General features: G+C 71.7%; 38 protein-coding genes and 1 pseudogene (2 of these 39 only partly in view). 22 read left to right on the forward strand and 17 right to left on the reverse strand.

What is annotated here, in order from left to right; all coding sequences use genetic code 11:
• Nucleotides 1–1409, forward strand: the 3' portion of a protein-coding gene (locus ACQPZA_RS29275) for an aldehyde ferredoxin oxidoreductase family protein (protein ID WP_433275363.1). 394 nt of this gene lie to the left of the window's left edge; only the last 1409 of its 1803 coding nucleotides appear in the window; its start codon lies beyond the left edge, outside the window; its stop codon occupies nucleotides 1407–1409.
• A gap of 33 nt (nucleotides 1410–1442) precedes the next feature.
• Here ACQPZA_RS29275 and ACQPZA_RS29280 read toward each other — a convergent pair whose 3' ends face one another.
• On the reverse strand, nucleotides 1443–2948 hold the full coding sequence (locus tag ACQPZA_RS29280) for an Nramp family divalent metal transporter (protein WP_433275364.1): 1506 nt from the start codon (nucleotides 2946–2948) through the stop codon (nucleotides 1443–1445).
• 280 nt (nucleotides 2949–3228) lie between these two features.
• Between ACQPZA_RS29280 and ACQPZA_RS29285 the strand changes: the two genes are divergently transcribed.
• Nucleotides 3229–5091 (forward strand): ABC transporter ATP-binding protein, encoded by a 1863-nt coding sequence (locus ACQPZA_RS29285; RefSeq protein ID WP_433283045.1) that lies wholly within the window; start codon nucleotides 3229–3231, stop codon nucleotides 5089–5091.
• 304 nt (nucleotides 5092–5395) lie between these two features.
• Nucleotides 5396–7063 (forward strand): hypothetical protein, encoded by a 1668-nt coding sequence (locus ACQPZA_RS29290; protein ID WP_433275365.1) that lies wholly within the window; start codon nucleotides 5396–5398, stop codon nucleotides 7061–7063.
• A 30-nt stretch (nucleotides 7064–7093) separates the two neighbouring features.
• On the opposite strand, the gene ACQPZA_RS29295 is transcribed toward ACQPZA_RS29290, so the two are convergent.
• Complete coding sequence (locus tag ACQPZA_RS29295; RefSeq protein ID WP_433275366.1) at nucleotides 7094–7660, reverse strand: ArsR/SmtB family transcription factor; 567 nt, start codon at nucleotides 7658–7660, stop codon at nucleotides 7094–7096.
• Nucleotides 7661–7735: 75 nt separating this feature from the next.
• Here ACQPZA_RS29295 and ACQPZA_RS29300 point away from each other — a divergent pair, with 75 nt between their 5' ends.
• The 6 genes from ACQPZA_RS29300 (at nucleotide 7736) to ACQPZA_RS29325 (ending at nucleotide 17557) form a co-directional block, all read left to right on the forward strand.
• Nucleotides 7736–9160 (forward strand): alpha/beta hydrolase family protein, encoded by a 1425-nt coding sequence (locus tag ACQPZA_RS29300; protein WP_433275367.1) that lies wholly within the window; start codon nucleotides 7736–7738, stop codon nucleotides 9158–9160.
• A 141-nt stretch (nucleotides 9161–9301) separates the two neighbouring features.
• Nucleotides 9302–12283, forward strand: a complete 2982-nt coding sequence (fdhF, locus tag ACQPZA_RS29305) for a formate dehydrogenase subunit alpha (protein ID WP_433275368.1) — start codon at nucleotides 9302–9304, stop codon at nucleotides 12281–12283.
• Nucleotides 12280–14037, forward strand: a complete 1758-nt coding sequence (locus ACQPZA_RS29310) for an NAD(P)H-dependent oxidoreductase subunit E (protein WP_169395172.1) — start codon at nucleotides 12280–12282, stop codon at nucleotides 14035–14037. Before fdhF ends, ACQPZA_RS29310 begins: the two co-directional genes overlap by 4 nt.
• Entirely contained in the window at nucleotides 14034–15269 is a 1236-nt protein-coding gene (locus tag ACQPZA_RS29315) for a molybdopterin-binding protein (RefSeq protein WP_433275369.1), read from the forward strand. The genes ACQPZA_RS29310 and ACQPZA_RS29315 overlap by 4 nt, the downstream gene beginning before the upstream one ends.
• 378 nt (nucleotides 15270–15647) lie before the next feature.
• Nucleotides 15648–16439 (forward strand): acetoacetate decarboxylase family protein, encoded by a 792-nt coding sequence (locus ACQPZA_RS29320; RefSeq protein WP_433275370.1) that lies wholly within the window; start codon nucleotides 15648–15650, stop codon nucleotides 16437–16439.
• Entirely contained in the window at nucleotides 16436–17557 is a 1122-nt protein-coding gene (locus ACQPZA_RS29325) for an AI-2E family transporter (RefSeq protein WP_433275371.1), read from the forward strand. The genes ACQPZA_RS29320 and ACQPZA_RS29325 overlap by 4 nt, the downstream gene beginning before the upstream one ends.
• Before the next feature lie 16 nt (nucleotides 17558–17573).
• Here the strand turns inward: ACQPZA_RS29325 and ACQPZA_RS29330 are convergent, their stop codons facing one another.
• Genes ACQPZA_RS29330 through ACQPZA_RS29340 form a run of 3 tightly spaced genes read right to left on the reverse strand, consistent with a single transcriptional unit; the run spans nucleotide 17574 to nucleotide 20874 of the window.
• Complete coding sequence (locus tag ACQPZA_RS29330) at nucleotides 17574–18230, reverse strand: VC0807 family protein (RefSeq protein ID WP_433275372.1); 657 nt, start codon at nucleotides 18228–18230, stop codon at nucleotides 17574–17576.
• 23 nt (nucleotides 18231–18253) lie between these two features.
• Nucleotides 18254–19504: a cytochrome d ubiquinol oxidase subunit II gene (locus ACQPZA_RS29335; RefSeq protein ID WP_433275373.1), complete on the reverse strand. Its 1251-nt coding sequence runs from the start codon at nucleotides 19502–19504 to the stop codon at nucleotides 18254–18256.
• Complete coding sequence (locus ACQPZA_RS29340) at nucleotides 19501–20874, reverse strand: cytochrome ubiquinol oxidase subunit I (RefSeq protein ID WP_433275374.1); 1374 nt, start codon at nucleotides 20872–20874, stop codon at nucleotides 19501–19503. The genes ACQPZA_RS29335 and ACQPZA_RS29340 overlap by 4 nt, the downstream gene beginning before the upstream one ends.
• A gap of 197 nt (nucleotides 20875–21071) precedes the next feature.
• Here ACQPZA_RS29340 and ACQPZA_RS29345 point away from each other — a divergent pair, with 197 nt between their 5' ends.
• From ACQPZA_RS29345 to ACQPZA_RS29380, 8 genes are all read left to right on the forward strand, one after another.
• On the forward strand, nucleotides 21072–21512 hold the full coding sequence (locus ACQPZA_RS29345) for a DUF5709 domain-containing protein (RefSeq protein ID WP_433275375.1): 441 nt from the start codon (nucleotides 21072–21074) through the stop codon (nucleotides 21510–21512).
• A 10-nt stretch (nucleotides 21513–21522) separates the two neighbouring features.
• Complete coding sequence (locus ACQPZA_RS29350; protein WP_433275376.1) at nucleotides 21523–21918, forward strand: DUF302 domain-containing protein; 396 nt, start codon at nucleotides 21523–21525, stop codon at nucleotides 21916–21918.
• Between the two features lie 68 nt (nucleotides 21919–21986).
• Nucleotides 21987–23897, forward strand: coding sequence for a molybdopterin biosynthesis protein (locus tag ACQPZA_RS29355; protein WP_433275377.1), 1911 nt, complete (start codon nucleotides 21987–21989; stop codon nucleotides 23895–23897).
• Between the two features lie 78 nt (nucleotides 23898–23975).
• Nucleotides 23976–25925: a potassium transporter Kup gene (locus ACQPZA_RS29360; RefSeq protein WP_433275378.1), complete on the forward strand. Its 1950-nt coding sequence runs from the start codon at nucleotides 23976–23978 to the stop codon at nucleotides 25923–25925.
• Nucleotides 25926–26152: 227 nt separating this feature from the next.
• On the forward strand, nucleotides 26153–27361 hold the full coding sequence (locus tag ACQPZA_RS29365) for a Cmx/CmrA family chloramphenicol efflux MFS transporter (protein WP_433275379.1): 1209 nt from the start codon (nucleotides 26153–26155) through the stop codon (nucleotides 27359–27361).
• An 83-nt stretch (nucleotides 27362–27444) separates the two neighbouring features.
• Nucleotides 27445–28194 (forward strand): 2-phosphosulfolactate phosphatase, encoded by a 750-nt coding sequence (locus ACQPZA_RS29370; protein ID WP_433275380.1) that lies wholly within the window; start codon nucleotides 27445–27447, stop codon nucleotides 28192–28194.
• A 12-nt stretch (nucleotides 28195–28206) separates the two neighbouring features.
• On the forward strand, nucleotides 28207–28848 hold the full coding sequence (locus ACQPZA_RS29375; RefSeq protein WP_211173969.1) for a TenA family protein: 642 nt from the start codon (nucleotides 28207–28209) through the stop codon (nucleotides 28846–28848).
• A gap of 136 nt (nucleotides 28849–28984) precedes the next feature.
• Complete coding sequence (locus tag ACQPZA_RS29380; protein ID WP_433275381.1) at nucleotides 28985–31561, forward strand: glutamate--cysteine ligase; 2577 nt, start codon at nucleotides 28985–28987, stop codon at nucleotides 31559–31561.
• Nucleotides 31562–31577: 16 nt separating this feature from the next.
• On the opposite strand, the gene ACQPZA_RS29385 is transcribed toward ACQPZA_RS29380, so the two are convergent.
• Nucleotides 31578–32369, reverse strand: a complete 792-nt coding sequence (locus tag ACQPZA_RS29385; protein ID WP_433275382.1) for an LLM class flavin-dependent oxidoreductase — start codon at nucleotides 32367–32369, stop codon at nucleotides 31578–31580.
• 145 nt (nucleotides 32370–32514) lie between these two features.
• Between ACQPZA_RS29385 and ACQPZA_RS29390 the strand changes: the two genes are divergently transcribed.
• Nucleotides 32515–34296, forward strand: coding sequence for an N-acetylglutaminylglutamine amidotransferase (locus ACQPZA_RS29390; protein ID WP_169400507.1), 1782 nt, complete (start codon nucleotides 32515–32517; stop codon nucleotides 34294–34296).
• A gap of 3 nt (nucleotides 34297–34299) precedes the next feature.
• Entirely contained in the window at nucleotides 34300–36189 is a 1890-nt protein-coding gene (locus tag ACQPZA_RS29395; RefSeq protein WP_433275383.1) for a S9 family peptidase, read from the forward strand.
• Between the two features lie 22 nt (nucleotides 36190–36211).
• On the opposite strand, the gene ACQPZA_RS29400 is transcribed toward ACQPZA_RS29395, so the two are convergent.
• Nucleotides 36212–37795 carry a protein kinase domain-containing protein gene (locus ACQPZA_RS29400; protein ID WP_433275384.1) on the reverse strand — a complete coding sequence of 528 codons (1584 nt, stop codon included), beginning with the start codon at nucleotides 37793–37795 and terminating at the stop codon, nucleotides 36212–36214.
• An 86-nt stretch (nucleotides 37796–37881) separates the two neighbouring features.
• A pseudogene (locus tag ACQPZA_RS29405) lies at nucleotides 37882–38145 on the reverse strand (transglycosylase family protein); the annotation flags it as partial.
• A 725-nt stretch (nucleotides 38146–38870) separates the two neighbouring features.
• On the opposite strand from ACQPZA_RS29405, the gene ACQPZA_RS29410 reads away from it, so the two are divergent.
• Nucleotides 38871–39305, forward strand: coding sequence for a CBS domain-containing protein (locus ACQPZA_RS29410; protein WP_433275385.1), 435 nt, complete (start codon nucleotides 38871–38873; stop codon nucleotides 39303–39305).
• Nucleotides 39306–39393: 88 nt separating this feature from the next.
• Here ACQPZA_RS29410 and ACQPZA_RS29415 read toward each other — a convergent pair whose 3' ends face one another.
• Nucleotides 39394–40020: a mycothiol-dependent nitroreductase Rv2466c family protein gene (locus ACQPZA_RS29415; RefSeq protein WP_433275386.1), complete on the reverse strand. Its 627-nt coding sequence runs from the start codon at nucleotides 40018–40020 to the stop codon at nucleotides 39394–39396.
• A 157-nt stretch (nucleotides 40021–40177) separates the two neighbouring features.
• Between ACQPZA_RS29415 and pepN the strand changes: the two genes are divergently transcribed.
• On the forward strand, nucleotides 40178–42766 hold the full coding sequence (gene pepN, locus ACQPZA_RS29420; RefSeq protein ID WP_169399423.1) for an aminopeptidase N: 2589 nt from the start codon (nucleotides 40178–40180) through the stop codon (nucleotides 42764–42766).
• Nucleotides 42767–42857: 91 nt separating this feature from the next.
• Here pepN and ACQPZA_RS29425 read toward each other — a convergent pair whose 3' ends face one another.
• From ACQPZA_RS29425 to sbnA (ACQPZA_RS29435), 3 genes are all read right to left on the reverse strand, one after another.
• Complete coding sequence (locus ACQPZA_RS29425) at nucleotides 42858–44021, reverse strand: heparan-alpha-glucosaminide N-acetyltransferase domain-containing protein (protein ID WP_433275387.1); 1164 nt, start codon at nucleotides 44019–44021, stop codon at nucleotides 42858–42860.
• Between the two features lie 424 nt (nucleotides 44022–44445).
• Nucleotides 44446–47325, reverse strand: a complete 2880-nt coding sequence (locus tag ACQPZA_RS29430) for a Pls/PosA family non-ribosomal peptide synthetase (RefSeq protein ID WP_433275388.1) — start codon at nucleotides 47323–47325, stop codon at nucleotides 44446–44448.
• Between the two features lie 308 nt (nucleotides 47326–47633).
• Nucleotides 47634–48617: a 2,3-diaminopropionate biosynthesis protein SbnA gene (gene sbnA / locus ACQPZA_RS29435; protein WP_169399420.1), complete on the reverse strand. Its 984-nt coding sequence runs from the start codon at nucleotides 48615–48617 to the stop codon at nucleotides 47634–47636.
• A gap of 533 nt (nucleotides 48618–49150) precedes the next feature.
• On the opposite strand from sbnA (ACQPZA_RS29435), the gene ACQPZA_RS29440 reads away from it, so the two are divergent.
• On the forward strand, nucleotides 49151–49921 hold the full coding sequence (locus tag ACQPZA_RS29440) for a hypothetical protein (RefSeq protein ID WP_433275389.1): 771 nt from the start codon (nucleotides 49151–49153) through the stop codon (nucleotides 49919–49921).
• Here ACQPZA_RS29440 and sbnA (ACQPZA_RS29445) read toward each other — a convergent pair.
• The 5 genes in view from sbnA (ACQPZA_RS29445) to ACQPZA_RS29465 are tightly spaced (at most 48 nt apart) and all read right to left on the reverse strand, a layout consistent with a single transcriptional unit that may run on beyond the window.
• Entirely contained in the window at nucleotides 49837–50850 is a 1014-nt protein-coding gene (gene sbnA, locus ACQPZA_RS29445) for a 2,3-diaminopropionate biosynthesis protein SbnA (RefSeq protein WP_433275390.1), read from the reverse strand. The two genes, ACQPZA_RS29440 and sbnA (ACQPZA_RS29445), sit on opposite strands and share 85 nt — an antisense overlap.
• Nucleotides 50851–50886: 36 nt before the next feature.
• Nucleotides 50887–51915, reverse strand: a complete 1029-nt coding sequence (sbnB, locus tag ACQPZA_RS29450; RefSeq protein WP_433275391.1) for a 2,3-diaminopropionate biosynthesis protein SbnB — start codon at nucleotides 51913–51915, stop codon at nucleotides 50887–50889.
• Nucleotides 51912–52919 carry a TauD/TfdA family dioxygenase gene (locus ACQPZA_RS29455; protein WP_433275392.1) on the reverse strand — a complete coding sequence of 336 codons (1008 nt, stop codon included), beginning with the start codon at nucleotides 52917–52919 and terminating at the stop codon, nucleotides 51912–51914. Before ACQPZA_RS29455 ends, sbnB begins: the two co-directional genes overlap by 4 nt.
• Before the next feature lie 20 nt (nucleotides 52920–52939).
• Nucleotides 52940–56185, reverse strand: coding sequence for a non-ribosomal peptide synthetase (locus ACQPZA_RS29460; protein WP_433275393.1), 3246 nt, complete (start codon nucleotides 56183–56185; stop codon nucleotides 52940–52942).
• Nucleotides 56186–56233: 48 nt separating this feature from the next.
• Nucleotides 56234–57671, reverse strand: partial view of a Pls/PosA family non-ribosomal peptide synthetase gene (locus ACQPZA_RS29465; protein WP_433275394.1) — the 3' portion only. Its footprint extends 1145 nt past the window's final position; only the last 1438 of its 2583 coding nucleotides appear in the window; its start codon lies off the right edge, out of view; the stop codon is at nucleotides 56234–56236.

The following is a 57671-nucleotide window of genomic DNA, read 5'->3' on the forward strand; positions in this document are numbered from 1 at the left end:
GCGCTCGTCTCGAGGCGGCGCCCGAGCTCGCCGGGATGCCGGCGGCGGAGGCCGAGTCGGCGGTGCGCGAGCGGTTCGGCCGCGGGTGGCGCACGGCAGCGATCGGATCCGCCGGGGAGCGCGGCGTCCGGTACGCCACGATCAGCCACGACGGGCGGCACGCCGGGCGCGGCGGCCTCGGTGCCGTGCTGGGCGCGAAGAACATCAAGGCTGTGCTGGTCAAGGCCGGTACGCGGGTGGACGTCGCCGATCCCGCTGCGGTGCTCGCCGCGGCCAAGAGCCTGCGCGAGCGCAGCTTCGGCCCGGCCACCGCCAAGTACCGCGAGCTGGGCACGCTGGCCAACCTGCTGGCGTTCAACGCCGTGTCCACGCTCCCGACCCGCAACTTCACCGCCGCCACCTTCGCCGAGGCGCCCCGCCTGGCCGCCGAGGAGCTGCACGAGATGCGCGGGGTGGCCCGCAACAGCTGCGCGTCGTGCTCCATCGGCTGCGAGCACATCTACTCCCGCAAGGGCGGTGGCAGCCAGCGCATGGAGTACGAGAACGTGTTCGCGCTCGGCCCCCTGTGCGGGGTCTCGGACCCCGACGACGTGTTCGCCGCCAGCGCCCGCTGCGACGAGCTCGGCATCGACACGATCTCGGCGGGCGGCACGATCGCGTGGGCCATGGAGTGCGTGGAGCGCGGCCTGATCGACGCGCCGTGGCTGAGGTTCGGCGACGGCCCCGCGCTGCTGCGGGCGCTCGACCTGATCGGCTCCCGGTCCGACGGGCTCGGCGAGCTGCTGTCCCTCGGCTCGCGCGCGGCCGCCGCGGTCGTCGGGCAGGGGTCGATCGACTTCGCACCCCAGGTCAAGGGGCTGGAGCTGCCGGGGTACGAGCCGCGGTCGCTGCAGTCGATGGCGCTGGGGCTCGCGGTCAACGCGCGAGGGGCCGACCACAACCGCTCCGGCGCCTACGAGGCCGACCTGTCGGGTGACCTGGACCGGCTGACCGGCGGCTCCGCGCACGTCGCCGCCGCGATCGGCACCGAGGACCGCGCCGCCGTGATGGACTCGATGATCCTCTGCAAGTTCCTCCGCGGGGTGTTCACCGAGCCGTTCGACGAGTGGGCGACGCTCCTGCGGTCCGTCACCGGATGGGACGTCACCGCCGACGAGCTGCGGGCGGTGGCCCGCCGGATCGTGCTGGCCAAGCGGGTGTTCAACCTGCGGGAGGGCGCCACGACCGACGACGACACGCTCCCGCGGCGCATGCTCGACACGCCGCTCGAGCTGGGCTCCGGCCGCACCGCCACGCTCACGGCGGAGCGCCTGCGCTCGATGGTCGAGGGCTACTACACCGGACGCGGCCTCGACGTCGAGGGCCGACCCGACCCCTCCGACGTGGCGGACCTGCTGCTCACCCCCTGACGACAGGGACAGCAGCCTCGGTACCGCCCGCCGTCAGAACGTGATCAGGGGGTCGCCGAAGGCGTCGGCGACGAAGTTGACGAAGAAGAACCCGAAGAACAGGAAGTTGAGCAGCAGGATCACGTAGTGCCACGGCCGCGGCCTGGCCGCCTTCGGGAGCCTGCTGTTGAGGTAGATCAGCAGGAACGGGTAGATCAGCGCACCGAGGTTCGACATGTTCGCGGAGAACTGGACCAGCGTCACCGGCACCGCGAGGTGCAGGATCACCGAGATCGCCACCAGCAGCACGATCATGAACGGGTAGTAGAAGCGCCGTGGGTCGCCCTCGATCAGCGCGCGCATGCGCGGGCTCACCGCGGGCGCGGCATCGGTGACCACCCGCACCATGGCCTCGAAGATCCCGAGCTGGGTGGAGAACAGGATGAGCACGCCCAGTAGGAGCAGCAGGTAGAACATGCCCGAGCCGTACTCGGGCTGCAGCGCGCTCGCCACGAACGTCGGCACGTTGGCGGTGGTGGGCTGCTCGCCCGACAACGCCACCGCCTGCGACATCAGCACCGTCGGGAGCAGCATTCCCAGCATCGCCCCGACGAAGAACACGCCCCACATGTCCACCATCAGGAGCCGGTACCAGCGCCGCCACAGGGTCGTGTTGCGCTCGTCGTCGGGGAAGGTGACGCCCACCGACAGCACTTCGCGCTGCCCACCGCGCATCCCGGCGATGTAGCCGGTGCGGTGGCCCATGCCGTAGCCCTTGTCGCGGTAGTGGCCCATGACGTACCAGTTCAGCCCCGACGCCAGCGCGGTGAACCCGGCCAGCGCCCCGAGCTGAGTGGCGGTGATTCCCGCCGGTGGGGCCGCCGGCGTGACGAACCCGCGGATGCCCTCCCACCACACGCTCCACGGAACGACGACCAGATCGATGACGACCAGCGCGACCAGGATGAAGCCCACCATCGCCCAGTTGGACAGCTCCAGCGCCCTGCTGATCCGGCGGGCCGCCGCGGTGATGAGGAAGACCACGACCAGCAGCCCGATGGCGTACCAGCGTGTCTGCTGCACCTCGGCGGCGGTCGCGACCCGTCCGTTGACGAGCGCGTAGAGGCCCTGGCCCGCGGATGCGGCCCAGCCGCCCGCGATGAACGCGAAGATCACCACGAATACGGACAGCGGGATCCACAGCGCCTTGCCGGGCGGCACCCGACCCCAGCCGACCACGGGTGCCTCCCCCGTGGCCACCACGTAGCGGGCGCACTCCACGTTGTAGAAGGTCTGCAGCACCGCGGACACCACGATCACCCAGCCGACACCGACGAACCCGTACTGCCCCACCGCCTGCGGTCCGAGCAGCCATTCCCCGCTGCCGATCGAGATCCCCAGCACGATGAGGCTCGGGCCCACCACGTACATCACCAGCTGGCGGGCACCGATCCGCGGGACCCGGAACACCTCCTCCGGGGTGGGGAGGTCCACCACGGCGAGATCGGGTCTGCTGACGCCCAGCGGGCGGGTGTTGGCCGTGCGCTCCACCTCGGTCATGACGACTCCCGAGTGCTTTGTAACGCAGATCACAATCGTCCCGCTCGGGACTGCGCCGGTCAAGGGTGGCGGGACAGTTGACCTCAACCTGACTTCAGCTTCTAGCGTCGGTCACGGGAAAACCGGACGAAACTGTCGGACCGGTTCGCCACACTCGCGACGCGAAGTGGTGCCGCACCGATGAGTTCCGGCGGTTCCCCATGTCCTACGTGTGCACAGCGGGTGCCGCGACCGGAGCGAGGAGCAGTTCATGAGCATGGAGATGGTCGCGTGGCAGTCGATGTACCACGCAGCACACGCGCAGGAGGAGAAACGGCCGTTCTCCATGGCCACCCTGCGCCGGATCGTCGCGTTCGTGCGGCCACACCGCCGTCGGATGGGGGCGTTCCTCCTGGTCAGCATCGTCGGCGCGGTGCTCGCGGTCGCCACGCCGGTGCTCGCCGGCCGGGTCGTCGACACCATCGTCAACCGGGGCCCGCTCGGCACGGTGGTCGGTCTGGCCGGGCTCATCGCGGTCATCGCGGTGGCCGTGGCCATCAGCGGGATCATCCAGCGCTGGCTCTCCGCGTCGCTGGGTGAAGGGCTGATCCTCGACCTGCGGGCCGCGGTGTTCGACCACGTGCAGCGCCAGCCGATCGCGTTCTTCACGCGCACCCGCACCGGTGCACTGGTCAGCCGGCTCAACAACGACGTGATCGGTGCCCAGCGGGCGTTCAGCGACACCCTGTCCGGGGTGGTCGGCAACCTCGTCACGCTCGCGCTCACGCTGATCGTGATGCTCACGCTGTCGTGGCAGGTCACGCTGCTGGCGCTCGTGCTGCTGCCGGTGTTCGTCCTCCCGGCCCGGCACATGGGGCGCAGGCTCGCCCACCTCGAGCGGGAGGCCGCCGACCACAACGCGTCCATGGGCACCCAGATGACCGAGCGGTTCTCCGCGCCGGGCGCCACCCTGATCAAGCTGTTCGGCCGCCCCGCCGAGGAGACGCGGGAGTTCGTCGCCCGGGCCGCCCGGGTGCGTGACATCGGCGTGCGCACCGCGATGGTGCAGTGGGTCTTCGTCACGGCGCTCACGCTCGTCTCCGCGCTGGCGCTCGCGCTGGTCTACGGGCTCGGCGGCTACTTCGCGATCACCGGCGGGATGGCTGCCGGCGACGTCGTCGCGCTCGCCCTGCTGCTCACCGGCCTCTACGCACCCCTCACGGCGCTGGCCAGCGCCCGGGTCGAGGTGATGAGTGCGCTGGTGAGCTTCGAGCGGGTGTTCGAGGTGCTCGACCTGCCGCCGCTCATCGCGGAGCCCGCCCGCCCGCTTCCGCTGCCCGACGGCCCGCTGTCGGTGGAGTTCGACAGCGTGCGCTTCTCCTACCCGGCCGCCGACAAGGTGTCGCTCGCGTCGCTGGAGGACGTCGCCCAGCTCGACCGCCGGGGCGGCGAGGAGGTGCTGCACGACGTGTCGTTCACCGCCGAGGCCGGGCAGATGATCGCGCTGGTGGGCTCGTCCGGCGCCGGCAAGTCCACGATCGCGCAGCTGCTCCCCCGGCTCTACGACGTCGATGCCGGAGCGGTCCGGCTGGGCGGCGTCGACGTCCGCAACCTCTCCTTCGACACGATCCGGGGTGCACTGGGCCTGGTCACCCAGGACGGCCACCTGTTCCACGAGTCGATCCGCGCCAACCTGCTGCTCGCCCGCCCCGAGGCCGACGACGAGGAGCTGTGGGACGTGCTGCGCCGGGCCCGCCTCGCCGACCTGGTGGCATCGCTGCCCGACGGCCTCGCCACCGTCGTGGGTGAGCGCGGCTACCGGCTCTCCGGCGGGGAGCGCCAACGGCTCACCATCGCCCGGCTGCTGCTGGCCCGGCCCCGGGTCGTGGTGCTCGACGAGGCCACCGCCCACCTCGACTCCACCTCTGAGGCGGCGGTGCAGGAGGCGCTGGGGGAGGCGCTCCAGGGCCGCACCGCACTCGTTATCGCCCACCGGCTGTCCACGATCCGCGCCGCCGACCAGATCCTCGTTCTGGAGGCCGGTCAGGTCGTGGAGCGGGGCACCCACACCGAGCTCGTAGCCCGCAACGGCCGCTACGCCGAGCTGCACAGCACGCAGTTCGACCAGCCGGGAGCCGTCCCGGTGGCGCTGGCCGCGGGCTGAGAGGAGCGGCCGCAAGGCCGTTCGCGCCGAGGGGTGTGCTCGTCGCAGGGTCCCCGGATCCTGCGACGAGCACAGCGGCTCGGCGATCGGTGCGTCCGCTCTCAGGTTGTCGCCGATGCGTGATCCTGTCCGTTTTGCGTCCGCAGCCCGCCCACCAGGTCCGGAGGGCTCCATCCGGACAAAGGAGACGGGCGCCGCGCTCGTACGGACAGGTGATCCCTCGGTCATTCGGACCGATCTTCGAAACGGTGGATTCTCAGGCACCGATCCCGGGAGAGGCACCGCCGGCGAGATCGGGAGACCCATGGAGCAGGACAGATCCACGGTTGCGGAACGGGCGTCCGCGGGCCAGGGCGCGGCGGTGGCGCTCCGGCAGGCAGCACGTCCGGGCTCCCACATACCGCTGCAGCGGGGCCTCGACCCCGTCACGGGCCCGATCCGGGTGCCGGCCATGGAACCGGCCGGTGGGCCGACCCGCAGCACGTCCCCCAGGACGCGACCGGGGCGCGGGCGCCACCGGCGGGCGGAGCGGCGGCGAGCCGAGGTCACCCTCACCCTCATCGTTCTCGGCGCACTGAGCTGGATCGTCGTGACCTGGCCGTTCCGCGGCGACCAGGCGGTGTACGCGCTGATCGGCCGGCAGATCCTGCACGGGCAGGCGCTCTACACCGACATCTGGGACATCAAGCAGCCCGGCGTGTTCCTCTGGTACGGGCTGGCCGACCTCACCGGGCTGGGCGAGATCGGGACCCGGGCCCTCGACGTCGTCGCGGCCTTCGCGTTCGGGGCGTGCGTCCACGTGCTGCTGCGCGGGAGGCTCACCACCCCGTGGGTGCGGCGGATGCTGACCGCGCTCGCCACGGCGGTGCTGCTGCTCGCCGCGGGCCCGGGCGACTTCGGCCAGCTGGAGATGCTCTGCCTGGTGCCCGCGACCGGGGCGTTCGCCCTGGTCGCGGCCGAGCCGCGGCGGGCCCCCACCTGGCGGCGGATCGTGCTCGCCGGGCTGTGCGTCGGCGTCGTCGGCGTGTTCAAGCTGCTGCTCGCGGGCGTGGTCGGGCTGGCCCTGCTCGTGTACCTCGTGCTGCATCTCGGTGGCCGCAGGCGGTTCGCCGCTGTGCCCGTGGTCGTCGCGGCGGCGCTCGTCCCGGTGGGTCTGACGCTGGCCTGGCTCGCCACGCAGGGCGCGTTCGGCGCGGCCCTGCACGTCTGGCTCGTCGAGGCCCTCGAGATGGGGTCGGCCCCGGGATCCCGCGACCCGGCGCGCGTGCTCGAAGGCCTCGGCCGGTACGTCCTGTGGATGTTCCCGGTCGTGGTGCTCGCCGCCTGGCAGGCGGCCACGGCCTGGCGCCGCCGGGATCCGCTCGACCTCGCCATGGGCGCGTTCGTGCTGCTCGACGTGCTGGCGATCGCCACCCAGTTCGCCTGGTGGTACCAGTGGTACTTCGTCAGCGCCCCGCTCGTGGTGCTCGCGCTGCGCAGGCTCGACGTGCTCGCCCCGCGGTTGTGGGGCCCCCGGTGGGCCGTGCTCCTCGCCGCGCTCTGCCTGCCCATGCTCGCCCACGCCGCGAGCTGGGCCCTCCCGACCGTGCTCGACGGCGGCGGGTTCACCGCGGCGAGCCGGGACCGGATCGACGAGCGGGTGGCCGGGTACGACACGATCCGCACCGAGCTCGCCGCGGCCGGGGTGAGGGCCGGGGGCAGCCTGTACGTCGTCGGCGACCCGCTCTACAACATGCTCGCCGGAGCCCCGCTCGTCGTGCGGTTCGACGGCTGGACCTACGACCTGATGACGGACGGCCAGTGGCGGGAGGTCGCCACGGAGGTCGGCGCCGTCGAGCCCGCCGTCGTCATGGTCGACGCAGACGCCAGGGAGTGGGTCGCCGACCGCGGCCAGGACCTGCAGCAGGTCCTCGCGCGCGACTACGTGCGGTACCGCACGAGCGCGGAGGGGACCTGGTACCGGCTGCGCTGACGACCGACCGGCCCCTCCGGCGAGGACCGCTCATTCCACGTCGGGGAAGGCCACGAACCGCACCAGGACGCGGCGGGCGTCCTCGCCCGGCGGGTCGGTGGTACGGGCGTATCGCTCGTGGAGAGCCATGTAGTCCTCCCAGAACCGGCGCAGCTCCGGCGCGGTGAGGTGCAGGGCACCGCGGGCGAACAGCAGGGCGTCGCCCCACTCGCCCAGGTCGTCGCGCCGGCGCTGGAAGCGGGCGAACGCCGCCACGTCGTCGGCCACGTTCAGCCGGCCGAGCTCGTCGAACGCCGCCCGCACCTCCTCGGACATCCGGCTGCGCGGCGGGAACCGCAGGTCCTCGGAGCGCGCCTGCCACCAGCGCTCCCGGCCGCGCCCGCGCTCGGGGACCTCCTCCACGAACCCGTGCTCGGCGAGCTGCCGCAGGTGGTAGCTGGTGGCACCGGTGTTCTCGCCCAGCTCGCGGGCCAGCGACGTCGAGGTCGCCGGGCCGGTGCGGCGCAGCCGGCGCAGGATCGCCTGCCGCAGCGGATGCCCCAACGCTCTCAGGGCCGCCGGATCGGTGAGTTCTCGGGGTTCTCCCTGATCCACCACGGCGCCGAAGCTAGCAGAGTTCCGTGTGCACAGATTTCTTTGCACACTATCCGCTGCAAGCCGAGGAGCCCGACCATGCCGCCCTATCGACGCGCACTCGCCGCACTGGTTGCCGCGGCAGCCATCGTGCTGCCCGGGGCGCCGACCCTCCCCTCCCCGCCGCCACCACCGCCGGCGCCGGCCGGCGTCCAGGAGACCGAACTGCGCATCCCCACCAGCGACGGCCTGGCCCTCCCGGCCACCCTGCGCGTGCCCACGGCCGCCCGGCCCGGCCTGCCCGGCGTGGTGCTGGTGCACGGCGCCGGACCAGGCCCGAGGGAGAAGTACCGCGCCGAGGCGGAGGCGCTGGCCCGTGCCGGCGTCGCCACCCTGACCTACGACAAGCGCACGCAGGGCTACTCGCTCCTGCAGCGCTCGTACTCCCGGCTGGCCGAGGACACCGTGGCCGCCGCCGCCGAGCTGCGACGGCGCCCGGAGGTGAACCCGGCCCAGGTCGGCGTCATGGGGTTCAGCGAGGGCGGCTGGGTCGCACCACTGGCCGCGTCGCGTTCGCCCGAGATCGCGTTCCTCGTGGTGGTGGGCGCCAACGGGGTGGCGCCGCTGCGCCAGCAGAGCTGGGCCGACGCCATCAAGATCGAGCACGCCGGCGTGCGGGGGTCGCTCGTCGACGCCCACGCCCGCACGCCGTACCGACTGATCACGGGCATGGGCCTGTTCCCCGAGCCCTACTACGACCCCGGCCCTCCGCTGCGCAGCAGCACGCTGCCCGTACTCGGCATCTGGGGCGCGCAGGACCGGCTCACCCCGCCCGTCGAGAGCGTGCAGGCGTACCGGACGGCGCTCGACCAGGCCGGCAACCGGCACTACACGCTCCGCACGGTGGAGGGCGCCGAGCACTCGCTGCGCACGACGACCACCGGGTTCGACAAGGGCGGCCAGTTCGCTCCGGGCTATGTGGACCTGGTGTCGTCCTGGATCGCGGACGTCGCCGACGGCAGGCCGCCCCCGACCTCCGTGGCGGGCACCGGTGAGCAGACCCGGCCGACGGTGGAGGTCGCACCACTGGCCTGGTACGAGTCGGTCGAGGTGCAGCTGAGTGTGGTGGCCCTGATGCTGGCCGGCTTCGCGGGGTTCGGCCTGACCGCGGGCTGGCGCCGGCTGCGCGGCAGGCCCGGCCCCCGTGCGGGCTGGCCGGCCCGGGTGCTGGCCGGTGCCGGACTCACTGCCGTGGTGGGCATGTTCGGCTACCTCGGCTTCCTCCAGGTGACCGCGGGCCGAACCGTGGATCCGGGTCCACTGCTCGCCGGGCGACCCGTCGCGTGGCTGGCTCTTCAGCTACTCGCCGTCGTCGCGGTCGGGGCCGGGATCGCCACGGGCGCCGTGGTGGCGAAGCGGCGACGGGCCGGGATCGGCGGGGACCGGGCACGGCTCGGCGTGCTGCTCGCGGCAGGTGCGGCCTTCGTGCCGTGGGCGGCGTACTGGGGCCTGCTCCTGCCATGATTTCCGGCCTCGCGGGGAGCCGTCCGGTGCCGGTGCAACTAGTCTCGATTGTGGCAACCCAGTCGGTTTCGGCCGGGGATGCGCGGATTGCATACAGTCGACTAAGGTCGGTGCCACGTACCTGACCGATGGAGGCCCAGGATGACAGCGGTGCAGGAACCGGCAACCAGCTTACGCACGGTCACCACTTCGATCGATGGCCGGGAGGTCACCGTCGAGGAGGGCACCTCGATCTACGACGCGGCGAAGCAGGTCGGCGTCGACATCCCGGTGCTCTGCCACAACGAGCGCTACGACCCCGTCGGTGTCTGCCGCATGTGCGTGGTGGACACCGGCGGGCGCGTGTTCGCGGCGGCCTGCGTGCGCCCCTGCGAGGACGGCATGGAGGTCAAGACCTCCACCCCGGAGCTGGAGCGCAACCGCGCCACGCTCACCGAGCTGCTGGTGTCCGACCAGCCGCCGCGCGCCGAGGACCCGAAGCAGACCACCACGGGCGACAACCTGCTGCTCTCGCTGGCCGACGGGTTCGGCGTCGCCCGCGAGACCACCGACCTGCCGTGCGGGTCGGGACGCGGGGTCGACTCGTCCAACCCCGTGATCGACGTCAACCACGACGCCTGCATCCTCTGCGACCGGTGCGTGCGTGCCTGTGACGACATCCAGGGCAACGACGTGATCGGCCGCTCCGGCAAGGGCTACTCCACGCGCATCGCGTTCGACCTGAACGACCCGATGGGCGCGAGCTCCTGCGTCACGTGCGGCGAGTGCGTGCAGGCCTGCCCGACCGGCGCGCTCACCAACAAGTCGATCCGCAACATCCCGATCCAGCCGCGCGAGAAGCTCGACGCGGTCGACTCGGTGTGCCCCTACTGCGGCGTGGGCTGCGCGCTCACCTACTACGTCGACCGCGAGCGGGGCGCCATCGCCTTCGCCGAGGGCCGCGACCAGCCCGGTTCGCAGAGCAGGCTGTGCGTCAAGGGCCGCTACGGCTGGGACTACGCCGCCTCCCCGCAGCGGCTCACGATGCCGCTGATCCGCATCGACTCCGCCTACCCGAAGAGCGCGCTGTCGGCCGACGTGCGCGGCGAGGGCAAGGGCTCGGCCACCGGTGCGACCAACGACCGGGGCCGCGGCGGCAACGGCGGCAACCGCAGTGGCGGCGGCCGCAAGGACGACCCGGGCGGGAAGCGCGGCGGTGGCCGCAAACCGGGCGGGCTCGTCGACTACGACGAGGTGCTGCCCTACTTCCGGGAGGCCACCTGGGAGGAGGCGCTCGACCTCATCGCCCGGCGCCTGAAGGAGATCCACGCCGAGGGCGGCCCCGGCGCGATCGCCGGGTTCGGGTCGGCGAAGTGCTCCAACGAGGAGGCCTACCTCTTCCAGAAGCTGATCCGCACCGGGTTCGGCACCAACAACGTCGACCACTGCACGCGGCTGTGCCACGCCTCCTCGGTGGCGGCGCTGTTCGAGGGCGTCGGCTCCGGCGCGGTGTCCACCACCTACGGGGACGTCGCCAACGCCGACGTCGTGATCATCACGGGCTCCAACCCGACGGCCAACCACCCCGTGGCCAGCTCGTTCTTCAAGCAGGCCCGCCGGCGCGGCACGAAGATCATCTACGTCGACCCGCGCGCGTCCACCGTGGCGGAGCACGCCGACATCTTCGTCCAGCTCAAGCCGGGCACCGACGTGGCGTTCTACAACTCGGTGATGCACGAGGTGATCCGCCTCGGGCTGATCGACCGCGAGTTCATCGCGGGCCGCACGTCCAACTACGACGAGCTCGCGCGCACCGTGGCCGACTACCCGCCGGAGCGCGCCGCGCAGATCACCGGCGTCGACGCCGACCTCATCCGCGAGGTCGCGCGGACGTGGGGCGAGGCGAACGCCGGCGTCGTCTACTGGGGGATGGGGATCTCCCAGCACACCACCGGCACCGACAACGCCCGCTGCCTGATCGCGCTGTGCTCGATCACCGGCAACGTCGGGCGGCCGGGCACCGGCCTGCACCCGCTCCGCGGCCAGAACAACGTGCAGGGCGCGTCCGACGCCGGGCTGGTCCCGATGTTCTACCCCGACTACCAGGGCGTCGACCGCGAGGCCACCCGGCGGCACTTCGAGGAGGCGTGGGGCACCACGCTCGACCCGAACCGGGGCCTGACGGTCACCGAGATCATCAAGTCGGTGCTGCAGCCCGGCGGCGTCCGCGGGATGTACATGCTCGGGGAGAACCCGTTCCTGTCCGACCCCAACATCAACAAGGTGCGCAAGGCGCTCTCGGCGCTGGACTTCCTCGTCGTCCAGGACATCTTCCTGACCGAGACGGCCGAGTTCGCCGACGTGATCCTGCCCGCCACCTCCTACCTGGAGAAGGACGGTACGTACACCAACACCGACCGGCGGGTGCAGCTCGGCCGCAAGGTGATGGACCCTCCCGGCCAGGCCCGGCCGGACTGGGAGATCGTGCAGGACATCGCGCGCGGGATCGGGCTCGACTGGAACTACCAGAGCCCCAGCGAGGTGTTCGACGAGATGGTGGCGCTGATGCCGTCGTACAAGAACCTCTCCTACGACAACCTCGGTCTGTCCGGGAAGCTCTACCCGAACGCCGACCCGGAGCACACCGACGGCACCGTCGTCATGTTCGACGAGAAGTTCAACACCGACGACGGACTGGCCCACCTGGTGCCTGCGCAGTGGCTGCCGCCCCGGGAGCTGCCCGACAGCGAGTTCCCGCTCGTGCTCAACACCGGCAGGCTGCTGGAGCACTGGCACACCGGCTCGATGACGCGGCGGTCCTACGCCCTCGACGCGATCTCGCCGGTCGCGGAGGTGTACATGCACCCGAAGGACGCCGCCGACCGCGGGCTCGCCCACGGGGAGATGGTCCGGGCGCGCTCGCGGCGTGGCGCGATCGAGCTGCTCGTGCGGATCTCGCACCGCGAGCAGCTGGGCAACTGCTTCATCCCGTTCCACTTCCGCGAGGCGGCGGCCAACCTCCTGACGATCGACGAGGTCGACCCCACCGGCAAGATCCCCGAGTTCAAGTTCTGCGCGGTGCAGGTCGAGGCCCTCGGCGCAGCGCACGTTGAGACCCCGTCGACCGCAGGAGCACGTGCATGACCGAGCTGTCCGACCGCGCGGCCGAGGTCCGCTCCCAGCGGGTCCCCGGTGTGGAGGCACGGGCCGGGAAGTTCCCCGGACCGTCGCTCATCCCGGCGCTCAACGCGATCCAGGCCCGGCTGGGCTGGCTGCCCCGTGAGGAGCTGGAGGAGCTCGCCCGGGACGCCCGCAGGCCCCGGTACGAGATCGAGGGCCTGATCTCGTTCTACCCGCACTTCCGCACCGAGCCGCCGGTGAAGGTGGCGTTGCACGTCTGCCACGACCTGCCGTGCTGGCTGCGCGACGGCGAGGCGCGCACGGCCGAGCTGCGCGAGCGCTACGGCGCCGACGCGGACGTCGAGCTCGTCGAGGTGTCCTGCCTGGGGCGCTGCGACAGTGCGCCCGCGGTGGCGGTGAACGAGCGGCCGGCTCCCGTCGCCGAGGTGGACGAGCTCGTCGACGCCGCCCGCGGTTCGGGGGTGGGTGACGCCGCCGCGGCCACCCGTGTCGAGCCGTGGCCCAACGACCCCTACCCGGCCGGCTCGGGCGTCGACGGCCGCTACGCCACCCTGCGGGCGCTGCTCGCGGGCGAGCTCGACGCCGACGACATCGTGGCCACGCTGAAGGACTCCGGGCTGCGCGGGATGGGTGGGGCTGGGTTCCCCACCGGGCAGAAGTGGAGCCTGGTCCGCGGTGCCCAGCCCGGCACCACCAAGTACGCCATCGTGAACGCCGACGAGTCCGAGCCCGGCACGTTCAAGGACCGCCAGATCCTGGCCCAGCAGCCCCACCTCGTGCTGGAGGGCCTCCTGCTCGGGATGGCCGTGGTCGGGGCCGAGGAGGGCTGGGTCTTCATCCGGCACGAGTACGGCCCCGAGGAGCACGTGCTCCGCGAGGAGATCGACGCGCTGCGGGCCGCCGGTGTGGTCGGGCCGGACGCGTGTGGGAGCGGGCGCCGGCTGAACATCGACATCTTCGTCTCCCCCGGCGGCTACATCCTCGGTGAGGAGACCGCGCTGCTGGAGTGCATGGAGGGCCACCGCGGCGAGCCGCGCAACAAGCCCCCGTTCCCCGGCAACTACGGCCTGCACGGCCGGCCCACGCTGATCAACTCCGTGGAGACGTTCGCCGACGTTCCGGTGATCGTGCAGCGCGGCGCCCAGTGGTGGAAGGACCAGGGCGTCGGCGACTCGGTGGGCTGGAAGTTCTTCGCCGTGTCGGGCCACGTCGAGCGGCCCGACGTCTACTGCGTGCCGATGGGCACCACGGTCCGCGAGCTGATCGACCTCGCAGGCGGGGTCACGGGCGGAGCGGAGGTCGGCGCCGTGCAGCCGGGCGGGGCGTCGTCCAACTTCATCGGCCCCGACCAGCTCGACCTGCGGCTCGACTTCGGCACCGCGGCGGAGGCGGGCACCATGCTCGGTTCCGGGGCGCTCGTCGTCCTGGCCGAGGGCACCGACCTGCTCGCGGCGTCCACCAACGTGCTGCGGTTCTTCCGCAACGAGTCGTGCGGCAAGTGCGTGCCGTGCCGCGTGGGGTCGACGAAGGCGCACGAGCTGCTCCGGGGCGTCATCGAGTCGGGCAGCTCCACGCTCGACGAGACGCAGCGCGGCCGGATCCTGCAGCTCGAGGAGGCCATGCGCAAGACGTCGATCTGCGGGCTCGGGCAGGTGGCCCTCGGTCCGGTGGTGAGCGTGCTCGGCATCGACAAGGGTGGGGCGGCGGCGCGCGACCAGCCCAGGCCGAACGGCTCGGCGGCTCAGCCCGACAGGTGAACGGCCGCGAGTTCTTCACCACCCGCACGGTCGCGGAGGCGCTGGCGGGGTTCCGGCCCGCCCGCCGCACCGCGCTCGAGGACGTCCCGCTCGCCGAGGCCCTGCACCGGGTCCCGGCGGCGGACGTGGCCGCCGCCGCGGCGCTGCCGGGCTTCGCCCGGTCCACCGTCGACGGCTTCGCGGTGCGCGCCGCCGACACCTACGGCGCGTCCGAGGGGCTGCCGTCGTACCTGGACCTGGTGGGGGCGGTCCGCATGGGCATGGCTCCCACCGTGGCCGTGCGGCCGGGCGGCTGTGTCGCGATGCCGACCGGCGGGGTGCTGCCCGACGGCGCCGACGCCGTGGTCATGGTGGAGCACACCGCCGAGACGATGCCCGGCACGATCGAGGTGACCAGGCCGGTGGCGCCGCTCGACGGGATCGTGCGTGCCGACGAGGACGTGGCCGCCGGGGCGCCGCTGGTGCCGGGCGGAAGACCCCTGCGGTCCCCCGACCTGGGGTTGCTGGCCGCGGCCGGCGTCACCACGGTCCGGGTGCACGCCCGCCCGCGCGTGGCGATCATCTCGACCGGCGACGAGGTGGTGCCCCCGTCCACGGCACAGCTGCGTCCCGGCCAGGTCCGCGACGCCACGGCGTCGGCGCTGGCCGGGCTCGTGCGGGACGCCGGAGGTGAGCCGGTGCTCGCCGGGATCGTGCCGGACGACGCCGGCGCGCTGGAGGCGACGCTGCGCGACGCGCTGCGCGAGGCGGACCTCGTGGTGGTCTCGGCCGGGTCGTCGGTGGGAGCCCGCGACGAGACGGCAGGTGCGGTGGCCGCGCTGGGCGACATCTGGTGCCACGGGCTCGCCATCAAGCCCGGCAAGCCCACGCTGCTCGCGGAGTGCAAGTCCGAGTGCGGCAGCGGGGTTCCCCTCATCGGGCTCCCGGGCAACCCGCTCTCCGCGCTGGTGGTGTTCCGGCTGGTCGGCGTGCCGCTGGTGTGGCGGCTCGCGGGCTGCCCGGTGCCGCCGCCCGAGCCGTCGACCCCCGCCCGCCTCTCCCGGGACCTGCCATCGGCCGCGGGCCGGCTCGACGTGGTGCAGGTCGCCGTGCAGGACGGCACAGCCACCCCGATCTTCGGCCCGTCCGCACTCCTGTCGGTGCTCACCCGCGCCGACGGTTGCCTCGTGGTGCCGGAGGCGGCCACGGGTCTGGCCGCGGGCTCGCCGGTTCAGGTCACGCTCTACCGCTGACCGCGACCATTCCCGAGCGCCTTCGGGTCCGTTCCGCACATTCATGGTCGGCCCTTTGCGTCGCTATTGCCATTCCTGCATCAATGCCGGCGACCGCATACGTGCGTCCGACCTCGGCTCGGGCGAATACCACGCATGGGTGATGTCGGAGAGTTGCTACGCAGGCAGATTTAATGGCAACTGGGCCTCCGGGGTGCCTGAGCCACGGTCGGACCTTCCACTGGGGAGCGGGAGATTCGACCCGTCATCGCCGGTCGGCCACGCCCTCGTCAGTGGCGTGGCTGACCGGCCATACCCCGCATGTGGGATGTCCTGCGGCTGACCGGTGGGCAGGCTTGGGCGGCCCGGAAAGGCCGATTCATTGCGCCGGAGGTGCACATGGTGAAGGGCTACACGGTTCCGCTGTCGCCGCGCGGGGACGCGAACCTGGCTTCCGCTCCGCCGTGGCACTATGCGGGTGACATCGTCGCGGTGGAGTTCTGGACCGATCCGGCGGCGGCCGAGGCGACACTCCCGGACGGGCTGAGCCCGGACCCGGACTCCTCCGGGCACGTCGTGGCGTTGTTCGTCGACTGGCAGTTCTCCGGGGAGAACGAGGAGTACCTCGACCCGGTGCGCAGCCAGTACCGCGAGTTCTTCGTGCTGGTCGATGCCAGGTGGAAGGACCAGCCGGTCTCCTGGTGCCCGTACATCTACGTCGACAACGACCTGGCACTGGCCCGCGGGTGGGTGCAGGGCTTCCCGAAGAAGCTGGGCTCGGTCCAGCAGACCAGGGCCTTCGCGGCACCCGGGCGCGCGTCACCGGTCCTCGCGGCCGGCGGGCGGTTCGGGGCGACCGTGTCGGCACACGGACGCAGCCTCGCCGAGGCCAGGGTCACCCTCGAGGAGCCGGTGAGCGATCCCGCGGCCCTGACCGGGCGGCCCACGGTCAACCTCCGGCACTTCCCCCGCCTGGCCGCAGGTCAGTACGACAAGCCGGCCGTGCACGAGCTGGTGATGATGGTGTCCAGCGGGCAGCAGGTCGCCGACGTGTGGGCAGGCACCGGCGAGATCGAGCTGTTCCCGGCCCGGGGTGAGGAACTGGCTGATCTCGCGCCGGTGCGTACCGGCGCGGGCTTCCGCGCATCGATGGCCTACACCGTGACCGAGGTGCGTGAACTGGCTGCATGAACGACCGCAGGGCGGCCCGGCTCCGATCTCCGCGAACGGCCGGGAGCAGCGGAGCGGCGCCGGCTCGGCCGGCACCTGGTCGAGGGGTCCCGCGCAGCCTCGTGCTGGCGGCCGGCTGGTCGTGGCGGCTGCTCGTACTGGGTGTCGTGGCCTACCTGGTCGTGCGGGTGCTCGCGTTGCTCTGGCTGGTGCTCGTGCCGATCGTCGTGGCGCTCCTCGTGACCGCGCTGGTGCGCCCGCTGGCCGTGCTCCTGCAACGTCGCCTCCCCGGGCCGTTCTCGGCCCTGCTGACCCTGCTCGTGGCGCTACTGGGCCTCGCCGGTCTCGGGTGGCTGATCGACCTGCGCTTCACCCAGGAGCTGCCGTCGCTGACCGGGGAGTTCCTCCACACGATCCGGGAGCTCGGGGCCACCCTGGCGCGTCTCGGCGTCGGGGAACCCCAGCTGGCCGAGCTCCAGGGGGACCTGATGCGGTGGGTGCAGGAGAACCGCAGCCAGCTGCTCGCCTACCTGACCACCGGCACCGGCTTCGCCGTGGAGATCGCCACCGCGCTCGTCCTGACGGTCTTCATCACGTTCTTCCTGCTCTACGACGGTGAACGGGTGTGGCGCTGGCTGCTCGGGCCGCTACGGCCCCGTGCCGCCGCCCGGGCGGACCGGGCCGGGCACATCGCCTGGACGACACTCACCGGGTACGTCCACGGCACCGCGATCATCGCCACCATCCACGGCGTCGTGATCGGGCTCGTGGTCTCCCTGCTGCACGTGCCGCTGGCGATCCCGCTGGGCGTGCTGGTGTTCCTCGGCAGCTTCATCCCCATCGTGGGCGAGCTGATCGCCGGCAGCGTGGCCGTGGTGGTCACGCTGGGCACCCAGGGCCTGCTGGCGGGGCTGATCCTGATCGCGGTCCTGATCGCCGAGGGCCAGCTCGAGGCGCACCTGCTGCAGCCGCTGATCGTCGGCAGGTACGTGCGGCTGCACCCGTTGGCGATCGGTCTCGTGCTCGCCACCGGGACCGTGCTGGGCGGCCTCGTCGGCGCCGTGGTCGCCGTTCCGGTCGCGGCGATCGTCCACCGCGCGTGGCCCGCGCTGGCGGGGAAGTCGGCTCCGGAGGAATGACCGGCGAGCGGCGGCCTCAGGCCGCCGTGGGCGCCCCGATGCGCAGCCGCACGCCGTGCCCTGCCAGCGACCGGCGGAACCACCACAGCGACAGCACGATGCCCATGGCGACCACCGAGTACGAGCCTGCGGTGGACACCACGAGGAAGTTCCCCACCGTCTGCGTGGCGAGCACGACGATCGTGGTGGCCCCGTTGACCAGGAACACCACCGCCCACAGCAGCGACACGCGCTTGAAGAACCGCCGGATGCCCGGGTGCGAGCTCAGCGCTTCGGGGAAGGCACAGAAGTCGTCGGCGAGCTTCGCCAGCAGTGGCCGCTCGAGGCCGATCGTCACCAGCAGCGCCAGCGCGAAGACGAAGTTCTGCACGGTCGGCTGCAGGAAGTACAGGAACGCGCTCCCCGTCCACAGCCCCACCGCGGTGCGGACCACCAGTAACGCCGTGGTGATCAACAGGATGGTGGGGAGCTTCTGCCGCTGCACCAGCCGCCTGCCGATCGCCAGCGCCGACCAGCCCAGGGCCGCGAACAGCCCTCCGTCGAACCCGACCTGGGTGAACAGCACCCAGAACAGGGCCAGCGGGATCAGCGTGAACTCCAGCAGCGGCCGGCCGGCCTGCCCGAGCATCGACGTGATCGAGGGGAGGTGGATCGTCGTGCGGAACTCCGCCATCTCCCCACTGTACGTCCGGGAGGTCAGGTAAAGAGCGTCCCTGAACCGGTCCGGTCATCGGTGTCGAGACCGAGGTCAGCGGGACCGACGGCCACGAAACCGGCCACCGCCGCGACGAGGACGAGCAACAGGCCGACGGTCATCAGGACTGCTCCGGACGCGAACACCACCAGCACGGCACCGGCGACGAACAGCCCGACGGCGCCGCGGCCGAGCATCCGCCGGTCCCGCGGCGGACGGGCCGGGACGGCCGTCTCGGGGACGTCGACCGGCCGGTCCATCCGGCCCCCGAGCACGAGCCCGAACAGCAACGCCAGCGACGGTCCGACGATCACCGCCCCCGCCACGATGGACACCGTGACCGCCAGCAACGTGTCGTACGGCGCAGCCGCCTGCTGCACGGTCAGGCCGGGCAGCAGGGTCGGCCCCTGCGCCAGCGCCCAGCCCGCTACCAGCGCGGCCACCGCCACCGCGGCCACGAAACGGGCCGCATGCGCGCGCCTGGTCCACACCAGCACGAGCGTCGCGACGCCAGCCACGACGGAGACGACCACGGCGATCCGGCCGGGGCCGTCGAGCAGACCGTGGGAGAGTGCCGGCGCGTCCGCGCGCACGACGAACGCCCCCGCGATCGCGACGATCCCCGCCACCACCCCGCTCAGCAGGGCCCGCAACCGGAACCGCGCGGCCATCTCCACCTCCCCGAGGCGGGCCGCTTCGGCCGTCAGCTGCACGGCTGCGAGGAACGCACCGCCCGCGACCGCCAGCACGCCGACGAGCAACGAGGTCGGCCCGAGCCAGCTCGTCATGATGTCGGCCGGAACCGGCCCGGCGGGCACCCGCCCCGACGCGACCGCGCCGACCGCTGCCCCGAGCGCGAACGGGGTGATCAGCGAGGACAGCGCGAACACCAGGTCGACCTCCGGGTGGTCGCCGGGGCCGTTGGTGGCGCCGTGCAGCGCGTAGGCGGTGCCGCGCAGCACGATGCCGATACCGGCGATGAACAGCGGCACCACCAGCGTCGAGGCGAGCGAGGCGAACGCCTGCGGGTAGGCGGTCCAGAGCACGGTCAGCACGAAGATCAGCCAGACGTGGTTGGCCTCCCAGATCGGCCCGATCGCGCGGTAGATGTGGGCGCGGACCTGGTGCGCCCGTTCCCCGCTTCCCGCCGTGAGCTGCCACACCCCGGTTCCGAGGTCGGCGTTGGCCAGCACGGTGTAGAGGACCAGGCCGACGAGGACGGCGACCATCGGCAGCACCTGGAGGACTGTCACGGGACCCCCTCCTCCACCAGCTCGCGCGGCGGCGTCGGGTCGGCAGGCAGCGGCCGGATGGCGAGCCGGTGCAGGATCCAGCCGACGCCCACCACCACGCCCAGGTAGATGGCGGCGAGAACCCCGTACCCGATCGGGATCCCGCTCGCCCCGGTGACCGCGTCGTTCGTGCGCATGACGCCGTAGACCACCCAGGGCTGGCGGCCCACCTCGGTGGTGACCCAGCCCGCGATCAACGCCACGACGGCTGCCGGGCCGGCCAGGACCAGCGCCCGGTAGAACCAGCGCGAGGCAGGCAGCCGGTGCGCACGGATCCGGATGACGAGGAAGATCACGGCGAGCAGCGCCAGCGCCGAACCGATGCCCACCATCGTCTGGAAGGCGACCCGCACCACGTTGACCGGCGGCAGGTCCTCCGGCGGGAACGACAGCAGCCCGCGGACGGTCGCATCCGGGTCGTGGTAGGCCAGCAACGACAGCAGCCGCGGTATCTCGATGCCGTACCGGACCTGGCCGTCGACGTACCAGCCCAGCAGGTGCTCCGGCGCTCCGCTGGTGGTGGCGCCGAGCCCCTCCAGGGCCGCGAGCTTGATCGGTTGCTGCTCACCGACCGTCCGGGCGGCCCAGTCCCCGATGACGACCTGGGCGGGGGCGGCCACCGACGCGGCCGTCAGCGGCACGGCCATGGCCACGCGGTGGTACGGCGTCGTCCGGCCGCGCAACATGCTCACCGCGTAGCACCCGGCGATCAGGAACCCGGTCACCATGAACGCCGCGATGTACATGTGGACGAACTCGTGCCAGAGAAAGGGGTTGGCGAACAGCGCCCGTACCGGGTCGACGTCGACCACCTGGCCGTTCTGCAGCCGGAAACCCGACGGCTGGTTCATCCACGCGTTGACCGTGATCACCATGAAGGAGCCGGTCACGCCCGTCAGCACGATCGGGATCCCGCTCGCGAAGTGCCAACGCGGCGACAACCGGTCCCAGCCGTACACGTAGACGCCGATGAAGATCGCCTCGACGAAGAACGAGAACCCCTCGATCGCGAAGCCCAGACCGAACACGGATCCGAACGTGCCGACGAACCGGGGCCACAGCAGCCCCATCTCGAAGCTCAGCACCGTGCCCGTGACCACCCCGACCGCGAACAACGCCACCAGCACGCGGCTCCATCGCCTGGCGAGCGTGCGGTAGACCTCCTGGCCGGTGCGCATCGCCCGCCACTCGAGGAACAGGATCAGCGTGGGCAGCGCCATGCCGAAACAGACCAGGGGAATGTGCACGGCGAACGACAGCGCCTGCATCTGCCGTGCCTGTAACAGGTAGTCCTGGTCGACGACGGCCTGGCTCAGCAACCCCGACATCATGCGGACCTCCTCCTCTCGCTCGATAATTCGAGACTCGTCCTCCCGGCCCCCGCCGGCATCCCCTGAAGAAGCGAGCCACTGCGGCAAATTCGGACGTTTCACCGGATATCGCAGGGCCGGGCGATGTGGCGCTGGTCCCACGGGGCGACGATGGGCTCCGAGACACATCGGGAACGACGGACGAGAGGACGGACGAGATGGCTGACCCGGACGAACTGGACGACGACGTGTTCGAGCAGCTGGACGCCGAGGACACCCTCGACGGCACCGGCCCTGCGGACCCGCTCGACGAGGGCTACTCGCCGCCGGAGCGCCCGTGGGCCGTCGACGACTGGGGGACGACCGCGAGTGAGGAGGAGACCGGGGAGAGCCTGAGCGGGCGACTGGCCAGGGAGCTGCCGGACGTCGAGCCGCTGCAGGGAGACGGTCTCGGCGACAGCAGCGACACCGACGGCGAGCTGGTCGACGACGAGGTCGGGGACTCCCGGTCGGGCCGGCTCGTGGCCGAGGACGAGGGCGAGGCCACCGACGAGGACGACGAGCTGTTCGCCCTCGACGTCGGTCCCGACGGGGCCGGGGCCTCTGCCGAGGAGGCAGCGGTCCACGTCGTGCCCGAGCCCGGCGCCGAGGACCGGTGAGGACATGCAGATGGACGCGTTGATCGTCGAGACCTCGCCGCACGACGTCCCGGCCACCGTCGAGCGGATCCGAGCGGGGCTGGACCGTCGCGGGGTGGCGCTGTTCGGGGTCGTCGACCATGCGGGCGGCGCGCGCGACGCCGGCCTGGAGCTGGCCGACGAGGTCGTCCTGATCTTCGGCAACCCCGCGGTCGGCACCGGGCTCATGCAGGCCGACCCGCGGGTCGGTATCGAGCTTCCGCTGCGGATCCTGGTCTGGGCCGGGGCGGACGCCACCCGTGTCGCCTTCCGGGATCCGCGTGCGCTGGTCGCCGGCTACGACCTCGCCGAGGCCCAGGACACGCTGGCCCGGCTGCGTGTCCTGCTCGACCAACTGGTGGCCGAGGCGGTCGCCCCGGCGACCTGACGGGGCGCGCGCCTCCCCGGCGGTCCCCGACCTGCGGCGCCGTCCCGCAGGGTCGTACCGTCGCTCATGTGGTCGCCGACTCGCCGTTCGTGTCCGACGTCCCCGCCGCCGCGGCGCTCGACGCCTGGCGTGAGGGCTGCGCCGCCGCGGGCTGTCCGGCGCGCGTCGACGTGGTGCGGGTGCCCGTCGGCGACGCCGTCGGGCGCGTGACGGCGGAGCCGGTCTGGGCCCACCGTTCCTCCCCCGCGTTCGACTCCGCCGGCATGGACGGCATCGCGGTCCACGCCGCCGACACGGTGGGCGCGGCGGAGACCACACCGGTGCTGCTCGCCGACTTCGCCGTCGTCGACACGGGCGACCCGCTGCCCGAGGGCTACGACGCCGTCGTCATGCGCGAGCACGTCCACCGCGGTGCCGACGGCACCGCGGAGGTGCGCGCGGCCACGCCGCCGTACCAGCACGTGCGCTCGATCGGGGAGGACATCAGCGCCACCGAGCTGCTGCTCCCGGCAGGCCACCGGCTGAGGCCGGTCGACGTGGCCGCGGCCGCGGCCGCGGGAGCCGTCGAGCTCACCGTGCGCCGCGCGCCCGTCGTGGTGATCGTCCCGACCGGCGACGAGATCCGCCCGATCGGCACCGAGCCCGCCCCCGGCGAGATCCTCGACACCAACTCGCTGATGCTCGCGGCGCAGGCGCGCGAGCTGGGTTGCGAGGCACGGGTGACGCCGATCGTCCGCGACGACCCCGCGGTGATCACCGAAGCGCTGCGGGCCGCCGCCGCCGAGGCCGACCTGGTGGTGCTCGTCGCCGGCTCCAGCGCGGGCCGTGACGACTACACGGCACGGGTCGTCGCGGGCGCGGGCACGCTCGCGGTGCACGGCGTGGCCGTCCGGCCCGGGCACCCGGTCGTGCTCGGCGCCGTGGACGCGACGCCGGTGCTCGGCGCGCCCGGCTACCCGGTGTCCGCCTCGCTGACGTTCGACATCTTCGCCGTCCCGCTGCTCGCCGCGCTCGAGGGGGCCGCACCGCGTGAACGGCCCTCGACCACGGCCCGACTGGCCCGCAAGCTCGCCTCGAACGTCGGGATGGACGACTGGGTGCGGGTGCGGCTCGGGCGCGTCGGCGGCGAGGTGGTGGCCACCCCGCTGCCCCGCGGCGCCGGGGTGCTCACGTCGCTGGTCCGCGCCGACGGGCTGCTGGTCGTCCCGGCCGGGCTGGAGGGCCACCACGCCGGGGAGCACGTGCGGGTCGAACTGCTGCGCGGCCTCGGCGAGATCGGCCGCACGATCGTGGCCATCGGCTCCCACGACCTGGTGCTGGACGTGGCCGCGTCCGCGCTGCGGGCCGACGACCCGCTGGTCACGCTGGCCTCGTCCAACGTCGGGTCGCTCGGCGGGCTCGTGGCGCTGCGCGACGGCCTCTGCCACATCGCGGGCTCGCACCTGCTGGACCCGGCCACCGGCGAGTACACGCTGCCATACGTGGACAAGATCCTCGACGGCGACAAGATCGCCGTCATCCGGCTCGTGCACCGCGACCAGGGGCTGATCGTGGCCCCGGGCAACCCGCTCGGCCTGTCCGGCGTGGACGACCTGGTGCGGACCGACGTGCGGTACGTCAACCGGCAACGGGGGGCGGGCACCCGCGCGCTGCTCGACCACGAACTGGCGCAGCGCGGCCTCGACCCCGCCGCCGTCACCGGCTACTCCCGGGAGGAACACACCCACCTCGCCGTGGCCGCCGCGGTGGCAGCGGGCCGGGCCGACACCGGGCTCGGCATCCTGGCCGCCGCCCGGGCCTTCGGCCTGGACTTCGTGCCCGTCGCCCGGGAGCCCTACGACCTCGTGCTGCGCACGTCGGGTCTGGACGACGCGATGCTCGCGCCGCTGTGGGCCCTGCTGGAGCGCCCCGCGTTCCGCGCCGAGGTGGAAGCGCTCGGCGGATACTCCTGCGCGGAGACCGGTCACCGTATCCGGTGACGGATCGCTCAATCCCTTTGCGCACGTCAGAGGGGCAGAATGGGCGCACATGGACCACCTGACCCGCTACCTCGCCTGATGGTCTCGACCCCGGAGACCGCTCCGGACTCGCCCGACTCCGCTCCGCAGCACGGACCGTCGTCCGCGGTGCGGAAGACCGGGGCGGGTGTCCTGGCGCTCGGAGCGCTGGGAATCGTCTACGGCGACATCGGCACGAGCCCGCTCTACGCGCTGAAGCAGACCTTCACCGAGACCCGCGGGCTCACACCCGACCCCGGCTCGGTCTACGGCGTGCTCTCACTCGTGTTCTGGACGATCACGATCATCGTCAGCGTCAAGTACGTCAGCCTGGTCACGCGGGCCGACAACGACGGCGAGGGCGGCACGATGGCGCTGATCTCGCTCATCCAGCAGGTGAAGCGGCTCGCCGCCCGGACGCGGTGGCTGCTGATCGGGCTGGGCGTCCTCGGAGCGGCGCTGTTCTTCGGCGACGGGATGATCACGCCCGCCATCTCCGTGCTCGGCGCCGTGGAGGGCCTGGAGGTGGCCAGTCCGGGGCTGAAGATGTGGGTCGTCCCGATCGCGATCGTCCTGCTGACCGCCCTGTTCTACTGCCAGCGCTTCGGCACCGGCGCGGTCGGGAAGGCGTTCGGGCCGGTCATGCTGCTCTGGTTCGTGGTGATGGGCGTGCTGGGGCTCGTCCACGTGATCGCGCAGCCCGGGATCCTCCGGGCACTGTCGCCGACCTATGCCGTCGCCTTCTTCTTCCACGACTTCCCCACGGCGTTCCTGTCGCTCGGGTCGGTCGTGCTGGCGATCACCGGCTCGGAGGCGCTCTACGCCGACATCGGGCACTTCGGCCGCCGCCCGATCCGCAACGCCTGGTTCGCGGTGGTGTTCCCCGCGCTGATCCTCAACTACCTGGGTCAGGGGGCGATCGTGCTCTCCGACCCCCGCGCCGCGGACAACCCCTTCTTCCGGCTGGCGCCATCGTGGGGCCAGTACCCGCTGCTGATACTGGCCACGGCGGCCGCCGTGATCGCCTCCCAGTCCGTCGTCACGGGCACGTTCTCGATGGCCCGCCAGGCTGTGCAGCTGGGCTACCTGCCGTTCCTCACGATCCGGCACACCTCCGAGAAGGAAGTCGGGCAGGTCTACGTGCCTGCCGTGAATTGGGTGCTGTTCGTGGCCGTCATCGGCCTGGTGATCGGCTTCGGGTCGTCCACCGCACTGGCCTCGGCCTACGGGATCGCCGTCACCGGCACCCTCACGATCACCACCGTCCTGTTCTTCGTGGTCGCCCGGCGGCGCTGGGGCACGCCCATGTGGCTCGTGGTCATCGGCGCCGGTGGCCTGCTCATCGTCGAACTCGCGTTCCTGGCGGCGAACCTGACGAAGGTGCTCTCGGGCGGCTGGTTCCCGCTCATCATCGGCATCACGGTCGCCGTCATCCTGATGACGTGGCACCGCGGCCGCGAGATCGTCACGCGCAAGCGCACCGAGCAGGAGGGCCCGCTCGAGGACTTCGTCCGCGGGGTCGCCACCTCCGACGACCCCCCGATCCGCGTGCCGGGCACCGCGGTGTTCCTCAACGCGAACGCCGGCACCACGCCGCTCGCGCTGCGCCACAACGTCCGCTACAACCACGTCCTCCACGAGCACGTCCTGGTCCTCAACGTGCAGAACGTAACGGTCCCCCACGTACCCCGGTCCCAACGCCTGGAGATCGACGACGCCTGCGTCCCCGACGACGGGATCTTCCACCTCACCGTGCGGTTCGGCTACCAGGACAAGCCCTACGTGCCGGCCGCGCTGCGGCTCGCCCGCCAGAAGGGCCTCGACCTCGACTTCAAGCACGCCACCTACTTCCTCAGCCGCATCACGATCACCCACACCAGGGAGCCCGGGCTGGCACGCTGGCGCAAGCGGCTGTTCTGCGTCATGAGCCGCAACGCGGTGAGCCCCGCCGCGTACTTCGGCCTCCCGCCGCACCAGGTGGTGTCACTGGGCTCGCCCATCGACGTGTAACCGGTTGCGCGACGAGCGGCCGCGGTGAGTACGGTCTGCGGCATGTCGAGCCCTGAGGCATCCAGGGTGGGGCTGCCGGTCACGCCGTCAGCCCCCTGAACCCACTGAATTCCTAGTTCGCACCCCGGCAGCCCGTGCTGCGCGGGGGTGGCTGCTGCGGGTACCTCCTGGGCGCTGGCCGCGGTGACGAGACGCCTCCTTCTGGTTCTCTCACCCCGGAGTCCTCGATGCCTCTTCCTCTCCACCTGCTCGCCGTGGCTGTCTTCGCCATGGGCACGTCGGAGTTCATGCTCGCCGGCCTGGTGCCGGACATCGCCACCGGCCTTGGCGTGTCTGTCGGCGCCGCCGGCCTTCTGATCTCGGCGTTCGCGGCCGGAATGATCGTCGGCGCGCCGCTGATGGCGGCGCTGGCGCGCCGGTGGCCTGCGCGGGCCGCCCTGCTGGGCTTCGTGCTGGTGTTCGCCGCCGCCCATGTCGTGGGCGCACTCACGACAAGTTTCGCGGGTCTCCTCCTCACCCGGGCGATCGCCGCCCTGGCCAACGCAGGCTTCCTGGCGGTCGCACTGAGCACCGCGGCCACGCTCGTCGCGGCGGACGAGAAGGGACGTGCGCTGGCGGTCCTGCTGTCCGGAACCACGGTGGCCACCGTCGCCGGGGTTCCGGGCGGCGCGGTGCTCGGCACCCTGCTGGGCTGGCGGGCGACCTTCTGGGCGGTCGCGCTGCTCTGCCTTCCCGCTGCTGTCGGCATCGTGCGGGGCCTCCCCGGGCGGGCGACCGCACCGATGGCTCCGGCGGGCCCTTCCCTGCGTTCCGAGATCGCCCAGCTCGCGAAGCCCCGACCGGTCCTGGTCATGCTGATCGGCGCGCTGGTCAACGCCGCCACCTTCGCCACGTTCACCTTCCTGGCACCGATCGTGACCGAGACCGCCGGCCTGCCGGAGCTCTGGGTCCCGGTCGCGCTGGTGCTCTTCGGTGTGGGCTCCTTCGTCGGTGTCACCGCGGCGGGTCGGCTCTCGGATCAGCGCCCCGGCATCGTGATCGTGGTCGGCGGGCCGTTGCTGTTGCTGGGCTGGGTCGCGCTGGCGACCCTCGCCGCCCACCCGGTGGCGCTCCTGGTCCTCGTCCTCGTGCAGGGCGCGCTGTCCTTCGCGCTGGGCAGCACCGTGATCGCCAGGGTGCTCTACGAGGTGGCGGGCGCCCCGACCATGGGCGGGTCGTACGCGACCGCGGCGCTCAACATCGGCGCAGCGGGGGGCCCTGTCGTCGCGGCAGTGGTTCTCGGAAGCGGTGCCGGCGACCTCGGACCGGTCTGGGTCAGCGCTCTCCTGGTTGCGGCCGCGCTGCTCATCGCCCTGCCGCTCCTGCGGGTCGTCGCACCCCGCCTCGGTCACCAGCCACCTCACCCGGGGCAGGTGCATCCGACGAGATCGACGTGAGCGGGGTTGCGGCCGCGCCGCTCCCCACCCCCACCACGTCGATCTCGGTCGTTCGCCACAAGATCGGGACCTAGGGTGGCGCGATGCCCGTCGACGCCCGCCCGGAGCACCGCCAGCGCGAGTACGGGGTGCGGCTGGAGTGGGGTCTCGAGGGGGCCGAGCTGCTGGCCGCCGAGTGCGCGGTGGTGGTGGTCGTCGACGTGCTGTCGTTCTGCACCTCGGTCGACGTCGCGGTCGGACGGGGCGCTGCGGTCCTCCCGCAGCGCTACGCCGAACCCGGCGCCGCCGAGGCCCAGGCCCACTCCCTCGGCGTGCAGCCCGCAGGCCCCCGGTCGGGCACCGGGCCGTCACTGCGGCCGTCCTCGCTGGTCGACCTCCCGGCCGGCACGCAGCTGGGGCTGCCCTCCCCCAACGGGGCCACGCTGTGCGCCACGGTCGCCGGGAGCGGGGCGGTGCTGTTCGCCGGGTGCCTGCGCAACGCCTCGGCCACGGCGGCGGCGGCGCTGGCGGTGGGCGAGCCGATCGGGCTGGTCCCGGCCGGTGAGCGCTGGCCCGGTGGCACCCTGCGGGTCGCCGTGGAGGACGCGCTCGGCGCCGGGGCGATCGCAGCGGCGCTGCCGGGAGCCGAGCGCTCGCCCGAGGCCGAGCTCGCCGCCGCCCAGTTCGCCACGGCACGCGACCATGGGCTCGCCACCGTGCTCGCCGCCACCGGCTCGGGCCGGGAGCTGATCGCCGACGGCTACGGCGCCGACGTCACGCTCGCCGCGGCTCTGGACACGAGTGCGCTCGCACCCCGGCTGGTCGACGGCCTGCTGCGGGCGGGCACGGCCTAGGGTCGTGGGGTGATGTTCAGTGCGGAGCTGCGGCAGCTGACCGGCACCACCTGGGACGCGGCCGTGGGGCACCGGTTCGTGACCGAGATCTGGCGTGGGCAGGTCCCACCCCCGGTGCTCACCACGTACCTCGTGCAGGACCACCAGTTCGTCGACGCGTTCGTGGCGCTGATGGGGGCCGCCGTCGCCACCGCCGACCGGCCGGAGGCCCGGATCGTGCACGCCCGCCAGCTCGGCGTGGTCGCCGGCCCGGAGAACGACTTCTTCGCCAGGGCACTCGACGTGCTCGACGTCCCCCTCCCCGACCGCACCGAGCCCGTGCTGCTCGCGCCCACGGTGGGGTTCATCGAGCTGATGGACACCGCCCGGCGCAGCGCCGACTACGCCTCCTGCCTCACCGTGCTGCTCGTCGCCGAGTGGGTCTACCTGGACTGGGCCACCCGGCCCGACGCCACCGCACCCGACGAGCCGCTCCAGCGGGAGTGGATCGAGCTCCACCGGGGCTCCGCGTTCGAGACGTGGGTGGAGTTCCTGCGGTCCGAGTTCGACCGCGTGGCCACCGGCCTCGAACCGGCCGACCGGGAGCGGGTGCGGGAGCTGTTCACCCGCACCGTCGATCTGGAGCTCGCCTTCTTCGACGCCGCCTACCGCTGATCACACGAAACGAGCATGACCGGGTGTCGCTGTGTGTCGTCCCGCGCACGAACGGGCACAGTGCAAGCGTGTGCAAGCACCTCGGAGTAGCACCACAGCAGCACGGCCGTAACACGCGTCTCCTAGCGTCGCCGTCATGAGCGATCTCCCCCTGCTCGGCGTGGAGGAGGAGTTCCACGTCGTCGACCTGGAGACCCGCCACGCCGCGCCCGAGGTCGAGGCGCTGCTCGCGCAGCTCGACGGCGCCGAGTTCGCGCCCGAGCTGCAGCGCTCCCTCGTCGAGACGAACACGCCCGTCTGCGGCACCCTCGACGAGCTGCGCGGCCATCTCCACCGGCTGCGCTCCACCCTGGAGTCCGTGGCCGAGCCGCTCGGTCTCGGCGTGGTGGCAGCGGGGACCGTCCCGCTCGCCGAGCTGTCCGGGGACGCCATCTCGGCGGGCGCCCGCTACGAGAAGATGCAGCACGAGTACCAGATGCTGGTGCGGGAGCAGCACATCTGCGGCGCCCAGGTCCACGTCGACGTGCCCGACCGCGACGAGGCCGTGCAGGTGGTCCGCCGCGTCGCCCCCTACCTGCCGCTGCTGCTCGCCATCTCGGCCAGCTCCCCGTACTGGCGAGGTCACGACTCCGGCTACGCCAGCTACCGGTCGATGGTGTGGTCGCGCTGGCCCACCGCGGGCCCGCCTGCCACGGTGTCCACGGCGGCGGAGTACGACGCCATGGTCGCCGACCTCATCGCGTCCGGCACGATCAGCGACCCCGGGATGGTCTACTTCGACATCCGGCCCAGCGCCCACCTGCCCACGGTCGAGCTGCGGGTCTGTGACGCCTGTCCCCAGGTGGACGACGTGGTGCTCATCGCCGGGCTCTTCCGCGCGCTGGTCGGCAAGGCCAGGGAGGACTTCGCGGCCGGGGTGCCCCTGCCCGAGTCGCGCCACGAGCTGCTGAGGGCCGCCACCTGGCGAGCGGCCCGCTCGGGCCTGGAGGGCGACCTCGTCGACCTCGTCGGGCCGGCGCTGGTGGCGCCGCCGCTGCTGGTGGGCCAGCTCGTCAACCAGCTCCGCCCGCAACTGGAGGAGCTCGGCGACTGGGAGCAGGTGCTGGAGCTGTCGCAGGCCACGCTGGCCCGCGGCAGTGGCGCCGCCGTGCAGCGCCGGGCGTTCGGCCGCCGCGGTGAGCTCACCGACGTGGTCGACTCGCTGCTCGCCCACACGCAGGGCCGTTCGCCCGCCCACGAGCCGGCCCCCACCGTCCCCAGCACCCCCCAGCTGCTCGTCGGCTACCACGCCGACGGGTCCGAGACCCGCGCGTTCGACGAGGCCGTCAGCGCGGGTGGCACGGTGCTGCCCCACTACGGCTGGATGTTCCGGGCGCTGGACCGGCTCGGGCCGCGTGGCCTCACGGCCGCCGAGTCGGCGTTGCGCACCGAGCAGCGCGCCCGTGGTGTCACGTTCCGGGTGGGCGACGGGGAACCGGACCGGCTCTTCCCGCTGGACCTCATCCCGCGCATCGTCACGGCCGAGGACTGGTCCGGACTCACCGCCGGGCTCACTCAGCGGGTGCGTGCGCTGGAGGAGTTCGTCCGCGACGTCTACGGCAAGCAGCAGATCGTCACCGACGGGGTGATCCCGGCCCAGGTCGTGCGCGACGCGCCGGGCCGCAGCCGCCTCGGGAAGCTCTTCCCCGCCGACGCCGTGCGCATCGCGGTGGCCGGCATCGACCTCGTCCGGGACCGGGCCGACCACTGGCTCGTGCTGGAGGACAACCTGCGGGTGCCCTCCGGCATCGGCTACTCGATCACGAGCAGGCGCCTCGTCCGCAGTGTGATGCCCGACCTGGAGCCACCGGCAGGCGTCGTGGGGCTGGAGCCGGTGCCCGGGCAGCTGCACTCGGCCCTGCTCTCGGCCACCGGGTCCGACGACCCCGCTCTCGGCGAGGTCGCCCTCCTCTCGGCCGGGCCGGCGGACTCGGCGTACTTCGAGCACCGGCTCCTCGCCGAGCGGATGGGCATCCCGCTGGTGACGCCGCGGGACCTGCAGGTCACCGAGGACGGCGTCTACCTCGTGGGCTCCGGCGCCCGGCAGCGGCTCTCCGCCCTCTACCGCCGGCTCGACGAGCGCGCGCTGCTGGGCGCGAAGGGCGCCGACATGCGCCCGATCGGACGGGCACTGTGCAACGCGGTGGCGCGGGGCGACGTCGCGCTGCTCAACGCCATGGGCAACGGCGTGGCCGACGACAAGCTCGTCTACGCGTACGTGCCGCAGATGATCTCCTACTACCTGGGCGAGGACGTCCTGCTCGACAACGTCCCCACCTACCCGTGCGTCGACGCGGACAGCCGCGCCGAGGTGCTCGACCGGCTCGACGAGCTCGTGCTCAAGCCCGTGGACGGCTACGGGGGGCAGGGCATCGTCATCGGGCCGCACGCCGACCGTGCGGAGCTCGCGGAGCTGGCCGACGCCGTGCGCACCGACCCCGCCGGATGGGTGGCACAGGACCTGGTGCGGCTGTCCACCCACCCGACGTTCTCCGGCGGCAGGCTGGAGCCGCGCGCCGTGGACCTGCGGGCGTTCGTGCTGCAGTCCCGGCTGGGCGACCGCACCCAGGTCGACGTGCTGCCGGCGGCGCTCAGCCGGGTCGCCCCCGCCGGCAGCATGATCGTCAACTCCTCACGTGGCGGCGGGGCGAAGGACACCTGGGTCCTGCGCTGACAGGGAGCGGGCGGAGCTACCGGGAGCCGCAGGCCTCCAACAGAGGCCTGGGGTCGGGGTTCTCCCCCGTCGCCTGGAACACCACGCTGTCGGCACCCACGGCTCCGAGCTGCGCCGCCCAGTCGGCGACCTGCCCCTGCAGCCCGGCGGAGGCGGTGTCCAGCTCGATGTACACGACGGTGCGGAACGGCCCGGTCCGGCCGCCCGCTGACCGGCCCTCCGCCACGTGCCTCCGAGCGTCGCGGACCTGGCTCGCCGAGGTGATGCAGTCGAGGATGACGCCGTCGGCGACGTCGCCTGCCAGCCGCAGGGTCTTCGGTCCCCTGCCGCCGATCAGCAGCGGCGGCACGACATAGGGTGGGTACTCGAGCGTCACCTGCTCCAGGTGCACGAAGCGGCCGTCGACGTCGAGGGTCCGGCCGTGCAGCAGGTGGTAGACGGCGCTGCTGTGCTCGCGCAGGAGGGTCATCGGCGACGCGGCCCTGGCCCCCACCTGGGCCATCCAGTCCAGGACGCCGTGCCCGAGCCCGGGCATGAACCGGCCGGGGAACAGCCGGGCGAGCGTGGCGATCTCCATCGCGGTCACGGCCGGGTTGCGCAGCGGGACGGGCAGCAAGCCGATCCCGACGTGCAGCCGCTCGGTCCAGGCGAGCGCCGCGGTGGCCGCGGTGAGCCCGCCCTCCAGGAAGCAGTCCTCCCAGAGCCACAGCTCGCTCACTCCGGCGGCCTCGGCGGCGAGTGCCACCTCACGGAGACGTTCGGGTGGTGACTGCGGACGGAACGTGATGCCGAGAGTCGGTTGTTTCATGGCGCAAGTCCATCATGGTGCGTCCAGAGAGATTCTGGTCACACACTGGAAACAAACCGTGGGTTGCGCAGGCGGGCCGCCGCATCGTCCACTCAACCTTCGACGTCCGGACGCTCCGGGCGCCGACGAGCGAGAGGACGCGCGCATGTGCGGTATCGCCGGTGAGATCCGGTTCGACGGCGGTGATCCCGATGTGGAAGCCGTCGCCCGGATCACCGCCGAGATGCACCGCCGCGGCCCCGACGGGTCCGGGGTGTACTCGACCGGTGCGATCGCGCTCGGCCACCGCCGGCTGAAGATCATCGACCTCTCCGAGCGCGGGGCCCAGCCGATGGTCGACCCCGAGCTCGGGCTGGCCGCCGTGTTCAACGGGCTCATCTACAACTACCGGGAGCTGCGCAAGGAGCTGGAGGGCGCCGGGTACCGCTTCTTCTCCACGTCCGACACCGAGGTCCTGCTCAAGGCGTTCAAGCACTGGGGCCCGGCGTGCGTCGAACGCTTCCTGGGCATGTTCGCCTTCGCCGTGGCCGACCGCGACACCGGCGTGCTGACGCTGGGCCGCGACCGGCTGGGCATCAAGCCGCTCTACCTCACCGAGGGCTCGGGACGGCTGCGGTTCGCGTCCTCGCTCCCCGCGCTGCTCGAGGGCGGCGGCATCGACACCTCGATCGACCCGGTCGCCCTGCACCACTACATGAGCTTCCACTCGGTCGTGCCCGCTCCGCGCACCATCCTCAGCGGCGTGCGCAAGCTCCCCCCGGCCACCGTGCGGACGATCCGGCCCGACGGCACGAGCACCGACCACGTCTACTGGCGCCCGGAGCACACCCGCCGTCCCGAGCACGCCGGGATGACCGCACGCGACTGGCGCGACGCGGTGCTGGAGTCGCTCAAGGTCGCGGTGCGCAGGCGCATGGTGGCCGACGTCCCCGTCGGCGTGCTGCTCTCCGGCGGGCTCGACTCCTCGCTGGTCGTCGCCCTGCTCGCCGCCGAGGGCCAGACCGGCCTCAAGACGTTCAGCGTCGGGTTCCACGCCGCGGCGGGCGAGGCGGGCGACGAGTTCGAGTACTCCGACCTCGTCGCGGAGCACTTCGGCACCGACCACCAGCAGATCCTCGTCGACCCCGCGCGGATGCTGCCCGCCGTGGACGAGGCCATCACGGCGATGGCCGAACCGATGGTCAGCCACGACTGCGTGGCGTTCTACCTCCTGTCACAGGAGGTGTCGAAGTCGGTCACGGTCGTGCAGTCCGGGCAGGGCGCCGACGAGGTGTTCGCCGGGTACAGCTGGTACCCGCCGCTGGCAGGCGTGGCCCGGGACCGGGGGGTCGCGGCCTACGCCGAGCAGTTCACCGACCGGCCCCACTCCGACCTCGCGGGCATCCTCGAACCGGAGTGGCTGCTCGACCACGACCCGAGCCGCGCGTTCATCGCCGAGCACTTCGGCGCGCCGGGTGCCGACGAGACACTCGACGCCGCGCTCCGGCTGGACTCCACCGTCATGCTGGTCGACGACCCGGTGAAGCGCGTGGACAACATGACGATGGCGTGGGGCCTGGAGGCCCGCGTCCCCTTCCTGGACCACGAGCTCGTGGAGCTGGCCGCGGCCTGCCCCCCGGATCTCAAGCTCGCCCACGGCGGCAAGGGTGTCCTGAAGGAGGCCGCCCGCGGGGTGGTCCCCGACGGGATCATCGACCGGCCGAAGGGGTACTTTCCGGTGCCGGCGATCCGACACCTCGAGGGACCGTTCCTCGACCGGGTACGCGACGCCGTCACCGACCCCGTGGCGAAGGCCCGCGGTCTGGTGCGCCGGGACTGGTTGGACACAATGCTCGCCGACCCGAACACCGCGCGAACCAACCTCGGATCGAATGCGTTGTGGCAGGTGGCGCTGCTCGAGATGTGGCTTCAGGAGAGGGGGCTGTAGGGAATGGATCAGGTAGGGGTGTCGGACTTCACCGAGCGGCGACTCGCGCGGCTGGCAGGTGGTGCCGACGCGCACCTCGCCGCTGCCCCCTACGGCCATCTGTTCCCCACCGCCTACCTCAATCCGGTGCCCTCGCCCGACGGAGCGATGATCGCCTGGGTCTCCGACCGCGACGGCAGGCCACGCGCCTGGGTGGCACCACTGCCACCCGACGGCGGCCCGATCGTCGAGCCCGACGCCCCGCTGCCCACCGACGGCGACGTGCAGGCCCTCACCTGGTCGCCCGACGGCACCTGGCTCGCCTGCCAGACCGCCCTGTACGGCGGCGAGCGCACCCGCGTGCAGCTGGTCTCCCCCGACGGCATGCAGACGCGTGAGCTCGCGCCCGGGGCGGCGGCCGTCACGCTCGGGGCGTGGTCGCACGGTGGCCGCCAGCTCGGCATCACGGTCTTCCCGGAAGGCGCGGGCGACGGGCAGGCCTGCCTGGTCGACCTGCGCGACGGCACCTCCACCGTGCTCGCCGCCGGTCCGGCCGCCAAGGTCTGCGCCGTGAGCGGCGACGGCAGGCGCGCGGTGGTCCGGCTCGGGCGCCGCGGCGAGCGCCGTCTCGAGCTGGTCGACCTGCGCTCCGGTCGCCGCACGGAGCTCCTACCCGGCGGCGCCACCGTCGCGGACGCGCGGTTCGGCGTCACCGGCCGTCAGCTCTACGTCCACAGCGACGCGGGCCGCGAACGGCCCGCGCTGCTCGCGGTCACCCTGCGGGGCAGCAGCGGCGTGTCCACCGTCTACCCGATCGCGGAGCGCCCCGACGACGACCTCGACCTCGTGGCACTCGACCCCGGTGGGGCGCGCGCCGCGCTGGTCTGGAACGTCGACGGGCGCAGCGAGGTGGAGCTGCTCGACCTGCGCTCCGGGATGCTCGAGCCCGTGGTGCCGGTGCCCGGTGACGTCGTCACCGGGCTGGCGTTCAGCCGCGACGGCCATGCCCTGCTCGCCGCCGACGAGGGCCCCACCGTGCCGCCGCACCTGAGCCGGATCGGGCTCGACACGTACGCCGACGCCACGCCGCTCCTGCCGGCGGTGGCGAACGTCGACGACGCGCTCGTGGCGCCCACGCTGCACGAGTTCCGGGCGGAGGACGGCCTCCTGCTGTCCGGGTGGCTGTTCCGGCCATCGGGTGTACTCGGACCGCTTCCCACGCTGCTGTGGCTGCACGGCGGCCCTGAGGCCCAGGAACGGCCCACCTTCCAACCGCTGTTCCAGGCGCTGCTCGCCGAGGGCGTCGCGGTCTTCGCGCCGAACGTGCGCGGCTCGGGTGGTTACGGCCGCAGCTTCGCCTCCGCCGACGACCACGACCGGCGCTTCGTCGCCATCACCGACGTGCGGGCCGCCGTCGGCTTCCTGGTCTCGGCCGGGCTCGCCGACCCGGGCCGGGTCGGTGTCTCGGGCCGGTCCTACGGCGGCTACCTCGCGCTCGTCTCGCTGGCCTGGTTCCCTGAGCTGTTCGGCGTGGGCGTCGACATCTGCGGCATCTCCGACTTCGCCACGTTCTACGCCTGCACCGAGCCGTGGATCGCCGAGGCGGCCACCACCAAGTACGGCCACCCCCACACCGACGCCGCGCTGCTGCGGGAGCTCTCCCCGATCCACCGCATCGACCGGATCACCGCGCCGCTGCTGGTGGTGCACGGCACGCACGACACGAACGTGCCGCTCGTGGAGGCCACTCAGGTGGTGGACGCGCTGCGCGAGCGCGGGGCGTCCCCCGGCTTCCTGCTGTTCCCGGACGAGGGCCACGAGGTGCGCGGCACCGAGAACAAGATGGTGTTCGTCCGTGAGGTCGTGCGGTGGGTCACCGCGCACCTGAACGAGGTCGGGGAGCAGACCGCCTGAGCGGTCCGCGCCCCGCTCCCCGCTACTTGCTGAACGACTCCATGATCGTCCGGCCGTTGTCGTCGGTACCGATGACGAACCGGTAGGCCTCGCGGGTGGTGGTGCCGCTCTTCTCGGTGAACACCACGGTGGCCTCCACGGTGCTGTCGCCGACCTGCCGGGCGTTCTCCACACGCACCGACTGCAGCGTCGCGTAGAAGCCGTCGAATCCCCCGCGGCCGTTGGACTGCTGCTGCGCCGTGGGGCTGAGCAGCGCCCACGCCGCGTCGGTGTTGCCCGGGAGCAGGGAGTAGTAGTTCTGGACGAACGCGACCGGGTCGCTCGGCGGCGCCTGGTTCGGCGGCGGTGGCTCCGCCCTGGTGGTGGGCTCCGCCGTACGGCTCGGCGTGTGGGTGGGCTCCGTGCGCGGAGTCGTGGGCTCCGCGGTGGGTTCGGGGGTGGCGGTGGGCGGCGCCTCGGTGGCGCTGGCGGCCGGCGGGACGGCAGGCGGCGGGGTCGGGTCGCCGCTGCCGCGCGACGCCAGGATGGCGGCGGTGATGCCGCCGCCCACCAGCAGCACCGCCAGGATCGCCAGCACCACGGGCATCGACGGCCTGCGGCGGGGACCGGGCTCCGGGCGCTGCATCGGCGCGGCCGGCGTGGACGGCGGGGCGGATGGCGGCGACGCCGGGGGCGCGGCCTCCATCGTGGCGGTGGAGGCGACCCTGGTCGCCGTGAGCGCCGCCGCAGCAGCAGGCACCGCAGGACCCCCGGAGCGGCCCTCCGCGACCGCAGCGAGCGCGTCGCGGGCCTGCGTGGCCGAGGGACGCTCGGCCGGATCGGTGTTGAGCAGCCACATGATCACGCCGGTGAGCGGGCCGGACTGCTTGGGGGGACGCACATCGCCCATCGCGACCTTGTGCAGCAATGCGTACGCGTTGTCGTCGAGGCCGAACGGCGGGGTGCCCTCCACCGCCGCGTACAGCGTGGCGCCGAGCGCGAACACGTCGGACGCCGCCGTCGGCTCGCCGCCCCTCGCGACCTCCGGCGAGAGGAACGCCGGGGTGCCTGCGATCAGGCCGGTGCGGGTGAGCTGCACGTCGTCGACGGCACGGGAGACGCCGAAGTCGGTGAGCTTGACGCGCCCGTCCTCGGCGAGGAGCACGTTGCCCGGCTTGACGTCGCGGTGCACCACCCCGGCCACGTGGGCCGCGGCCAGCCCGTCGGCGACCTGGCGGCCCACGTCGGCGACCTCCCGGGGCCCCAGCGCGCCCTTCTCGCCGAGCACCTGGGCCAGCGACTTCGACGGCAGGTACTCCATCACCAGCCACGGCCGGTCCTCGTGCACCACCACGTCGAACATGCTGATGACATGGGGGTGCTGCAGCCGCGCACCGATGCGGCCCTCCCGCAGGATCCGCTGGCGCGACTCCTCCAGGGCGTCGTCGCCTCCCGGCCCCGGGGCGACCGCGGCCGCGAGCAGCTCTTTCACGGCGACCGTGCGGTTGAGCAGCTCGTCGGTGCCGCGCCACACAGCGCCCATGGCACCAGCCCCGATCCGCTCGTCCAGGCGATACCTATTGCCGACGCGGATGGGGGTCTCTTCGGACTGCGAGCGCTCGCTCATCGCCCGTCAGGGTAGCGATGGCCACTCCTGCTGCTGTGCACACGGTCCCGGTCGCGCTCCGTGATCACGGCTGGATCACGGCATGGTCACGACGGCAGACCCAGCTTGCGCGCGCAAGCGGGCCATGACCCGTACCCACCCCGGTCGTCACGCACCCGGGTGGCGACGGTGATCTGCTGCTCCCGCGTGGCCCGGTGCGCCGCGGCGGCGAACTCACCGCCGCCGTACTCCCGCCAGGTGGCGGAATCGAACTGCAGCCCACCGGAGTAGCCGTTGCCGGTGTCGATCGCCCAGTTGCCGGAGGACTCGCAGTCGGCCAGCCGGTCCCACACCGGGTCGCCGGCCGGCGGGGCAGCCGGGGGCGGCCCAGGCGCGGGCCGTGGAGCCGCCGGGGGCGACGGGGCGGGCGGCGGAGGAGCGGGAGGCGGGGAGGGCGCGGCCGGGGACGGCGCCGGCTCGAGGCGGTCCCGGCACCTCTCCAGCGCCTCGGCGAGCGTCCCGCTGCCCGGCTCGGCGCTCGTACCGCTGCGCGCCCGCACCGCCGCGCCGGTGACGTAGCCGTCGCATCCCGGCACCCTGGCGGCGGCCTCCACCCCGGCCTCCGATGCGGCCTCCGATGCGGCCTCCCCCGCCGCACGCGCCCCGAAGACGGCGCCCAGCACGACGGCCACCGCGAGCGCGGCGAGCACCGGCGGCAGTACGGCACCGGAGGGGAGCGGGCGAGGCACGGGCGGACGCTAGGCAGGCCGGTCGCCCGCCCGGGGCCGAACGGCGCAGCAGGCGATCGGGGCCGCTGCCGTCCCGTGGCGGACGGGCGGAGCCTGCGCAGGTCAGGGCGCTCCGGGCGCGTCCACCGGGCGCGGGCTCCGCCGCAGCGGAGTTCACGTCCGTTACCGATCATCCGGGGAGGACGCCCGCGGCCGCGCCGACGACCACTGGGCGCACCGATTCCGGCATTCCTCACCAGTCGTACGCCGTGAGGGTGACCAAGGCGACCGAGCCACCCGTAAGAGGGGGTGACGGAGGATCATCGGTCCGGGAGTGCTATGACGACGATTGCGAAGGCGGAGAGCAAATGAAGATCTCGGACATCCTCGCCGCAAAGGGGCGGACCGTGCATTCCGTACTGCCGTGGCTCACGGTGGGCGAGGTCGCCGAACGGCTGGGACGGCTCGGCGTCGGCGCCGTCCTCGTCTGCGACGAGAACCACGCGATCCGCGGCATCGTGTCCGAGCGCGACATCGTCCGCGCGCTCGGCCGGGACGGTGCCGCGCTGCTCACCAAACAGGTCAGCGAGGTCATGACCCGCCACGTCAGCACCTGCGCCCCCGACGAGACGGTGGCCCAGGCGATGGCCAGGATGACCGCGGGGCGCTACCGCCACCTGCCCGTCGTGGTCAACGGCGAGCTGGTCGGCATGGTCAGCATCGGCGACCTCGTGAAGAACCGCCTCAAGGAGATGGAGCTGGAGACGGGCGTGCTGCGCGACGTGGTCATCGCCCGCTACTGACCCGCCGAGGCCCACGCTTCTCCCGAGCAACGCTCCCGCACACCGGCCCGGTGTGCGGGAGCGCCGTGTCTCGGTCGAACTCGGGGCCTCAGTCGAACTCGGGGCCCTCCGTGCGGGTCCGCTTGAGCTCGAAGAAGTGCGGGTAGTTGGCCAGCAGCCGGGCACCGTCGAAGACCCGGCCGGCATCCTCGCCACGCGGGATACGGGAGATCACGGGACCGAAGAAGGCCACGCCGTCGATGTGGATCGTCGGGGTCCCCACGTCCAGGCCCACCGGCTCCATGCCACGGTTGTGGCTGGCGCGCAGCTCCTCGTCGAACTCGGTGCTGGTGGCCGCGTCGGCCAGCGACGCGGGCAGCTCCAGCTCGGCGAGCGCCTCCTTGATGACGACGTCGAAGTCCTTGTTGCCCTGGTTGTGGATGCGGGTGCCGAGGGCGGTGTAGAGCGGCTCGAGGATCTCCTGGCCGTGGTCACGGGCCGCGGCGATCGCCACGCGCACCGGCGCCCACGCGCGGTCCATCGTCTCGCGGTAGTTCTCCGAGAGATCGCGGCCCTCGTTGAGCACCGACAGGCTCATCACGTGCCAGTCGATCTTGACGTCGCGGACCTCGCGAACCTCCAGCATCCAGCGGGACGTGATCCAGGCCCAGGGGCAGAGCGGATCGAACCAGAAGTCGACGTGGGCGGTCTCGGAGCTCGTCACGGTTTCTCCCATCGAGCACATACCAGGTCGTTAGCTACCCGCATCAACCGTGTGATCGGCGGCGAGATTCCCGCTCCGCCGATTCCGACGCATCCGGCACGGACTCGTGGTTGGATCGGCAGCCACTGTGCCGTGATGAGCCGACCGGATGTAGGAGTGCCGAGACCGTATGCCCCCGCCCAACCTGACCCGTGCCGACGCCGAGCGGCGAGCCGCGCTGCTGGAGGTCGCCGACTACGCGGTCGAGCTCGACCTGACCGACGGCGGCGGCAAGGCCGGCGAGACGACGTTCACCACCACCACGACCGTCCGCTTCCGGTCCCGCGAGCCCGGTGCCGACAGCTGGATCGACTTCGTGGGAGCCGGGGTCGCCTCGGCCACCCTGAACGGCGAGCCGCTCGACGTCTCCGGCTACCGCGAGGACGACGGCATCGCCCTGCCCGCACTCGCCGCCGAGAACGAGCTGCGGGTGGAGGCCACGGGCCGGTACATGAACACGGGCGAGGGCCTGCACCGCTTCGTCGACCCGGTGGACGGCGCGGTCTACCTCTACTCGCAGTTCGAGACCGCCGACGCCAAGCGTCTCTTCGCCTGTTTCGACCAGCCCGACCTCAAGGCCCGCTACACGCTGACGGTCACCGCCCCCGCGGACTGGAAGGTCATCTCCAACGCCGTCATCGAGCACACCGGCGACGGAGCGGGTGGCGCCGCGGTGCACCGCTTCGCCACCAGCGAGATCATGAGCACCTACCTGGTGGCCCTGATCGCCGGCCCGTACGCCGACTGGCACGCCACCTACTCCGACGCGCACGGCGAGATCCCGCTGGGCATCTACTGCCGCGCCTCGCTCGCCCCGCACATGGACGCCGACCGGTTGTTCACCGAGACAAGGCAGGGCTTCGACTTCTACCACCGCAACTTCGGCGTGCGGTACCCGTTCGGGAAGTACGACCAGCTGTTCGTGCCGGAGTTCAACGCTGGCGCCATGGAGAACGCGGGCGCGGTGACGTTCCTGGAGGACTACGTCTTCCGCTCCCGCGTCACGCGCTTCCTCTACGAGCGCCGCGCCGAGACCGTCCTGCACGAGATGGCGCACATGTGGTTCGGCGACCTCGTCACCATGCGCTGGTGGGACGACCTGTGGCTGAACGAGTCGTTCGCCACCTGGGCGTCGGTGCTGTGCCAGGCCGAGGCCACCGAGTACACCGAGGCCTGGACCACGTTCGCCAACGTCGAGAAGTCGTGGGCGTACCGGCAGGACCAGCTGCCCTCCACCCACCCGGTGGCGGCCGACATCCCCGACCTGCAGGCCGTCGAGGTGAACTTCGACGGGATCACCTACGCCAAGGGCGCCTCTGTCCTCAAGCAGCTCGTCGCCTACGTCGGGCTCGAACCGTTCCTCGCCGGGCTGCGCAGCTACTTCGAGGCGCACGCCTGGGGCAACGCCACCTTCGACGACCTGCTGGGAGCGCTCGAGAAGTCGTCGGGCCGGGACCTGTCGGGCTGGGGCGCCCAGTGGCTGCGCACCACCGGCCTGAACCTGCTGCGGCCCTCGTTCGAGGTCGACGCCGAGGGCCGGTTCACCCGCTTCGAGGTGGTGCAGGGCGGTGCCCGGCCGGGAGCCGGGGAGGTGCGCACCCACCGGATCGCGGTCGGCGTCTACGACGACACCGACGACGAGGCCGGGAGCAAGCTCGTCCGCACCCACCGGGTCGAGGTCGACGTCACCGGTGAGCGCACCGAGGTGCCGGAGCTGGTCGGCGTGCCGCGCGGCAAGCTCGTGCTGGTCAACGACGACGACCTCACCTACTGCGCGCTGCGCCTCGATCCCGACTCGCTCGCCACGCTCGTCGATCGCATCGGCGACATCGCCGAACCGCTGCCGCGCACCCTGTGCTGGTCCGCGGCCTGGGAGATGACCAGGGAGGCCGAGCTCAAGGCACGCGACTTCGTCGCGCTCGTCGCGGGCGGCTTCGGAGCCGAGTCCGAGATCGGGGTCGTGCAGCGGTTGCTGTTGCAGGCCCAGACCGCACTGGCCTCCTACGCCGAGGCGCAGTGGGCGAGCGACCGCGGCTGGCCGCTGCTCGTCGACGCACTGCGGTTCCGGCTCGACACCGCCCCGGCGGGCTCCGACGCCCAGCTCACCACGGTCAACGCGCTCGCCGCGAGCGTGCTGCCGAGCAGCGTGGTCGACCGGATGGCGGGCTGGCTGCGCCGGCCGGAGAACAACCCCGACGTTCCCGACGGGCTCACGCTGGACACCGACCTGCGCTGGCGGCTGCTGCACGCACTGGTCGCCCACGGAGCCGCGGGCGACGCCGAGATCGACGAGGAGCTGCAGCGCGACCCGACGTCCACCGGCCAGCGGCAGGCCGAGCGCGCCCGCGCGCTGGTGCCCACGGCCGAGGCGAAGGAACGGGCGTGGGCGCGCGCCGTGCACGACGACGAGATCCCCAACGCCGTGCAGGAGGCCATCATCAGCGGCTTCAGCCACCCGGCGCAGCGCGGCATGCTCGGCGCGTACGTCCAGCGCTACTTCGACGACGTGGCCGAGGTGTGGTCCCGGCGCACCAGCGAGCGGGCGCAGTCAGTGGTGCTCGGGCTGTTCCCGTCCTGGGCCGTGGAGCAGTCCACGGTGACGGCCGCGGACGCCTGGCTGGCCGACGAGTCGCACCCGCCGGCGCTGCGGCGGCTCGTGTCCGAGGGCCGCGCCGGGATCGTCCGGGCGTTGGGAGCACGGGAGTTCGACCGGAGCTGACGCGCCCCCGCAGCACCACCGGTGCGACGTGGCAACCGGCACGGGTCCGTCTCCGCGGATCCCGCCGGTGCCACGTCGCCGGGCCGCAGCGCTACGCGCGCCGCTCGGCCGGGCGGGCGGTGAGCACGGCGTGCCGGGCCCGGCCCGAGAGCTCCGCCACGAGCCTCTCCAGTGGGCCCTGCCCCACGAACCGCCGCCACAGCAGCGCGAACACGCACCCGCCGACGATCAGCAGCAGGTACAGGAGCCCGGGCTCGTCGTCCAGCACGCCCGTGGCGAGCACCAGCACGTGCGCGGTGTAGATCGTGAGAGCCATCGTCCCCGCCACCGTGATCGGCCGCAGCAGCCGCGCGATCAGCGGAACACGCACCACGAGCAGCGAGCCTCCGATCACCGCCATCGCCGAACCGATCGTGTTGATCATGTCGATCCAGCTGGTGGAGTGTGACGCGGGCAGCGCGAGCCACCACCACGAGCTGATGGGGTCGAGATCGTCCCCGTCCCACAGGAGGTAGGACGACGCCGGGTCGCTGTTGAAGTCCCCGGCCGCGGTCAGCGTGTGGATACCGCCCAGCCCGTACAGCAGGGGCAACGCGATGGCCCACGCCAGTACCACGAGCGCGATCCCGCCCACCAGCAGGCGGCGGGCCACCAGCGCCGACGACAGGTCACATCGCCCGATGGCGAGCCCCACGCAGAGGTAGGCGAGGTAGGCCAGCACCGGGTAGTAGCCGGTCAGGAACAGCACCTGGAACAGGCCGACCGGATCGGTGAACAGGGTGGTGAACGTGGGGTTGTCGTCGGGCCTGGGGAGGCCGGCGAAGATCATCGCCGTGTTCAGCAGCGGCGCGATGATCGCGAGCGCGATCGCGATGCGGACCAGTACCCGTGGCCGCAACCGCAGCAGTGGAATCGCGAGCAGGAAGAGCACGGCGTAGTAGGGGAGGATGATGTCGACGTCGTCGCTGAACCCGATGGCGAGACCGATCGCCCCGATCACGACGGCGCGCACCACGATGCCCGTGCGCATGGCGGCCAGTTCCCGCCCCTCCAACGGCCGCTGCCGGCCGGAGATGAGCGCCAGGCTCACGCCCGCGATCATCGCGAACGAGGCGGCAGAGCGACCCGCCGCCACGATGGTGGCGGCGGTCGGCGTCCCGTTGTCGTCGACGGCGGCGAACACGTGCGTGGCGATCATCCCGAGCAGGGCCAGCCCTCTGGCCAGGTCGACCCCCTCGATGCGCGGCCTGCGCACTGGTGCACGGACCTCTGTCCCTGTCGTGCCCTCGGTCATCTGCCTACCGCTTCCGGGGCTGTTCACGATTGCGGAACGACGGTTGCCCGGATGACGAGAAGTAGCGGGTTCGAAGCATTTCGACGGAGCCAGGAAACGAGTACCACAGGAACTGTTTTCCCCTCTGACAGTGCGGAGTGTTCGCCCGGTCGCCGGGAAGGCCCGGATACGCCGGGGTGCCGATCTGCGGACGACGCTCGGCGTCGTCGATCGACGGGAGAACGAACGAAGGCGCGGCTTCGCGCTTCCCCCACCACACGTCGCCGGGGCCGGGAGCGGCTCGACATTGTGGCGAGGACCACCGCTCCGGTTCGGCCAACCGGCGACATCCATCACGAAAGCGCCCACGAGCAGAGTGTCGGAACGTATCGGCCCGTGCCGTGCGTCAGCCGGCGCTCCAGTTCGCGGTGGCCGTCTCGGACTCCGCCGCGGGATTACCGCTCCATCGTTCGTGGGGCGGCACTTCCTCGCCCTTCATCAGGAACGAGTGCGCTTCGATCACGGCGCCGTCGCCCACATGAGCGCCATAGTGGATGAATGCGTTGACGCCGAGGGTGACACCGTTGCCGATCGTGGAGCGGTCGGACTTGAACGCGCCGTCCTCCTGCGAGTGGCATTGGACGTTGCTGGACAGGTTGAGGGTGCAGTCGTCGCCGATGGCGACGAGCGTGCGCTCGGTCATCGTGAGGCCGTCGTCGAAGAGACGACGTCCCACCCGCACGCCCAGCATGCGCCAGACCATGCCCTTGAACGGAGTGCCGTTGAAGAGCTGGATGTAGGTCTGAGCAGGCACCTTCCAGTACCGCTCGTGCCGCCAGAACGCGCGGTCGTAGATCGAGCAGATCCGCGGCTCCAGGCTCCGGAAGCGCATGACGAGGCGTTCGACGAGCACCCAGTAGCCGAGGGTGAACAGGATGGTGACGACACCGGACAGCGCCAGCGCCAGTTGGCTCGCCCACCCGAAGTACAGCTCCGCGGATGCGGCGTCGAGCAGCAGGACCCCGAAGAAGAACACCCACCGCACCATGAGGTACAGCGCCATGGTGACGATGTTGTGCCTGTTCTTGGCGGCCAGGCTGCGGCGCAGCTCCACCCGGCTCAGGCGACTCGCCTTCACGTCCCGCTCGACCGATCGCGGGATCGGGAAGCTGGGCGCGCCCAGCAGACCCACGTCTTCCCGGACCTTGCCGCCGACCGGAACCATCACCTTCGTCGCGAGGAGGCAGTTGTCGCCCACCGCGCTCTGCGCGGAATAGGCGATGTTGTTGCCGAGGAAACTGCGCGATCCGAGCGCCACCCGGGACAGCCGGAACGATGTGCTCGAGAAGTCCGCGTTGATGAAGGACACCCCGTCCGCGACCATCGTCCCACTGCCGACGGCGGACAGGAACGGGTTCTCGTGGCGCACCTCCATACCGAAGTTCGACCCCGTCTGCACGACCTTGCCGAGGTCGTAGCCGATCCAGCTCAGGTACTTCACGATGTAGGAGCTGTCGCCGAAGAGCCAGGTGAAGAACCGGACGTTGGTCATCCGCGCGATCGACTTGTGCAGCCCGTAGTGCAATCCGTAGAGGGGATAGACCTTGCCAGGCTTGATCGCGAGGTTGAGCAGGCGCGGAACGGTGCCCACGACGAGCAGGCCGATCACCACGAAGCCGCCGAACAGCACCGCCGAGGCGATCAGGATGTCGCGGTAGAACGTCCAGGTCGTGAGCGCCGCCGGCCCGGGGTTCAGCAGTGTGTTGAGCTGCGGAACCTCACCCAGCAGCAGGACGAGGGCACTGACCAGCAGCGGCATGGCCATCACCAGCACCGACAGAACCTGGAGGAACCCGAACCAGGCGCTCCGCAGCCTGCCGCCCGGCGCCCGCTCGACCACGCGGTAGGTCGCGCCGCACCGCTGTGCAGGCGACCCGTCCCAACTCTCGCCCGCCGGCACGGCCTGCCCGCTGTGCAGCGAGGAGGCATGGCCCAACTGCGCCCCGTCGCCCATCGAGGCACCGAGGTCGACCAGCGACATCTCGCCGATGAACACGTTCTTCCCGAGCGTGACCGGCCCGGTCTGGATCATCCCGTCATGGGCCCGGTAACCCGAGAAGAACGAGTCCTTGCGGATCACCGTGCCCTCCCCGATGGTGAGCAGGTCGGTGCACACCGGCAGGGTGCGGGAGAAGATCGCGACGTTCGGCCCGATCTTCGCGCCGAGCGCCCGCAGGTAGAGGTTGAGGATCGGCGAGGCCGTGCTCGTCCGCGAGCGAGCGCCGATCAACAGCAGCAGCGGGTTCGCGCGGATCATCGTCTTGACGATCCAGAACCTGAGGTACCCGAGGCTCCAGATCGGGATCTCCTGAGCCTTCCACCGCCCGACGAGCACCCACTTCACCACGATCGGCAGCAGGCTCAGGCCGGCGAAGGTCCCGGCACCGAACTCCAGCGCCCGCAGGTAGACCTCCACCGGACCGGAGCCGGACGAGACCCAGTTGTAGCCCGCGTCGATGATCACTCCGGCGAGGTAGGAGTAGCCGAGGAACACCGCCGCCTGCAGCGCCCCGCAGAAGAGGTACTGCAGCGTGCTCGCCCGCCTGCGCGTCCCGGCCGCGCTGTCCGTCCCGGCCGCGGGTTCGGTGCCGGCCGGATCCATACTCCGGATCCGTACGGTCGGCGGCTCCGCGACGACCGCGGTACCGGCGGGCGCCACCGGCGCGGCTTCGGCGAACGCCGCTGCGAGGCTGCTGATCGTCGGGTACCGGTAGACGTCCTTCATCGACACGCTCGGGAGGTCGGGCCGTTTCCGCAGCCGGGCGCAGAACCGGGCCATCACCAGCGAGTCGGCGCCCAGATCGTCGAAGAAGTGGCTGTCGAGCGACACCCGCTCCACTCCCACCGCCTCGGCCAGGACCGCCGCAAGGGCTGTGGCAGCCGTCGCGGGCGCTGCAGCCTGGCGCCTGGGTGCCGGCGTGGGCCGGGGAACGACGGGCGGGCCGACCGGCGCCACCGGCCCGGGCAGCGCTGCCGGCATCGCTGTCGGAGCCGGGCCCGGGGGCACGGCGAAGACGGTGGCCAGGCCTCGAATCGTCGGGTGCCGGTAGACGTCCTTCATCGACACCGTCGGCAGATCGGGCCGCTTCCGCAGCCGGGCGCAGAACTGAGCCATCACCAGCGAGTCGGCACCCAGGTCATCGAAGACGTTGCTCTCCGGTTCCACCCGCCCGATCTTCATGATGTCGGCGAGCACGTCGGCAAGCAGTTTCTCCGGGGTCGACATCGGGCCGGTGTGGCCGACTCGAGGGGCCGGGCAGTCAATGACTTCGGTCATGGCCTCGACGGACTCTCCCACGAACGTGAGCTCCTTCAGTCAAATTTGGTCGTGCCGAGTGGCATGCGGGAAGGCCCGCGGAGAGCACTCGAGGACCCGCGGGAAAAGGTTCCGCAAACGTTTCACCTCAGGCCTGCGGGCAGCGGACGCCGCCGACGGCGAAATCGTCCGCTCCGCTCCACGAGCTCCGGGAGAAAAGGCCTGTCGCGCCTCGCCGAATGGCAGGACGGCGCGCTTGTTACCGGCGTAGCTGTCGATCAGGCCGTACGGGCCGGGGCGACGGACTCCTCGGCGAGCACGTCTTCGCCGTACAGGCCGTGCACCCAGTTGGTCTGGTAGACGGTGTCCAGGTAACGCTCGCCGAGGTCAGGGGCGATGGTCACCGCGACCACGTCGGGCGAGCCGTGCTGCTCGAGCCAGCGGGTCGCGCCACTGACCGCCGTGCCGGTGGAGCCACCGAACAGGAAGCCACGCCTGGCCAGCCGGTGGCAGGTCCGGATGGTGTCCGCCTCCTCGACGAGCACCACCTCGTCGATGTAGGACTCGTCGAGCAGCGGCGGCCGGACGCTGGTACCCAGGCCGGGGATCATGCGCCGGCCGGGAGCACCACCGAAGGTCACCGAGCCCACGCTGTCCACCGCGACGATCCGCACCGGGCGGTGCCACTCCCTGAAGAAGCGGGCGCATCCCATGAGGGTCCCGGTGGTCCCGGCTCCGACGAACAGCACGTCCAGCAGCGGGAACTGGCGAGCGATCGCCGGTGCCGTCGTGCGGTAGTGCGCCTGCCAGTTGCCCGGGTTGGAGTACTGGTTGAGCCACACGTACCTGTCGTCAGAGGCACACATCGCGCGGACGTAGTCGATTCGCGCACCGAGGAAGCCGCCCACGGCGGCCGGCTCGGAGACGACGTGCACCCGGCTGCCCAGCGCATCCATCAGTCGTCTGGTGGAGAGGTTGCACCGCGAGTCGGTCACGCACAGGAACTCGTATCCCTTGCTCGCCGCGATCATGCTGATCGCGACGCCCAGGTTGCCGGACGACGACTCGATCAGGATCGACCCCGGGGTCAGGATCCCGTCCCGCTCGGCGGCCTCGATCATCTCACTCGCGGCCTTGAGCTTGATGGAGCCGGCGAAGTTGATTCCCTCGCACTTCAGGTACAGCGACTGGCCGAAGATCGAGCGCAGGTCAACGTAGAGATCGTCCTCGTTGAAGCGCTCGGGAACGGAGATCACAGGCACGATTGCCTCCTTGTCTGCAACAGGGCGAGAAAGCAACGCACCGGTCCGCCGGCACCGTAACCTGTCCGGCCATTACGTCATCCAATGTGCCGTGCAGGAAACCCCGGCCGTCGTGAGCTGCTCGACCGGATGAGGTGAGGTGTGGGCCTTGAGACAATTCCTGACAGCGGCCACGACAATTGTCGGCGGGAGCACGATCTCCAGCGCGACATCGCGCAGCGATGCGGTCAGCACCAGTGGTTGCGTTCTGACCAGGACACGTATTCATACGCGCGGTCGGCTCACCACTGTGGCGGAGACCACCAGGGCGCCGTAGCGGTCAGATCCTCGGCATTGTCGGGCACCGTGAGCGCTCGGGGATGCCGGACTTCTCGAGATATCCGCAGAATCCGGTTGCGCTGGCCAATTTCGTCGAAACGACCATCCGCCGCCGGTCGGGAAGGTGTGGATATAGCGGGCGAGCGGGCCGACCCCGAAGAATCCGGCGGGGTGGGGAGCGCACGGCGTGGCTGAGCCGGCGTCAGCTTGTCGTTGTGGTCGGCTCTTCCTCGTCGGGCTCCGCCGAGGTCGCGTCCGGCTCGTCCGACGGCGTGGCCGAGCGGGACGGCGGCCTCGATGACGACCGCGATGGCGGCCTCGATGACGACCTCGGTGGCAACTCGGACACCTCGGAGGCCGGGCCGGGCTCATCCCCCGTCGAGATCTGCGGTCCGATCCCCGTCCTCGGGGTCGCCGGTCTCCTCGGTTGTGCCCGGGGCGCCTCTCCGGTCGTCCGGGGCCGGGCGGTGGGTCGCGGGGTCCGTGCAGGCCGCGTCGGGACCTGCGCCGTGCGCGGGGTGGGACGCACGGACGGCTCCTGGGTCCCCGGGCCGGCGGCGACGTCCGGCAGGGCCGGCGGCATCTCGGGCCCGCCGGTCGGCAGCACCATGGCGGGCACGGCGGCCGTGCTCGGATCCGTGGACGGCCATGTCGGGATCGGCACCGACCGCATCGGCGAACGCACCGCCGCCCCGGTCGACAGCGCCACCGCGGCCGTGACCGAGAGCAGCAGGGCCACGGAGACCACTCCGGCGAGCACCATCGGGGCCACCGCCCGCACCGCTGCCCTCGTACTGGGCGCGGTGGGCGGCACATCCTCACCCGTCATGAGGACGGTCGAGCACGGTCAGGACTTCTCGAGGCAAGCGACCTCCTGCGCGTTGGCTACCCGTGGAGCCGGTCAGCCGGGGATCTGTTCCCGGGCCCGGGTCGAGCGGGTGCCGGTCGGCATCTCGTCGGCGGTGTCGAGCACGTCCTCGCCGTAGAGGTCGTGCACCCAGTTGGACTGGTAGATCGTGTCGAGGTAGCGCTCACCGAGGTCGGGGGCGATGGCTACGGCGGTGAGGTCGCCCTCGTCGTGCTGGGCCAGCCAGCTCATCGCACCGCTGACCGCGGTGCCGGTGGAGCCGCCGAACAGGAACCCGCTGCGGGCCAGCCGGTGGCAGGCCCGGATGGTGTCCGCTTCCTCGACCTGGATGACCTCGTCGATGTAGGCCTCGTCGAGCAGCGGAGGGGGGACGCTGGTGCCCAGGCCCGGGATCATGCGACGGCCCGGTGCGCCACCGAAGGTCACCGAACCGACGCTGTCCACCGCGACGATCCGCACCGGCCGGTGCCACTCCTTGAAGAAGCGCGCGCAGCCCATCAGGGTGCCGGTGGTGCCGGCCCCGACGAACAGCACGTCGAGGCGCGGGAACTCGCGGGCGATGGCCGGCGCGGTCCTGCGGTAGTGCGCCTTCCAGTTGTCCTCGTTGGTGTACTGGTTGAGCCAGACGTACCGGGGGTCCGAGGCGCACAGCGCGCGGACGAACGTGAGCCGCGCACCGAGGAAGCCGCTGTGGACGTCCGGCTCGGTGATGACGTGCACCTGACTGCCCAAGGCCTCCATCAACCACCTGGTCGACAGGTTGCAGCGGGAGTCGGTCACGCACATGAACCGGTAGCCCTTGCTCGCGGCGATCATGCTCAGCGCGACGCCGAGGTTGCCGGACGAGGACTCGATGAGTATCGATCCCGGTCTGAGGAGCCCGTCGCGTTCGGCGGCCTCCACCATCTCCGATGCGGCCTTCAGCTTGATCGAGCCCGCGAAGTTGAAACCTTCACACTTGAGGAAGAGTGAACGCCCGTAGATCCGTCGAAGGTCGACGTAGAGCTCATCCTCGTTGAAGGCCTGTGGAACGGATATGACTGGCACGATGGCCTCCTCAATTTCGGCAGAGCACTCGGCCGTTCACCCGTACCGGCGCAGCTCGTGGAAGAAGTCGTCGACGACGTGGAGCTCGCCGGAGCGGGTCACCTCGTCGTAGACGTATTTGCCGACGGCGAGATCGAGCACGCCGAGGCCGAAGGGTGAGAACACCACCGGGCGGTCTGCCGGCACCGTGACCTGTCCGGCGATCACGTCGTCCAGGGTGCCGTGCAGGAAGTTGCGGTTGCCGGTGAGCTGTTCGGCGAGGTGGGGTGAGGTGTTGGCTTTGAGGCAGTGTTCGACGTCGTCGACGATGTTGGTGGAGGCCAGCACGATCTCGGGGGCGAGGTCGCGCAGTGACACGTGCAGGACCAGCGGGTTGTGGTCGAACCAGGACACGTCGCTGATGTGCGGCTGGGCGGCGACGGTGGCGAACACGACCAGGTCGCTGGAGCGGATGAGGTCTTCGGCGGTGTCGTACACGGTGATGCGTCCGGGAGTGCCGGTCTGTTCGAGGTAGCCGCGGAACCCCGCGGCGTGCTCGGTGGACAGGTCGAAGACGCCGATGTCGTCGAAGGACCAGTCGGTGCCGGTGAGGAAGGTGTGGATGTAGCGGGCGATCAGGCCCACCCCGATGAACCCGACGCGGGTGGGGCGGGTGCGGCCGCGGCTGAGCCGGTCGGCAGCGAGCGCGGCGGAGGCGGCTGTCCTGGTGGCGCTGATGATGGAGCTTTCCAGGCAGGCGAAGGGGTAGCCGGTGTCGTGGTCGTTGAGGATCAGCACGGCCGAGGCGCGTGGGATGCCGGCTGCGACGTTGCCGGGGAAGCTGGAGATCCATTTGAGGCCGTCGACGCGGACCTGGCCGCCGATGGAGGCGGGCAGGGCGATGATCCGGTCGGCGGGGCGGTCGGGGAATCGCAGGAAGTAGGAGGGCGGGTTGACCGAGTCACCGGCGCCGTGCAACCGGTAGGTGGCCTCGACGACCTCCATGATCTGCTTCTCCCGGCCCTGCAGCGCCTGCTGGACCTGACCGCCGGAGATCACCGCGAACGGCGGGACGTTCGCGCTCATGAAGTGCTCACATCGATGGTGGGCGAGCAGTCGACCAGGCGCACCGCGTCGGCCATGCCGACCAGCACCTCGCGCGGCCCCTCGTACGGCTCCCGGCTGTGGGCGGTGCGGATGTTGTCCACCAGCATCAGGTCGCCCGCCTGCCACGGCTCGCGCATGGTGTGGGCCTCGTTGACCTCGTTGAGCAGGTCCACGACGTCCGGGGTCATCGGTTCGCCGTTGCCGAACCGCGTCGTGAACGGCAGCCCGTCGGCGCCGTACATGTCCACGAGGAACTCACGCACCTCCGGATCGATCGTCCACTCGCTGAGGAACGCGATCTGGTTGAACCAGCAGCGCCGGCCGGTCACCGGGTGGCGCACCACGGCGCTGCGCCGCTGCCTGGTGCGGAGCCCGCCGTCGGGCTGCCACTCGAACTCGATCGCGTTGGCGCGGCAGTAGCTCTCGACGGCACCCGGGTCCTCGGTGCCGAACGCCTCGGCCCAGGACGCCCCGATGTCCTCGTTGTAGTTCCGGACGAGCAGCCAGCCCTCGCGCTCGAACCGGTCGACCAGCTCACGCGGCAGTGCCTCGAGCACGGTCGGCGAGTCGGCCACTCCGGTCGCGCCTCCGCTGGTGGCCGCGCCCAGGCAGGCGAACAGCATCACCGAGGGGAACTCCAGGGTGTAGCTCAGCTCGTGGTGCATGCACATCTGCTGGTTCGCCGGCCACTTCGTCGAGGAGTAGACGCCCTCGGAGTAGACCTGCCGGGGTGCGAACGCCTCCCTCTCGGCCATCAGGCCGGTGGTGGTCAGCCGCTGGAACACGGCCGCCACCTCCGCCGCGTCGCGCAGGCCGAGGCCGCGGACCAGTACCGAGCCGTACTCGGCGACCAGGGCGCGCAACGCGTCCCGGCGCTCGCCCGCCCAGCGCGGCGCGTCGCCGCTGGGGTCGGCCCGCAACATCGGCGGCTTGCCGGGTTGCAGGTCCACGTCGAGCAGTGACGCCGCGGATGAGGACGACATCTCGATCTTCCTTTCCGTTGTCATGAGGAGAAAGCCATCAGTTCGGCGGCGCGCAGCACGGCCTTCGCCGCCTCAGCGGGCCGGGTGCGCAGGAAGTAGTGCCCGCCGTCGTCGAGCTCGTGCAGGTCGACATCCCGGGCGAACAGCTGCCAGTCGCGGTACCGCTGCGCGAACCGCGCGGTGCTCGGGTCGTCGGCGGCGACCACCGCGGTGATCGGCGCGGACAGCTTCACCGCAGGCGGGCTGTCGAGGGCGTCGGCGAAGTAGCGGTGGGCGGACACGCAGTCGTGCAGGTAGGCCGCGCCGACGTGCTCGGCACGCTGCTGGTCCAGCTCCCCGAGCTGGGTGTAGCCGGTGTCCGCGGTCAGGCCGGCGGCGATCTCGGCGCTGGTCCGCTCCGAGAGCGCGGCGATGGTGGCGCGCCGGACGCCGGCGTCGCCGGGCAGCTGCGCAGCCAGGAACACCCGCTGGACAGCCACCCCCCGTGCCTGCAGCTGCGTCGCCGTCTCGAGGGCGAGCGCGGTGCCGGAGGAGTGGCCCCACAGCAGCACCCTGGTCAGGCCACGCCCGACGATCTCGGCGGCCACCTGCTCGGCGACCTGCACGATCGGCATGAACGGCTCGCGTTCGGCAGCCAGGTCGTGGCCGGGCAGCTCGACGGCGAGAACCGCCAGCCCACTCCCCCGCAGGGCCCTGGCCACCGGCTCGAAGTTCACCGCGTTCCCACCCGCGTAGGGGAAGCACACCAGCGCGCCGACCTGCCCACCGTCCGATCCCGAGAGGGCCTGCAGCAAGCCGGGGCGGCGCTCGGACCTGCCGTCGACCAGGCCGGCCAGATCGGCGAGGACCGGGTGCCGGGTGATGTCCTTGAGCGACACCGCCCGGTCCAGTGCGATGGCCAGCTTCACGGCAGACAGCGAGTTGCCACCGCGGTCGAAGAAGTGGTCGCCGCGCCCGATCTGGTCCACCGGAACGCCGAGCACCTTCGCCCACGCGGCCGCCAGCCGCTCCTCGGTCGGCGTCCGCGGTGCGTCGTAGTCCTCCTCGACGACGTCGAGCTCTCCGGCGAGCGCCGTCAGCGCCTTGCGGTCGATCTTGCTGTTCGCGGTCAGCGGCAGCTTGTCCCGCCAGTGGAAGGCCGACGGCACCATGTACTCGGGCAGCGACTCGGCCAGCCGGTCCCGCAGGACGTCGACCTCGAGCGGCCCCCCTGCGGAGTAGAACGCCACGAGCTGCTTGCTCTGGTCGGGCCGCTCGGCCACCACCACGGCGCCGTCGCGCACCCCGGGCACCCGCAGCAGCGTGTTCTCGATCTCGCCGATCTCGATCCGGAAGCCGCGGATCTTGACCTGGGCGTCGCGGCGGCCGAGGAACTCGAGCTTGCCGTCCGGCAGCCAGCGGCCGTGGTCGCCACTGCGATAGAGCCGCTCGCCTTCGCGGTGCGGGTCGGCCAGGAACGCGAGCCGCGTGCGCTCGGGGTCGTTGATGTAGCCGCGACCGACGCAGATCCCGGAGAAGACGATCTCCCCCGGCGCGCCGAGCGGCACCGGGGAGAGGTGCTCGTCGACGACGTACACGCTCACGTTCTGGATGGCCGAGCCGAGCGGGACACGTTCCCCGTCGGGAGCCCGGTCCATGACCTCGTGGTTGGTGTCGTCGGAGGTCTCGGTCAGCCCGTAGGCGTTCACCAGCTTGATCGCCGGCTCCGCGGCGAACCAGCGCTGCGTCAGCTCCCTCTTCAACGCCTCACCCGTGACCGACACGGTGTGCAGGTCCGGGAGCTCGCGGCGGTGCCGCTCCACGTACGACAGCACTGCCTCGAGGTAGGAGGGCACGACCTGCAGCACCGCGACGCGGTGCTCGGTGATCGTGTCGACGAAGCGCTCGACGTCGAGGATGGCGTCCTGCTCCACGAGCACGGTGCGCCCGCCCACCAGCAGCGCGGAGACCAGCTGCCACAGCGAGATGTCGAAGCACTGCGGCGCGGTCTGCGCGACCGCCTGCCCCTCACCGATCTCGCAGGCGTCGATCTTGGCGTAGAGGTGGTTGAGCATCCCGGCCTGCTCACACATCGCACCCTTGGGCTCACCCGTCGAGCCGGAGGTGAAGTAGATGTAGGCCAGCTGGTCCGCCGTCACCGCCACACCCAGGTCATCCTCGGCGTGGTCCTCCCCGTACGCGACATCGACCACCAGCCGCTCGACGCTCGACAGGGAGTCGAGGGCCTTGTCGAGCGTGGTGGTGCTGCCCGGCTCGGTCAGCACCAGCGTGCAGCCGGCGCGGGAGAGCGTGGTCGCGATCCGGTCGGCCGGGAAGTGCGGCTCGATCGGCAGGTACGCCCCGCCGGCCTTGAACACCGCCAGCACCGCGGCCATCCAGTCCAGGTTCCGCTCGGTGACCACCGCGACCACGTCCTCGCGCCGCAGCCCGCGGGCCAGCAGCGCCCGCCCGAGCCGGTTGGCGCGGGCATTGAGCTCGCGGTAGGTCCACCGCCGCTCACCCTGCACCGCCGCGACCGCGTCCGGGTGCGCTGCGACCTGCTGCTCGAACAGCTCGTGGAACCGCAGGTCCGGCAGCTCCCGCCGCGGACCCGCCAGGCCCTCGAGCTGAAACCCCAGCTCCTCGACCGACAGCAAGCTCTGCCGCCGGTGCTCCGCATCCGGGCCATCCGTCATCAGCGACAGCGCCGACAGGTGGTAGCCCGCGACCCGCGCCGCGTAGTCCGCGTCGAGCACCTCGGTCCGGTAGCGCAGCACCAGCCGCCCGTCAGCGATCCCGACCCGCAGCACAGTGCCCTCGGCGAGCTCGCCGGCGTGACCGGTCGGGTCCAGAACGGTCTCGAAGGACGGGCCGGCCACGCCCAGCTCGCGCCGCAAGTCCTCGACCGGGAAGTCCCGGTGCGACACCAGCTCCGACTCGACCCGGCCCGCACCCAGCAGCAGCGAGCGCCACGACCCGGGTTCGGTCGTCAGCCGGCAGGGCAGCGGGTGGCCGCCGTCGACGGCGACGTAACCGGTGACCACGTCCCGCTCACCGGACAGCGCCGCGAGCACCGTGGCGTGGGCGGCCAGCAGCACCGAGCTGAACGGCACCGCCAGCTCGTCCGCCAACCGGTGCACCGCCGTCACCAGCGCGTCGGGAACCGGGGTCCCGTACTCGGCGACACCCGCCACCGCGCCGGACCTCCAGCGTGGGATCGCGGTCGAGCCACCGGCGACGAGCACTCCGCGCCAGAACTCTCGGCCGGCCTCCACTACCGCTCCCATCGACAACCTCCACTCACCGTGACCATGGTGTTGACCACTGCATTTCCGCTAATGCGATTGTGCATGGCGCGCGACCAGCTGCGGCGGAATCACCGCCAACGCCATCCGTCCGTGGTCCTCCCGCATCTCCCGGGCCGGGTTTCCCCCCCACCGGGCGTTCTTCGGCATTTCTTCACCCTTCATGAGGAAAGCATCGGCGGCGAGTGCCGATCCGTTACCCATGGTCACTCCGTAGTGAACCATTGAGCTGACCCCCAGAGTGCAGCCCGAGCCGATGACGATGTGATCGGACTTGAATGCGCCGTCCTCCTGCGAGTGGCACTGGATCTTGCTTCCCGCATTGAGCGTGCAGTCGTCGCCGATGGTGACCAACGTCTTCTCGACGATGCCGCACCCGTCGTCGAAGACACGCTTTCCGATGTGGACCCCCAGCAATCGCCAGGCCAGGCCCTTGAACGGGGTGCCGTCGAGGATCTTCGGCTGCGCGCTCAGCTTCCAGTAGCGCTCGTGCCACCAGAAGTACGGATCGTAGATCGAGCAGACTTTGGGACGCAGGTCCTTGAACCCCGCGACGAGACGTTCCATGAGCACGGTGTAGAAGAGGCTGAACAGGAGGGCGAGAACGCCACCGATGGCGATCGACACCGCCCCGAGCAGGGGATAGAGGTCCGCGGCGCCCAACGCGAACAGCGTGACCATGAAGACGTTGATCGACCGCACGAGCAGGACGACCCCCATGGTCGCGATGTTGTACCGATTCTTGGCGGCGAGCCGGCGAGGCAGTTCCTCCGCGGTCTTCATGTGATCGAACCGGGTGTCCCGCTGGACCGTGCGCGGGATCTCGAAGTGGGGAGATCCCAGCAACCCGACGTCGTTCCGGGCCACTCCTCCGAACGGCACCATGACCTTCGTCGCGAGGAGGCAGTTGTCACCCGTGCGGCCCTGCGCCGGATACACGATGAAGTTCCCGAGAAAGTTGCGTGCACCGATCGCCGTGGGAGACACGCGGAACGACGTGCTCGAGAAGTCCGCGTTGACGATCGAGAGCCCGTCGGCGACCATCGTGCCGCTTCCGATGGTGCTGTGGTACGGGTTCTCGTGCTTCAGGTCCATCCCGAAGTTAGACCCGGTCTGCACCACGTCGGGAAACTTGTACCCGAGCCAGTGAAGATAGTTGACGATGTAGGAGCTGTCGCCGAGCATGAACGTGAAGAACTTGGGGTTGGTCAGCCGCGCGACCATCCGCTGAGCCGCGTAGCGGAAGCCGTACAGCCGGTAGTCCCGGTCCGGCTTGATCGCGAGGTTGAACACCCGGGGAACGGTCATCACGACGAGGAGGCCGACGAGCGTCCCACCGAAGAAGAGCACCATGGAGATGATCAGCGCGTGGAGGTAGAACTCCCAGCTCGTGAAGACCATGGGCCCTGGATCCAGGAGCGCGTTGAGCTGAGGGACCTCGGCCAGCAGGATGATCAGGCCGCTGATC

It is taken from the genome of Pseudonocardia xinjiangensis, from assembly GCF_050948425.1.
Taxonomy (GTDB): domain Bacteria; phylum Actinomycetota; class Actinomycetes; order Mycobacteriales; family Pseudonocardiaceae; genus Pseudonocardia; species Pseudonocardia xinjiangensis.

Excerpts from the sequence above, each read along its gene's own strand:
- ACQPZA_RS29280 (WP_433275364.1), bottom strand. The coding sequence starts at position 2,948 with ATGACCGAGGTGGAGCGCACGGCCAACACCCGCCCGCTGGGCGTCAGC.
- ACQPZA_RS29285 (WP_433283045.1), top strand. The coding sequence starts at position 3,229 with ATGTACCACGCAGCACACGCGCAGGAGGAGAAACGGCCGTTCTCCATG.
- ACQPZA_RS29290 (WP_433275365.1), top strand. The coding sequence starts at position 5,396 with ATGGAGCAGGACAGATCCACGGTTGCGGAACGGGCGTCCGCGGGCCAG.
- ACQPZA_RS29300 (WP_433275367.1), top strand. The coding sequence starts at position 7,736 with ATGCCGCCCTATCGACGCGCACTCGCCGCACTGGTTGCCGCGGCAGCC.
- fdhF (WP_433275368.1), top strand. The coding sequence starts at position 9,302 with ATGACAGCGGTGCAGGAACCGGCAACCAGCTTACGCACGGTCACCACT.
- ACQPZA_RS29310 (WP_169395172.1), top strand. The coding sequence starts at position 12,280 with ATGACCGAGCTGTCCGACCGCGCGGCCGAGGTCCGCTCCCAGCGGGTC.
- ACQPZA_RS29320 (WP_433275370.1), top strand. The coding sequence starts at position 15,648 with ATGGTGAAGGGCTACACGGTTCCGCTGTCGCCGCGCGGGGACGCGAAC.
- ACQPZA_RS29325 (WP_433275371.1), top strand. The coding sequence starts at position 16,436 with ATGAACGACCGCAGGGCGGCCCGGCTCCGATCTCCGCGAACGGCCGGG.
- ACQPZA_RS29330 (WP_433275372.1), bottom strand. The coding sequence starts at position 18,230 with ATGGCGGAGTTCCGCACGACGATCCACCTCCCCTCGATCACGTCGATG.
- ACQPZA_RS29340 (WP_433275374.1), bottom strand. The coding sequence starts at position 20,874 with ATGATGTCGGGGTTGCTGAGCCAGGCCGTCGTCGACCAGGACTACCTG.
- ACQPZA_RS29345 (WP_433275375.1), top strand. The coding sequence starts at position 21,072 with ATGGCTGACCCGGACGAACTGGACGACGACGTGTTCGAGCAGCTGGAC.
- ACQPZA_RS29350 (WP_433275376.1), top strand. The coding sequence starts at position 21,523 with ATGGACGCGTTGATCGTCGAGACCTCGCCGCACGACGTCCCGGCCACC.
- ACQPZA_RS29360 (WP_433275378.1), top strand. The coding sequence starts at position 23,976 with ATGGTCTCGACCCCGGAGACCGCTCCGGACTCGCCCGACTCCGCTCCG.
- ACQPZA_RS29365 (WP_433275379.1), top strand. The coding sequence starts at position 26,153 with ATGCCTCTTCCTCTCCACCTGCTCGCCGTGGCTGTCTTCGCCATGGGC.
- ACQPZA_RS29370 (WP_433275380.1), top strand. The coding sequence starts at position 27,445 with ATGCCCGTCGACGCCCGCCCGGAGCACCGCCAGCGCGAGTACGGGGTG.
- ACQPZA_RS29375 (WP_211173969.1), top strand. The coding sequence starts at position 28,207 with ATGTTCAGTGCGGAGCTGCGGCAGCTGACCGGCACCACCTGGGACGCG.
- ACQPZA_RS29380 (WP_433275381.1), top strand. The coding sequence starts at position 28,985 with ATGAGCGATCTCCCCCTGCTCGGCGTGGAGGAGGAGTTCCACGTCGTC.
- ACQPZA_RS29385 (WP_433275382.1), bottom strand. The coding sequence starts at position 32,369 with ATGAAACAACCGACTCTCGGCATCACGTTCCGTCCGCAGTCACCACCC.
- ACQPZA_RS29390 (WP_169400507.1), top strand. The coding sequence starts at position 32,515 with ATGTGCGGTATCGCCGGTGAGATCCGGTTCGACGGCGGTGATCCCGAT.
- ACQPZA_RS29395 (WP_433275383.1), top strand. The coding sequence starts at position 34,300 with ATGGATCAGGTAGGGGTGTCGGACTTCACCGAGCGGCGACTCGCGCGG.
- ACQPZA_RS29400 (WP_433275384.1), bottom strand. The coding sequence starts at position 37,795 with ATGAGCGAGCGCTCGCAGTCCGAAGAGACCCCCATCCGCGTCGGCAAT.
- ACQPZA_RS29410 (WP_433275385.1), top strand. The coding sequence starts at position 38,871 with ATGAAGATCTCGGACATCCTCGCCGCAAAGGGGCGGACCGTGCATTCC.
- ACQPZA_RS29415 (WP_433275386.1), bottom strand. The coding sequence starts at position 40,020 with ATGGGAGAAACCGTGACGAGCTCCGAGACCGCCCACGTCGACTTCTGG.
- pepN (WP_169399423.1), top strand. The coding sequence starts at position 40,178 with ATGCCCCCGCCCAACCTGACCCGTGCCGACGCCGAGCGGCGAGCCGCG.
- ACQPZA_RS29430 (WP_433275388.1), bottom strand. The coding sequence starts at position 47,325 with ATGTCGACCCCGGAGAAACTGCTTGCCGACGTGCTCGCCGACATCATG.
- sbnB (WP_433275391.1), bottom strand. The coding sequence starts at position 51,915 with ATGAGCGCGAACGTCCCGCCGTTCGCGGTGATCTCCGGCGGTCAGGTC.
- ACQPZA_RS29455 (WP_433275392.1), bottom strand. The coding sequence starts at position 52,919 with ATGTCGTCCTCATCCGCGGCGTCACTGCTCGACGTGGACCTGCAACCC.
- ACQPZA_RS29460 (WP_433275393.1), bottom strand. The coding sequence starts at position 56,185 with ATGGGAGCGGTAGTGGAGGCCGGCCGAGAGTTCTGGCGCGGAGTGCTC.